The organism is Streptomyces sp. NPDC104761, assembly GCF_055583445.1.
Genome location: NZ_JBVJNZ010000001.1, coordinates 63806 through 119737, shown reverse-complemented (window position 1 = coordinate 119737; position 55932 = coordinate 63806). Strand labels below are relative to the sequence as shown.

Below are 55932 nucleotides of genomic sequence, written 5' to 3'. Positions count from 1 at the left end.
GCTGTTCGTGCGTGACCCGGCCGTGGACGCGGCGGGCTTCGCCGCACCGAACCGGCTCGCGTTCCTCTCCGACTGCCTGCGGGACCTGGACGCCCGGCTGCGGGAGCGGGGCGGCCGGCTGGTGCTGCGCGAGGGCGACACCGTCACGGAGGTGTGCCGGGTGGCCGCCGAGGCGGATGCCGACGAGGTGCACATGGCGGGCGACGTGAGCGCGTTCGCGCAGACACGCGAGCGGCGGCTGCGCCGGGCGCTGGAGGCCGACGGGCGGCGCCTGTACGTGCACGACACGGTCTGTACGGCCGTGGCGCCGGGCGCGGTGACCCCGGCCTCCTCCGACCATTTCGCGGTGTTCACGCCGTACTACCGGCACTGGTCCGCGCAGGGGCTGCGGGACGCGCTGGACGCGCCGGGCGCGGTCGCCGTGCCGGAGAAGGTGGGGTCCGCCCCGTTGCCGAGGCGCGACGAGGTGAACGGGGTGTCGCCCGGGCTCTGCGCGGGCGGTGAGACCGAGGGACGGCGCAGGCTCACCGCGTGGCTGCGCTCCGGCGTGGCTGCGTACGCGGAACGCCACGACGACCTGGCGGGCGACGCCACCTCCCGGCTCTCCCCCCACCTGCACTTCGGCACCCTGTCACCGGTCGAGGTGGTGCACCGGGCCCGCAGGGCCGGTGGCGCAGGCGCGGAGGCGTTCGTACGGCAGGTCGCCTGGCGCGACTTCAACCGACAGGTGCTCGCCGCACGTCCCGACGCCGCCGCACGCGACTACCGCACCCACCGCGACCGTTGGCGCGGCGGGAGGGACGCGGAGGCGGACGCGCAGGCGTGGCGGGCAGGACGCACCGGCTACCCGCTCGTCGACGCGGCGATGCGCCAGCTGCGCCACGAGGGCTGGATGCACAACCGGGGGCGGCTGCTGGCGGCGAGTTTCCTCGCCAAGACGCTGTACGTCGACTGGCGGGTGGGCGCCCGGCACTTCCTGGACCTGCTGGTCGACGGCGACATGGCGAACAACCAGCTGAACTGGCAGTGGATGGCCGGCACGGGCACCGACACCCGGCCCAACCGGGTGCTCAACCCTGTCACCCAGGGCAAGCGGTACGACCCGGACGGGGCGTACGTGCGGCGCTGGGTGCCGGAGCTGGCGGAGGTGAAGGCGGCCTACGTGCACGAGCCGTGGAGGCTTCCGGCGCAGGAGCGCGCGAGCACCGGTTATCCCGAGCCGGTGGTGTCCCTGGCGGAGGGCCTGGACCGCTTCAAGCGGGCCCGGGGGCGCGCCTGAGGGCCGGCCGCGGGACATCCGCCGGCCCTCGCGCGCGCAGGCCACACCCAGCGCGTGCCCCCGCACCGCCGGATACCCGGACTTCCTGTACCGGCACCGGCGGCTGCCGTCCGGCAACGCCCGCATGCCACGCGCGGTGCGGGGCCGGTACCGGTTCGGCGGCCTCGACGAGGTGCTGCGTCTGGAGCGGCGACGCACGGGCGAGGCGCCCGCCGTGACGGGGTGGGCGCCCGGCGGCTCGGGATCGCGGCACGGCACCCCGCGGTGAGCGGACGGGAACGTGTCCGTGGGCTCACCCTGCGGTGCACAGGGTGCGCAGCGCCTCCACCGCCTGCGCCAGTCCGGCCGGCCTGAGCACGCCGGCGGGCTGGGACCGGCTCCAGCCGGGGCCGCCCAGCAGCACCGTCGGACCGCGCCGCGTCCCCTTCATGCCCCAGCGCTGCCCGGCGATGTGCCGGGCCAGGGCCGGAGCCGCCCGTGCGCTCTGCTGGGCCCACAGCACGACCGCGACCGGGCCCAGCCGGCGCACCGCCGCGTCCAGCGCCTCGACGGGCACTGCGGCTCCGAGCATGCGTACCGGCAGACCCTCGTGACCGAGCGCCGCGTGCAGTGCCTCCAACGGCAGTGTGTGCTGTTCCCCGGGCGCGCAGGCCAGCAGGACGCAGCCGGCCGCGGGCGGGACCACGGGGACGGCGGGCGCCGCGCTGCGGCGCAGCACGGTGGAGACGTGCCAGGCGAGCAGGTGCTCCACTTCCACGTACTGGTCCTCGGAGGACGCCCAGCGGCGTCCCACGGCGTGCAGGGTGGGGACCATCACCTCCTGCCACGCGACGACGACGCCGTAGCGCTCGACAGCGGCGGTGAGCTGCTTCTCGAGCGCGGGGGCGTCCAGTCGTACGGCGGCGCGGGCCAGGCCGCGGCATTCCTGACGGACGTCTCCGAGAGGCAGCGCACCGGCGGCCCGCGACCGCTCCACGGGCGGCGGTGGCGTCGGAACGACGGCTTCCGCCGGGGAGGGCGGGCCGGCGGCGGCCCTACGGGCGGTGCGGGCCGCGTCGGCCGGCGGGATACCGGTCGCCGTCAGCCGGCACATCTCCTCGATCGTGGCCACGTCCGCCGCCGTCCAGCGACGGTGCCCGCCCGCGGTGCGCGCGGTCGGGCCGATGCCGTAGCGGCGGTCCCACGAGCGCAGGGTCATGGGCGACACGCCGAGGCGGCGGGCCAGCACACCGGTGGTCAAACCGGCGCCGCCCGGCACGGCGGGCCGCTCGGACGGATGCTGCCCAGTGGCGTTCACGCTGGTCATGTGTTTCTCTCCCCGGACTGGTTCCGGCGCACCGGAGCAGAGTCCGCCCACTCGGTCGCCGGTGCGCGAACCGTCCGGTCAGCGTGCTCGCTCCGCGGCACCGGCGTCCAGGCTCCGGCCCAGGCGCAGCAGACCGCGCCGGGCGTGGCTCTTGACCGTACCCAGCGGCCAACCGGTGACGTGGGCGATCTGCGTCTGCGTCAGGTCACCGTAGAACGCCAGGCACAGCACCCGCCGCTGGGCCTCGGGAAGCCGGCGCAGCTCGCGGGTGACCGCCACGCGGTCCAGGACCGCGTCCTGCACGTACGACGGATCCGGCGAGCGGGCCGGCTCGCGCGCCGCCGCCGCGACGAGGTCCGTGCGCCGGGTGCGGGCGGACAGCGCATCGGCGATCTTGCGCCGGGCGATGCCCACGAGCCAGGCGGGCAGCGGCCCACGGCCCGGACGGTAGCCGTGGCGGCCGCGCCAGGCGGCGAGGAACACCGTCTGGGTGACGTCCTCGGCCTCCGCGCCGTCGCCCAGCGACTGCCGCGCCAGGGAGAGGACGAGGGGCGCCCAGCGACGATAGACCGCCTCCAGGCCGCTCTCGTCCCCGGCCGCGAAACGCAGGGCCAGATCGTCGTCCGGGTCCGCGATGGGCCTGGGCGGGGCTTCGGTCACAGCCAATGCGGTCATCCGGTCGCTCCTTGTGCGGGATGGTCCCTGCCTCTCCGACACGGTCCGACCGGCACGCCGACGGGAACAACTCGCATCGAGTCTGCATCGAGTCTTCCCGGGCGGCCCGCCCAGCCGCCCGGACAGCGACCGCGAGGCGCCGACACGCGGCACCCGGCGTCCCGCACGAGTGCCGGGACCGGCAGGGAGCGCACCAGCAGGGTGTCCAGCAGCACGTCGAGGCGACGATGAAGGCGTTCTCGTGCGCCGCGACGGTTCTGCGCCCTCACCGGCAAACCCGTTCGACGGACGAGCGGGCACTCTGCTTGGCTCACCCCATGAGCGATCTCATCCGCCACGCCACGTTCTCGGACATCGACACCGTGCTGCGGTTCTGGCGTGACGCTGCAGAAGGAACGAGCATCAGCGACGACCACGACGGAGTCGCCGGGCTCATCGCACGAGACCCGGAGGCCCTGCTCCTGGCCGTACGCGACGACCTCCTCGTGGGAACCGTCATAGCCGGCTTCGACGGATGGCGATGCTCCGCCTACCGACTGGCCGTCCGTCCCGGCCTCCGCCGGCAAGGGATCGCCACCGCCCTGCTGCAAGCCGCGGAACAACGCTTCGCCGCCCTGGGCGGGCGACGCGTCGACGCCATGGTCCTGGAAGCCAACGAACGGGCCCACCACACATGGGCCGCGCGTGGCTACCTCCGCGAGGACCACTGGCGACGCTGGGTGAAGCCCCTCTAGGTCCAGGCGCGCGGAACCGCGGTCGCGTCGGCGCACCACGAGACCGGCCGCCATGCCTGGCGGGCCATGGGGTACCTGCCGCAGGTGACGGCGCGTGAGGCCCGGCGGAGGGCACCGAATCCGTACTTTGCCCATCCTTTACCATTGGGGGTGTCGTCGTCCCTCGATGAAAGGTGTGTGAGCGTCCCTCCATGGGCGAGCCTCCCCCTCCTGTCCGCCGGCAACACCGCGCGATCCCGTCCGCCCTGTCCGATGCTGGGACGGAGGTGACCCGATGACCGAAGTGCTCCTCCTGCTGGTGGCGATCCTGCTGTCGCTCGCCTGCGGTGCCTTCGTCGCGGCCGAGTTCTCGCTGACCACGGTCGAGCGCGGCGAGCTGGAGCGGGCCGCGCAGCGCGGCGAGCGCGGAGCGGCCGGCGCCCTCAAGGCGGTACGGAACCTGACGTTCCAGCTCTCGGGGGCGCAGCTCGGCATCACGGTCACCAACCTGGTGGTCGGCATGCTCGCCGAGCCCTCGATCGCCAAGCTGCTGGCAGGCCCGCTGGAGGCGGTCGGGATCGGGGCGTCGGTGGCGAGTTCGCTGGCGCTGGTGATCGGCACCGCGCTGTCCACGGTGTTCCTGATGGTCGTCGGCGAGCTGGTGCCCAAGAACTGGGCGATCTCCTCGCCGCTGTCCGTGGTCAAGCGGGTGGGCAACGCCCAGCGCTGGTTCAGCGCGGCCTTCCGGCCCTTCATCACGCATCTGAACAACACGGCGAACCGGCTGGTACGGCGCCTGGGCATCGAGCCCGCCGAGGAGCTCGCCTCCGCCCGCGGGCCCCAGGAGCTGGCCGCGCTGGCGCGGCACTCGGCCAAGCAGGGCGCGCTGGAGCCGGACACCGCGGAGCTGTTCGTGCGCACACTCAACCTGGCCGATCTCACGGCCGAGAACGTGATGACCCCGCGCGTCCAGGTCGTCGCCCTGGAGGTCAGGGCGACCTGCGAGGACGTGGCGAACGCGACCCGGGCGACCGGCCTGTCCCGCTTCCCGGTCTACCGGGACAGCCTGGACTCGGTCGTCGGCACCGCCCACATCAAGGACGTCCTGGCCATGCCCGCCGAGGAGCGGCCCCGGGTCCGGGTCGACCAGATGATGCGCGAGCCCCTGCTGGTCCCCGAGTCCCTCACCGTCGACCGTCTCCTGGACCGCCTCGGCGGCCGGCGCACCATGGCCGTCGTCATCGACGAGTACGGCGGTACGGCCGGGGTCGCCACCCTGGAGGACATCGTCGAGGAGGTCGTCGGCGAGGTCCGCGACGAGCACGACCCGCACGAGACGCCCGACCTCGCCCCCGCCGGTGCCGACGACAGCGGCCGCGCGCTCTACTCGGCGGACGGCGCGGCGCGCATGGACCAGCTCGCCCGCGTGGGCCTGCGGGTTCCCGAGGGGCCGTACGAGACGCTGGCCGGGCTGGTCGCGGCCGAGCTGGGCCGGATACCCGAGACCGGGGACAGTGTCGAGGTCGCCGGGTGGCGCCTGGACGTGGTGGACGCGTCGGGGCGGCGGGCGGCCCGGGTGCTTCTGCACGCGCCGCTCGCCGACGGGACGACGGAGCAGGAGGGGCAGCGGTGACCGCCGTTCAGCTGCTGATCGGTTTCGCGACGCTGGTCGTGAACGCCTTCTTCGTCGGCGCGGAGTTCGCGCTGATCTCCGTGCGTCGCTCCCAGATCGAGCCGCACGCGGAGGCGGGCGACCGGCGGGCCAGGAGCGTGCTGTGGGGCCTGGAGCACGTGTCCGCGCTGCTGGCCGCGGCCCAGCTCGGCATCACGCTGTGCACGCTGGTGCTCGGTGTGGTCGCGGAGCCCGCGATCGCGCATCTCCTGGAGCCGGTGTTCCACGCGGTCGGCGTGCCCGCCGGCGCGGGCCATGCCGTGTCCTTCGTGATCGCCCTGGCGCTGGCGACCTACCTGCACATGCTGCTGGGCGAGATGGTGCCGAAGAACGTGGCGCTGGCGGAGCCGGTGCGCAGCGCGCTGCTCCTCGGTCCTCCCCTGGTCGCCCTGTCCCGGGCGCTGCGCCCGGTGATCTTCACGATCAACGCCTTCGCGAACGGCCTGCTGAAGCTGCTCCGGGTGGAGACCAGGGACGAGGTCTCGGCGACCTTCACGGACACCGAGCTGGCCGAGATCGTCAAGGACGCCAGTGAGGCGGGCCTGATCGACGACCGGGCGCAGGAGCGGCTGCACGACGCCCTGGAGCTCGGCCGCCGGCCGGTGCGGGACGTGGTGGTACCCCTGGAACGCGTCGTCTACGCGCGCGTGGGCGTCACCCCGGAGGAGCTGGAACGGCTGTCGGCGGAATCGGGCTTCTCCCGCTTCCCGGTGGTGGACGAGGGGCGGCGGATCGTCGGCTACCTGCACGTCAAGGACGCGCTGGACGCCTCGCCCCGGGACGAGGCGTTCCGGCTGCGGGACATGCGGCCGATCGCGCGGGTGCGGGAGGACACTCCGCTGGACGACGTGCTCACCGCGATGCGCGGCAGCCGTACCCACCTGGCGGGCGTGCTCGGCGACGACGGACGGCTGGCGGGGCTGGTGACCATGGAGGACGTGCTGCGGGAGCTGTTCGGGCAGCACGCGTAGGCCGCACCGGCGGAGGAGTCGTCGCCGGAGGGAGTGACCGACCGGCGGGTATGCGCCTCGGGATACCATCTGTGTCGCCATGCAGAAGAACCCGGTGCTTCCCGCACACTCCAGCCTGGTCGCGATCGGCGACTCCTTCACCGAGGGCATGTCGGACCTGCGGCCCGACGGCTCCTACCGGGGCTGGGCGGACCTCCTCGCCGCCCGGATGGCCGCCCGCACCCCCGGCTTCCGCTACGCCAACCTCGCGGTGCGCGGCAAGCTGATCGGGCAGATCGTCGAGGAGCAGGTGGACAGGGCGGTCGCGATGCGGCCCGACGTCATCACGCTGGTCGGGGGCCTCAACGACACGCTGCGCCCCAAGTGCGACATGGTCCGGGTCCGGGACCTGCTCACGGAGGCGGTGGAGCGGCTGGCGCCGGCCTGCGAGCAGCTGGTGCTGATGCGCAGCCCCGGGCGCCAGGGCCCGGTCCTCGAGCGGTTCCGGCCGCGCATGGAGGAGCTGTTCGGCGTCGTCGACGAGCTGGCCGAGCGGCACGGTGCCCTGGTCGTGGACCTGTACGGCGCGCCCTCGCTGGCCGACCCCCGGATGTGGGACGTGGACCGGCTGCACCTGACGGCCGAGGGGCACCGCAGGGTCGCCGAGGCGGTCTGGCAGACCCTCGGCTACGAGCCCGAGGACACCGGGTGGCGCACGCCGATCCCGGCGACGCTGCCGCCCGGCTGGGTGGCGCGTCGCGTCGCGGACGCCCGCTTCACCCGGCAGCACCTGCTGCCGTGGATAGGCCGCCGCCTCACCGGCCGCTCCTCGGGCGACGGCCGCGCGCCGAAGCGCCCGGAGCTGCTGCCGTACGAGGCGTAGGGCGGCTCCCGTGCCCACCCGGGTGATCAACATCAGGGGCCGCATCCACGAGTTCGGTCCCCGGCTGGAACACGCCCCCGCGGACGTCGTCTACGTGGGCCGTCGCTGGACCATGGGCGGCTGGGACCTCCCCCGCCACCCCCTGTACAACCCCTTCGCCTACGACACCCCGAAGAAGAAGCGGGACGGCACCCGGGCCGAGGTGATGGCCATGTACCGGGCGTACCTGCTGGAGCGGCCCGAGCTGCTGGAGCTGGTGGCCGGGCTGCGGGGGAAGACCCTGGCCTGCTGGTGCGCACCGGAACGGTGCCACGCGGACGTGCTGGCGGAGCTGGCCGGCGTGCCGGAGCGGTGACGCGGCTCTCGTACGTTCACACGAGCGGGCCCGCGGGGCTGGCCTGCAGGAATCGCCAGTAGAATCCCTACACGTGACTTCAGCCGCGCCCGCCAAGCCCCGCATTCCGAACGTCCTCGCCGGACGCTACGCCTCCGCCGAGCTCGCCACGCTCTGGTCGCCCGAGCAGAAGGTGAAGCTGGAGCGGCAGCTCTGGCTCGCCGTGCTGCGGGCCCAGAAGGACCTCGGGATCGAGGTGCCGGACGCGGCGATCGCCGACTACGAGCGGGTCCTCGACACCGTCGACCTGGCCTCCATCGCCGAGCGTGAGAAGGTCACCCGGCACGACGTGAAGGCGCGGATCGAGGAGTTCAACGCCCTCGCCGGCCACGAGCACGTGCACAAGGGCATGACCTCCCGCGACCTGACGGAGAACGTCGAGCAGCTGCAGATCCGGCTCTCGCTGGAACTGATGCGGGACCGTACGACGGCCGTCCTGGCCCGCCTGGGCAGGCTGGCCGGCGAGTACGCCGAGCTGGTCATGGCCGGCCGCTCGCACAACGTGGCCGCGCAGGCCACCACCCTCGGCAAGCGCTTCGCGACCGCCGCCGACGAACTCCTCGTGGCGTACGGCCGCGTCGAGGAGCTGCTCGGACGCTACCCGCTGCGCGGCATCAAGGGCCCGGTGGGCACCGCGCAGGACATGCTGGACCTGCTGGGCGGGGACGCGGCGAAGCTGGCCGAGCTGGAGGACCGGATCGCGCGGCACCTCGGCTTCTCGCAGGCGTTCACCTCGGTCGGCCAGGTGTACCCGCGCTCGCTGGACTACGAGGTGGTGACCGCACTGGTGCAGCTGGCGGCCGCCCCGTCCTCGCTGGCCAAGACGATCCGGCTGATGGCGGGGCACGAGCTGGTCACCGAGGGCTTCAAGCCGGGCCAGGTCGGCTCCTCGGCGATGCCGCACAAGATGAACACGCGGTCCTGCGAGCGCGTCAACGGACTCATGGTGATCCTGCGCGGTTACGCCTCGATGACCGGCGAGCTGGCCGGCGACCAGTGGAACGAGGGCGACGTGTCCTGCTCGGTGGTGCGCCGGGTGGCCCTGCCGGACGCCTTCTTCGCGCTCGACGGCCTCCTGGAGACCTTCCTGACGGTCCTCGACGAGTTCGGCGCCTTCCCGGCCGTCATCGCCCGGGAGCTGGACCGCTACCTCCCGTTCCTCGCCACCACCAAGGTGCTGATGGGCGCGGTGCGCGCGGGCGTCGGGCGTGAGGTCGCGCACGAGGCGATCAAGGAGAACGCCGTCGCCACCGCGCTCGCGATGCGCGAGCAGGGCGCCGAGCGCAACGACCTGCTCGACAAGCTCGCCGCCGACGAGCGGCTGCCGCTGGACCGCGAGCAGCTGACGGCCCTGATGGCCGACAAGCTGTCCTTCACGGGCGCGGCCGCCGCGCAGGTCGGCGTCGTCGTCGGCCGGATCGAGGAGATCGTCAAGCAGCACCCCGAGGCCGCCGGTTACACCCCCGGAGCGATCCTCTGACCCGCTTCACCCAGGCCCAGCTGGAGGCCGCCCGCGACCGGCTCGTCCCCGACGTGCTCGCGGACGGCCTGCACGTCCTGTTCTGCGGCATCAACCCGGGCCTGATGACGGCGGCCACCGGCCACCACTTCGCCCGTCCCGGCAACCGCTTCTGGCCGGTCCTGCACCTGTCCGGCTTCACCCCGCGGCTGCTGAAGCCCGCGGAACAGGGCGAGTTGCTGTCGTACGGGCTCGGCATCACGAACGTGGTGGCGCGGGCGACCGCGCGCGCGGACGAGCTGACGGCCGCGGAGTACGCCGAGGGCGGCCACCTCCTGACGGCCAAGGTGACGCGGGTCCGGCCGAGGTGGCTGGCGGTCGTGGGCGTCACGGCCTACCGGGCCGCCTTCGCCGACCGCCGGGCCCAGGTGGGTCCCCAGGAGCGGACCATCGGGGACACCCGGGTGTGGGTCCTGCCCAACCCCAGCGGCCTGAACGCGCACTGGACGGCGGCGACGATGGCCGAGGAGTTCGGGCGGCTGCGGGCCGCGGCGGCGGGACGGCCGGTCACGGAGGGGCCGCAAGAGTGACGACGGCCGGCAGCTGGAAGGGCAGTTCCCGGTCCCAGTGGGAGACGCCGAGGCCGACCCGGCGGCCGGTGTCCGTCTGCCACAGCCGCACGTCCGGCACGTGATCGCAGAGTTGCGCCCACGGTTCGTCGACCTCCTCGCCCTCCATGGCACGCTCCAGAACGCTGTGCAGGCCGACCTCCTGAGCGGGCCCCCACCGCTCGCCGAGCCGTCTGCCGAGCGCGTCCCGGTCGGCCTCGAACCGCGCCTCCGTCTCCTCCCGCTCGCCTTCCTCGTCCTCGTAGAAGTCGCCGCTGGTCTCCAACGCGGTGATCAGGTATCCCGGTCCGCCCGTGCCGGCGTCCGTTCGGCCGTGTTCCGCCGGGAACTCCCGCGCGCACAACTCGTCGATCCGGGCGAGGCACTTCGCGATGTCCATGTGATCCAGTAAAGCCGGTGCCACTGACACCCGGGCCGTCCTCAGGCCGCCTGCCTGCGCCTCGGGTCGTGCTGATCGCGGATCTCCGGCAGATCGGAGGCGTCCGGCACTCGCCGGGGTCGCCGGCGTCGAAGTACGATCCGGCCAACGTGCAGGGCTAGCTGGGAGGACGGACGTTGGCGGGGTTGACCGGCGGTGATCCGTCTCTGCTGCGAAGGATCAATTCCGCGGTGGTGCTGCACGCACTGCGGGCCACCGACTGTGCGACGCTCACCGAGATCACCCGGGTGACCGGGCTGTCCCGGCCGACCGTCGAGGGGGTCGTGGAAGGGCTCATCGAGGCCGGACTGGTCGTCGAGACGGTGGCCGAGGAGGGCGCCACCCGGAAGCAGGGGCGGCCGGCGCGGCGGTTCCGGTTCCGGGCCGAGGCCGGGCACCTGCTGGGCCTGGAGATAGTCCCGCACCGCGTCGCCGCGCTCCTTTCGGACCTGGACGGGCGGGTGCTGGGGGCACAGGCCAAGGAGGTCGACGAGACGGCCGGCGCGGACGAGCGGCTGGAGCGGCTGCGCACCGCCGTCGCCGAGCTGCTGCGCCGGGCCGGGGTGGCGCGCGGTTCGCTGCGGGCCGTCGGGGTCGGCACCCCCGGCATCGTCGAGGCGGACGGCCTGGTGCGGCTGGGCACCGCGCTGCCCGAGTGGACGGGGCTGCCGCTCGGCGAGCGGCTGAGCCGGTCCTTCAAGTGCCCGGTCCTGGTGGAGAACGACGCCAACGCGGCGGCCGTGGCCGAGCACTGGAAGGGCGCCGCCACCGATTCCGACGACATGGTGATGGTGCTGGCCGGGCTGAGTCCGGGCGCCGGATCGCTGATCGGCGGGCGGCTGCACCGGGGGTACGGCGGCGCGGCCGGGGAGATCGGCGCGCTGCACCTGCTGGGCCGTGAGGTGACCCCGGAGACGCTGCTGTCGACCACCGACGAGCCGCTGCACCCACTGGACGAGCAGGCGGTCGCCGAGGTGTTCGCGCTGGCCCGCAAGGGGGACGCGCGGGCGCGGGCGGCCGTCGACCGGTTCATCCAGCGGCTGGTTCACGACGTGGCCGCGCTGGTGCTGGCGCTGGACCCGGAGCTGGTGGTGATCGGCGGCTGGGCGGCCGGGCTGGACGGCGTCCTGGAGCCGCTGCGCCGGGAGCTGGCCCGGTACTGTCTGCGGCCGCCCCGGGTGGCGCTCTCGCTGCTCGGTGAGGCGGCGGTGGCGACGGGCGCGCTGCGGCTCGCCCTCGACCATGTGGAGGAACAGCTGTTCGCGGTGGACGGGACGGTCACCGCGCGCCGCTGAGCGGCTGTGCCGGGCCGGGAAACGGGTCGCGCCCCGGAGGTTGGTCCGGGGCGCGGTCCGGGCGTCCGGCGCGATGGTCAGGAGGCCTGCCGCTCGGGGCCGTGGTGGATCTCCACGCCGCCGGTGTCGCCGAAGGTCAGCCGGCAGGTGTCCGCGCGGTAGGTGGCGACGGAGAGCGCGGCGGTGCGGCCGGCGGCGAGGAACCGGGTGGTGACGACCAGCACCGGGGCGCCGGGGAGCCGGTCGAGTTCCTTGGCGTCGTCCGCGCGGGCCGAGCCGAGCTCCACGGCGCGGTCCTGGCCCTCGAGCTCCAGGCGCTGCAGCTCACGCAGGACGGCACGCGCGCGGGGCGCGCCGGACGGCGCGTCGATCGCGGTCAGCTCCGGGACCGAGTCCGCCGGGATGTAGAGCAGCTCGGCGGCGACGGGCTGGCCGTGCGAGACGCGGGAGCGGCGCACGATGTGCACGGGCTCCTCAGGGCCGGTCTCCAGGGCGGTCGCGACGGCGGCCGGCGGCACCGCGAGGGTGCAGTCGACGGGCTGCCAGGCGTCCCCGGCGGCGCCCGGCCAGGCGTGCTGGTCGGTGCCGACCGCCACGCCCACGCGCGGGGGCGCGACCGTCGTGCCGACACCGCGGCGGCGCTGCAGCCGGCCCTCCAGTTCGAGTTGTTCGAGGGCCTGGCGGAGGGTGGCGCGGGCCACGCCGAAGCGGGCGGCGAGGTCGCGCTCGTTGGGCAGGATCTCGCCGACCGAGAACTCCGAGTCCAGTGCCTCACTGAGCACGGTCTTGAGATGCCAGTACTTCGGTTCCGGCACCGATTCCAGCTGCGTGGTCCCCACCCTGTCCTCCGCAATCGCCGTGGTCCGGCGGCGTTTTAGCGCCCTTGTTTATTAAAGGTTGTTTTACTTATCTGCGACCATAGGGCGGCGCAGACCCTTGGTCAAGACCAATCCTCGATCCCTTGGCCCACGCATAGAAAGCGGTGCCACAGAGCGTTCACGAGGCGTTCGCGCAGGTGCGTTTTCGTGACATGGCGGCAAAGGTCCCGTCGCGCGGCGGGAAGCGCCCGTTGCAGGGGCGACCCGCGGCCGGCGCCGCGGGCGTCACCTCCGCCGGGCCCGACACGTCCGCGCATGTCAGGGCGGAATCGCGTCGCTCCCCGCACCCTCGGCCCAGAATGACCCGGGGGCAGGTGCACGGCATGCCGCCGTGGATCCGGAGCCGTTCGCGGCGCGTTGACGGCGCGTGCGGGCAGACGACACACCCCACCGGGGACTACCCGCGAGTAGCAATTGCTGACAAGCTGTCTACGGCGTCCGCCGAAGCCGCCAGACGAGGAGCCCCCATGTCCGCCACCGTCTCGTTCAAAGCCCCGGCCGCGCACGGCCGGCAGGATGTGACCGTCTCGTACGCGCGCGTGGGCCGCGGCGAACCACTGGTCCTCCTCCACGGCATAGGGCATCACCGGCAGGCCTGGGACCCCGTGGTGGACATCCTCGCGACCGAGCGGGACGTGATCGCCGTGGACCTGCCCGGCTTCGGTGCCTCCCCGGCCCTGCCCGACGGCCTCGCCTACGACCTGCCGACCACCAACGCCCTGCTCGGCGCCCTGTTCGAGGCCCTGGAGCTGGACCGGCCGCACGTGGCGGGCAACTCGCTCGGCGGACTGCTGGCACTGGAGCTGGGCCGCGAGAAGCTCGTACGGTCCGTCACCGCCCTCTCCCCCGCCGGGTTCTGGTCACAGGCCGAGCGGCGCTACGCCTTCGGTGTGCTCATCGCCATGCGGCGGATCGCGGAGCGGCTGCCGCTCCCGCTGGTCGAGCGGCTGTCCCGGTCGGCCGCCGGCCGGGCCGCCCTGACGAGCACCATCTACGCCCGCCCGGCGCGCCGTTCACCCGAGGCCGTGGTCGCCGAGACGCTGGCCCTCGCGCGGGCCAGCGGATTCGCCGAGACCCTGCGGGCGGGTGCCGCCGTCCAGTTCACCGACGACATCCCCGGCATCCCGGTCACCGTGGGCTGGGGCACCCGGGACATGCTGCTGGTGCGCCGCCAGGGGGTCCGGGCCAAGCAGATCATCCCCAAGGCCCGGCTGGTCCGGCTGCCCGGCTGCGGCCACTGCCCGATGAACGACGACCCGGCGCTGGTCGCCCGCGTCATCCTCGACGGCAGCCGCTGACCGGCACCCGGACGCCGACGCCGGGTGCGCAGCGGACGGCCGGCGTCGGTCGGCCGACGGCACAGTGGGGCGCGGTTCCGGGGGGACGGTGCGGTGCGGGGGCGGAGCGACGGTGTGGCGCGGGGCCGGAGGGACGGTGCGGCGCGGGGCGTCGGCGGCCGGGGTCCGGCGGCCACTGAGGCGGGACAGGGCCCTGGCCACCGGTGAGCGGCCCCCGGCCCGGCGGTCCGGAGTGCGGCCGGCCCTCGGACGGAAGCCGGAGGGCCCCTCGGCGAGCCGGCGGGTGGTCGTAGCCGACCGATGGCCGGGCCGTGGCAGGGTGCCGGTGCCCAGGGCGACCCCGGCACCCACCAGGGCCCCGCCGACGGCCTGGGCGGGTCCGTAGGAGCCCGTTCCGACGAGCGGGGCGGTGCAGACGGCGGTCAGCGGGACGAGACCGGTGAACAGCGTCGCGCGCTCCGTGCCGATCCGCTGTACGCCCATGTACCAGCACACGAACCCGACGACGGTGACGACCACCGCCTGCCACAGCAGCGCGGCCGCCTCCGTGGCGCCGGGCCGGCGCAGCCACGCCCCGCCGTCGAGCACGGCCCCTGCCACCGCCGCCTCGGCCGCGGCGAGGGCGCACACCGTGGCGGTCAGCAGCCGGGGTCCGAGCGCGCTCAGCACCGGTCCCGCGAGCACCGCGAACCCGACCTCACCGGCCAGCGCGCACACCGAGAAGGCGAGACCGCTCGCGTCCGTACGCCCCCAGCCCTGGACCGCGAAGGCGCCGAACGCGACCAGCAACGCCGCACGGAACACCTGTCGTTGGGGCCGACGACCGTCCAGGAGCGGGACCAGGACCGCGACCACCACCGGGGCGCAGCCGACGAGGACGCCCGGCACCGCCGGTTCCGCGGTGCGCTCGGCCGCGAGGACCGCGAGGTTGAAGCCGACCATCCCGACGGCGGCGAGCAGGGCCAGCCGCAGCCACGCGCCCGCCCCGAGCCCGCGCAGCCGCCCGGCTGCGCCCCGCCCGACGAACGGCACGAGCAGCAGGCAGGCCAGTCCGTAGCGGAGGAACTGGCCGCCCGCGTAGGGATAGTGGCCCAGCACGCTGTTGGCGGTGAAGGAGGCGCCGACGAGCACATAGGCGAGCACGGTCAGCAGGGAGCCGCGCGTGGTGGTCGCGTTCATGAGGACGACGCTAGGAACCAGGGCGGCCCGGATTAAGGTCCACTTCCATGACGTCATCGGGGACCAATCCGGGCGGACTGCCGGGCTCCGCCTCGTGGGAGCTGCTGCTGCCGGCCGCCTCGGCACCGGCACGCGCGCGTGGGCGTTTCCTCCAGGCCGCGCTACGCGAGGCGATCCGGGCGGGGCGGCTCGCGCCCGGCACCCGGCTGCCGTCCAGCCGGGAGCTGGCCAAGGACCTGGGGGTGTCGCGGGGGCTGGTCACGGAGGCGTACGAGCAGCTGACGGCGGAGGGCTACCTGCGCAGCGGCCGGGGAGCGGGGACCTGGGTGAGCGGTGCCGTGCGGGCGGCGGCGCCACGCACGCGTGACCTCGCGCCGCGGCCGCAGGGCACACGGGTGGACTTCGTGCCGGGGTCGCCGGACCTGTCGCTGTTCCCGCGCGCCGCCTGGGCCGCCGCCCAGCGCGAGGTGCTGGCGGAGCTGCCGCACCGCGACCTCGGCTATCCGGACCCGCGCGGGCTGCCCCGGCTGCGCTCGGCCCTCGCCGAACTCCTGGCCCGGCGCCGGGGTGTGGTCGCCGACCCGGAACGGCTCGTGATCGTCTCCGGAGTGGCGCAGGCGGCGGCGCTGCTCGGTTCCGTGCTGCACGCGCGCGGGGTGCGCGAGATCGGCGTGGAGGACCCCGGCAGCCCGCAGCACGACGCCCTGTACGCGGCGGCCGGACTGCGCACCGTCCCGCTGCCCCTGGACGCCGAGGGCCTGGCGCCCGGCCCGCTGCACGCGTCCGGCGTCCGCGCGGCGGTGACGACCCCCGCCCACCAGTACCCCACCGGGATCGCCTGCTCCCCCGGCCGCCGCGCCCGGCTGCTGGACTGGGCCCGCTCGGTGGACGGGCTGCTCCTGGAGGACGACTACGACGGCGACTTCCGCTACGACCGGGCCCCGGTCGGCGCCCTGCAGGGCCTCGACCCCGAGCGCGTGGCGTACACGGGGTCGGTCAGCAAGTCCCTCGCCCCCGGACTGCGGCTGGGCTGGCTGCTGGTGCCGGAGTTCCTGGCGGACGCCGTCGTCGAGCGCAAGCGGACCATGGACCTGGGCCATCCCTCCGTCGACCAGGCGGTGTTCGCCCGGTTCCTGGAGCGCGGCGACTACGACCGGCAGCTGCGCCGCTGCCAGCGCGCCTACCGGGAGCGGCGGGACGTCCTGGTCGCCGCCCTTGCCGAGCACTTCCCGCACGCGCGCGTGTCGGGGATCGCGGCAGGACTGCACGCCATCGCCGAACTGCCCGACCGGTACGGGCCGGAGAGCCGTTTCGTGCGCCGGGCGGCGGCGGCCGGGGTCGCGGTGCGTCCGCTCAGCGCGTGCACACACGCACGAGGCGACGCGTCCGGCGTACGGCTGGTGCTGGGGTACGCGCATCTGCCGGCGGCACGGATCCGGGAGGGCGTGCGGGTGATGGCGGAGGCGGTGACCGGGTGACGGCGACGCGGCCGGACGCGAGGCGGGGACGGCCGGACGCGGGCCGGCGGCGGGACGGCCGGACCGGAACCCCCAGGACACCGCCGGACCGGGACCTCCAGGACACCGCCGGACCGGAACGACCGCGAAGCGGCCGTCCCGGAGGGACAGCGCTTGCGGCGGCCGGTCAGTTGTTCACTCGCGGTTTGCGTGTGCGCTGCGGTGCCCCAGTAGTTGTGGCTGTGCACCCCTGGCCGGATCCCGTTCTGGAGGCCCTTCGATGTCCCTTTCGCTCCCTGGCCGCCGCACTGTGCTGCGCGGCTCGCTCGCCGCGTCGGCTGCCCTGACCCTGCCCACGGCGCTCTCTTCCGCGCCGGCGTTCGCACTGTCCGGGCGTCCCCGGGCGGACTGGGGCGTGCAGGCGGGCGACGTGACCGCCGACTCCGGCCTGGTGTGGGTCCGTTCGGACCGGCCGGCCCGGATGATCGTGGAGACCTCGGCCACCGAGTCGTTCCGCAACGCCCGCACCTGGCGCGGCCCGCTGCTCGGCGCGGACAGTGACTTCACCGGTACCACGCGGCTGCACGGACTGCCGTCCGGCGAGCAGATCCACTACCGGGTGCGGCTCGCCGACCCCGACGACCCGCGCCGCACCGGTGAGCCGGTCACCGGCACCTTCCGCACCGCGTCCGCACGCCGCCGCCAGGGCGTGAAGTTCCTGTGGTCCGGCGACCTCGCCGGGCAGGGCTGGGGCATCAACGAGGCCATCGGCGGCTACCGCATCTTCGACGCGATGGCGAGGCTGGACCCGGACTTCTTCCTGTGCAGCGGTGACAACATCTACGCCGACGGTGTGATCACGGCGACCCAGGCGCTGCCCGACGGCAGCCTGTACCGCAACGTCACCTCCGAGGCGAAGTCGCACGTCGCGGTCACGCTGGACGACTTCCGCGGCAACTTCCGCTACAACCTGTTGGACGAGGCGCTGCGCCGGTTCAACGCCCAGGTGCCGAACGTCATCCAGTGGGACGACCACGAGGTCCGCAACAACTGGTACCCGGGCGAGGTCATCGGCACCGGCACCGCCTACCCGGCCGGCACCCGGCTGGACGACATGGCGGTGCGCTCGCGGCAGGCGTTCTCCGAGTACTTCCCGATCTCCACGATCAGCGGCCGCCCGGACGGCCGGATCTACCGCGTCCACCACCACGGCCCGCTCCTGGACGTGTTCGTGCTGGACATGCGGACCTACCGCAACGCGAACTCGCCCGACGACCAGACCACCGACCCGCAGGGCATCCTCGGCGCCGAGCAACTGGCGTGGCTCAAGCGCGAGCTGTCCCGCTCGCGTGCGGTGTGGAAGGTGATCGCCGCGGACATGCCGATCGGTCTTGTCGTGCCCGACCCGGTCGAGGGGAAGGCGAACTTCGAGGCAGTCGCCCAGGGCGACCCGGGCGCGCCGCTCGGCCGTGAGCTGCAGATCGCGGAACTTCTGCGGTACATCAAGCACCGGAGGATCACCGGCACGGTGTGGCTGACCGCCGACGTCCACCACACCTCGGCCCAGCACTACGACCCGTCGCGGGCCGCGTTCAAGGACTTCGCGCCGTTCTGGGAGTTCGTCTCCGGTCCGCTGAACGCCGGCGCCTTCCCGGCCAGCGTGCTGGACGGCACCTTCGGCCCCGACCGGGTGTTCGTCAAGGCGCCGACCGCCTCGAACGTGTCACCCGCCGAGGGATACCAGTTCTTCGGCGAGGTCGACATCGACGGCGACAGCGGCGAACTGACCGTGCGCCTGCGGGAGTACGACGGCACCGTGCTGTTCACCCGGACCCTGCAGCCGGGCCGGGTCGGCCAGTAACTCCCGTACGCTTTCTGCAGGGCCGCGAACCGGCGTCATCCCCCGGTACGCGGCCCTGCCGCATGCTCCGGGGGCGGCGGCCACAGGGGCGAACGGGACGATCCGGGAGATGCTCCGGCGACCCGCCCGTGCTGCTCTCGGTCGCCGCCGCTGCAGGACGCCCCGGCCATGACCGCGGCAACTGTTGAAAACAGCACAAAAACCACGTAAGCATGCTTTACCCATCGGTCACAGAGCGTTCGTGATCACGCAACACCATTGCTTCACAGTGGCTGCATGAATCGAGACATGTCTGATGTGACACGCACGAGGAACGGACGCCCCGTGCACCACTGGCGGCGGGACGTCGTCGAGCTCGCCGCCCTGTTCACGGCGGTCGCGGTGGCCGACGGAGTGGCCAACCTGGTCGGGCACGGGCCCGGCGGTCCGGCGCTCCTGGTGATCTCGGCGCTGGTGCTGGCGGCGACGGCCGGCTTCCACGTCTGGTGGGCGAGGCGCCCGGGTCACGCACCGCCGGTGACGGATACCGATACCGGCGCCCGGCCGGCCGTTCCCGAGGCGCGCCGGGCCGGAGCCGGCGCGGACACCCCGGGAACCGGCGACCGGGCGAGCACGCTGTGGCGGCTGCGGACGACGGTGCGGGACGAGCCGGGCTCGCTGGCGGCGCTGTGCGGCGGGCTCGCCGGGCACCGGGTGGACATCCTGAGCCTGCAGACCCATCCGCTGGGCGACGGGACCGTGGACGAGTTCCTGCTGCGGGCGCCGGGTGACCTGACCGCCGGCGAGATCACGCGGGCGGTGGCGCTGGCCGGGGGCACGGACACCTGGATCGAGCGGGCCGACGCCCACGATCTGGTGGACGCGCCGACCAGGGTGCTCGGCCTGGCCACCCGAACCGCCCTGGACGCGGCGGAACTTCCGCTGGCCCTCCGGCAGTTGTTGGGGAGGTGCACGATCCGCTCGCTCCCCGCCCACCCGGTCGGCGGGGCCCGGAGCCCCGAGGCGGTTCCCGTCGAAGGGGTGCTGGAGGACACCGTGATGCGGCTGCGTGCGCCGGAGGGGGGAGTGATCACCGTGGAGCGGCCGTATCTCCCGTTCACGCCGACCGAGTTCGCGCGGGCGCGGGCGCTGGTGGAGCTGGACGCCCGGCTCGGACCGCGCATCCCGCGCGGCCAGGACGTGATCTCGCTGCCCGCGGGCAGCGAGATCACGGTACGCCGGGCCGACACCGGTGACCTGGAGGCGGCGAAGGCGATGCACGAGCGCTGCTCGACGCGGACGCTCGGGCTCCGCTACCACGGGCCGGTCGGGGACGCCGACCGGTACCTGAACCACCTGCTCAGCCCCCGCTTCGGCCGGACGCTGGCCGTGCAGACCGCGTCGGGCCGGATCGTCGGCCTCGGGCATCTGCTGTGGGACGGGGACGAGACCGAGGTGGCGCTGCTCGTCGAGGACGACTGGCAGCGGCGCGGTATCGGCGGCGAGTTGCTCGGGCGGCTGGTGAGGATGGCCGTCGAGGCGGGCTGCGCGAGCGTCTACGCGGTGACGCAGGCGTCCAACACGGGGATGGTGGCGGCGATGCGGGGGCTGGGGTTGCCGTTGGACTATCAGATCGAGGAGGGGACGTTGGTCATCACGGCGCGGCTGGCGGCGGAGCCGGGGGCCGCCGTGACTGCCGTGGGGTGGCTCTCCGGTGCGGGGGAGCCCGGGAACGCCGAAGCGCCGTAGCACGTACGGCGGTCCGGCGACTGCGGGTGCGTGGGGGCTGGCCGCGCAGTTCCCCGCGCCCCTGTAGGGGCGCCGGAGCGTCATGAACCGTGGTGACGCTGAGGGCAAAAGCCCCGCGGGTGCCGGGCTTCCGTCCCCGCGCAGGGGCTAGCGGAGGGTGCTGAAGCCCTTGCGGAGTTCGTCCACGAAGAGCTCGGGCTGTTCCCAGGCGGCGAAGTGGCCGCCCTTGGGGAGCCGGTTGAAGTGGACGAGGTTCGGATAGGCCTCCTTGGCCCAGCTCTCCGGCGCCTGGTAGAGCTCGTCGGGGAAGACGCTGACGGCCACGGGGAGCTTCACGCCCCTGGCGCCGAAGAAGGGAGCGGTGTTCTCGGCGTAGAGGCGGGCCGCGGAAACGGCCGTGTTCGTCAGCCAGAACAGCGTGATGTTGTCCAGGACGTCGTCCCGGGACAGCCCTTCCGCCACACCGCCGAAGGAGCGGGTGATCAGGGCCAGGCTCTTCGCGTCGTGGTCGAGCAGGAACGCCGCCAGGCCGACGGGCGAGTCCGCGAGGCCGGTCAGGGACTGCGGACGCGAGCCCATCATGTAGGCGTAGTAGACGTGCCGGTACACGAAGTCCAGCTGTTCGACGGCGCGCTTCTGCTCGTCGTCGGCGAGGACCACGTCGTCCGGAAGCGGGTTTCCGGCGACGATCGCCTGCTCGACGGCCGGCGGGATGACCTTGGGCATGTTGGTGTGGATGCCGATCAGTCCCTCCGGCTCCTGCACGCCCATGAGGTCGGTGACGACGGCACCCCAGTCGCCACCTTGCGCCACGTACCTGGTGTAGCCGAGGCGCTTCATCAGCTCACCCCAGGCCCGGGCGATGCGCTCCGGGCCCCAGCCCTTGGCGGTGGGCTTGCCCGAGAAGCCGTAACCGGGCATGGAGGGGATCACCACGTGGAACGCGTCCTGGGCGGAGCCGCCGTGTGCCGTGGGGTCGGTGAGCGGCTCGATGATCTTCAGCTGCTCGACGACCGAGCCCGGCCAGCCGTGCGTGACGATCAACGGCAGCGCGTTCTCGTGCTTCGAGCGGACGTGGACGAAGTGGATGTCCAGCCCGTCGATCTCGGTGAGGAACTGCGGGTAGGAGTTCAGCCGCGCCTCGACCTTGCGCCAGTCGTACTCCGTGGCCCAGTAGCGCGCCAGCTCCCGGACGGTGGCGAGCTGGGTGCCCTGGGACTGGTCGGCGACGGTCTCCTTCTCGGGGAAACGCGTCGCCGCGATGCGCGCGCGCAGGTCCTGGAGATCCGACTCGGGGAACTCGAAGGTGAACGGGCGGATGTCCGTCGCTGCGGAGGTGTCAGACATGTGCGGGTGTCTTCCTTGTCAGATCGGCGGCCCGGTGCCGCCGGCTCGTCCACAGTGCTGCGGATCCACGCGGGTCGGCCCAGGGAAAACCCCGGGATACCCCCGTGGCCGGCCCCGGGTACGGCAGGGCTGCGGACCACGACCGAAAGCGCGGGGAGGGAATACCGTTGAGGTGACGTGCCGAAATGGTGTTCCGGGAAGATCGATCCATGGATGCACAGGCCATTGGTTCGCGGGTCGCCCTGCGGGGCCGGAGTCACGAGCTTGCCGCGCTGGACCAGGTACTGGCGACCGTGCGGGAGGGTCGCAGCGCGGTCCTGGTGCTGCGCGGCGAGGCGGGGATCGGCAAGACCGCCCTGCTGGACTGCGCGGCCGACCGGGCCACCGGGTTCCGCATCCTCCGGGTGGCAGGCGTGGAGACCGAGATGGAGCTCCCCTTCGCGAGCCTCCACCAGCTCTGTGCGCCCCTGCTGGGCGCGGCTCACCGGCTGCCCGGCCCGCAGCGCGACGCGCTGTCCGTGGCGTTCGGGCTCCAGGACGGGGAGGTGCCCAACCGGTTCCTGGTGGGGCTGGGCGTGCTCGGACTGCTCGCCGAAACGGCCAGGGAGCGGCGGCTGGCCTGCCTCGTCGACGACGCCCAGTGGCTGGACGAGGAGTCCCTGCAGGTGCTGGTGTTCGTGGCCAGACGGCTGGCGGCCGAGCCGATGGCCCTGGTCCTCGCCCTGCGGGACGGCGACGACGGCCGCGAGGTGGCCGGTCTGCCGGAACTGGTCGTCAGGGGTCTCAGCGAGTCCGACGCGCGTGCCCTGCTCGCTTCGGCGGTGCACGTGCCGCTCGACCCGCTGGTGCGGGACCGGATGGTCGGCGAGACGCACGGCAATCCGATGGCCCTGCTGCAACTGCCGCGCGCGCTGACGCCCGCCGAGCTGGCGGGCGGCTTCTGGCTTCCCGGTGGACGCCCCCTGACGAGCCACATCGAAAGCGCCGTTCACCGGCGGTTCCGGTCCCTTCCGGCGGACAGCCGACGTCTTCTGCTGACCGCCGCGGCCGAGCCCACGGGAGACACGGATCTGCTGTGGCGCGCCGCCGCTCTGCAGGGGATACCGGAGCAGGCCGCGGCACCGGCCGAAGCCGCGGGACTGGTCGAGTTCGGCACCCGGGTGCGCTTCGACCACCCGCTGGTGCGCTCGGCGGTCTACGGGCGGGCCGCAGCGCCGGAGCGCCGGGCGGCGCACCGGGCCCTCGCGGAGGCGACGGACGCGCTCCTGGATCCTGATCGCAGGGCCTGGCATCGTGCGCATGCCACGCCGCGGCCCGACGAGGACGTCGCCGTCGACCTGGCGCGCTGCGCCGACCGTGCCCAGGCCCGAGGCGGGATCGCCGCGGCGGCCTCGTTCCTGCGCCAGGCGACGGAGCTGACCCCCGATCCCGTGCGCCGGGCCGACCGTGCACTGGCCGCGGCCCAGGCCCACATCGACGCCGGAGGGGCGGACCAGGCGCACTCCCTGCTGGCCGACGCGGAGACCGGCCCGCTCGACGACCTCCAGCGTGCCCGCCTGGAACGGCTGCGGGCCCGGCTGGTCTTCTCCCAGGTGCGGGGCGGCGCCGCGCCCCGGCTGCTGCTCGACGCGGCGAACCGGCTGGCACCTCTCGACGCGGCCCTTGCCCGCGACACCCTCCTGGAGACGTTCGGCGCGGTGATCTCCGCCGGTCGTCTCGGAGACGGGCCCGACCTGCGGGACGTGGCCGAGGCTGCCCGCTCCGGACCGCCGCCGAGGACGCCGCCGCGGATGGTCGACGTGCTGGTGGACGGCATCGCCGGACGGATCCTCGACGGCCCCGACACCGGCGCGGCCGCCCTCGGGCGAGCACTGGACACGGTCCGGCAGGAGCTGAGAACCGGCGCGACGGATGCGGACAGGCAGGGGTTGTGGCTGGCGTTCCGGGTCACGCCCGAGCCGCTCGCACCCGAGCTGTGGAACGACGGCGCCTGGCACGAGCTGGCGGCGGACGCCGTCACTCTGGCCCGTCGGGCGGGGGCGCTCGCCGTCCTGCCGATGGCACTGACCTACCAGGCGTGCTGCCACGTCCTGGCAGGCGCGTTCGACACGGCGGCGGAACTGATCGACGAGGCCACCGCGATCTCGGACGCGGTGGGCGGCGTACCCATGATGTACACGTCGCTGATGCTCGCCGCCTGGCGGGGACAGGCGCAGCCGGCCAGGGCACTGATCGAGACCACCGTCGACGAGGTGCGCCCCCGGGGTGAGGGCCGCGTGGTGGGCGTGGCCGAGTACGCCACCGCGCTGCTGTACAACGGGCTCGGCCGTTACGGCGAGGCGCTGGCGGCCGCCGCACGCGCCTGCCGGTACGAGGACCTGGGCCTGTTCGGCTGGGCACTGGCCGAACTGGTCGAGGCGGCCGCCCGCAGCGGGCAGCCCGAGGCGGGCGAGGCGGCCCTGGCGGATCTCACCGAGCGCACTCGGGCGAGCGGTACCGAGTGGGCCCTGGGCACCGGGGCCTGCTCGCGCGCGTTGCTCAGCGACGACGAGGCCGCCGACGCGCTCTACCGGGAGGCGATCGAGCGGCTCGGACACTCCCGCGTGGCGGTCCAGCTGGCCCGCGCCCGTCTGCTGTACGGCGAGTGGCTGCGGCGCCGGCACCGTCGGCAGGAGGGCCGCGTCCAACTGCGCTCGGCCTACGAGGCGTTCAGCCGGTTCGGAGCCGACGCCTTCGCCGACCGCGCCCGCAGGGAACTCCTGGCGACCGGCGAGACCGTTCGCAAGCGAGCGGCCGGGTCCGGCACCGAACTCACCAGCCAGGAAGTGCAGATCGCCAGGCTGGCAGGAGACCACACCAACTCCGAGATCGCCGCCCAGTTGTTCATCAGCCCTCGCACGGTGGAGTGGCACCTGGGCAACGTCTTCGCCAAGCTCGGGGTGAGCTCCCGCAGGCACCTCCGCTCGGCGCTGTCTCCTCCGGGGGCCGGGACCCCGCAGGTCCGCTCACGCTAGGGACACAACTCGCCCAGGGCCGTTTCCAGGTCGCGCCACAGGTCGTCCACGTCCTCCAGCCCCACCGACAGGCGCAGCAGCCGGTCGCTGACCCCGGCGCCGTGGCGGTCCCTCTCGTCGACGACGCGGTGGCTGATGGAGGCCGGGTGCTGGATCAAAGTGTCGAGGCTGCCGAGGCTCACGGCAGGAGTGATCAGGCGTACCCGGGAGATGACCTCGTGCGGGTCGTCGTAGACCTCGAAGGCGATCATCGCGCCGCCCAGCCGCGGGTAGTGGACGCGGGCGACGCGCGGGTCGGCGGTGAGGCGGTGGGCCAGTTCGGCTGCGGTGGCGGAGGCGGCGCGGACCCGTACCGGGAGGGTGGCGAGACCGCGCAGCAGGAGGTAGCCGGCGAGCGGGTGCAGGACGCCGCCGGTGGCGAACCGTATCTTCCGGAGCTGTCCTGCGAACTCCTCGTCGCAGGCGACCACTCCGCCGAGCACGTCGCCGTGGCCGCCGAGGTACTTGGTGGCGCTGTGCAGGACGAGCCGGGCGCCGAGTTCGGCGGGGCGCTGCAGCACGGGGGTGGCGAAGGTGTTGTCGGCGAGCAGCGGCACCGTGCCGCAGGCGTGCGCGACGGCCCGCAGGTCGAGTTCGGCGAGGGTCGGGTTGGCCGGGGACTCGACCAGCACCAGGCCGGTGTCGGGGCGCAGCGCGTCGGTGATCCCGGCCGGGTCGGTCCAGGTGACCTGGGTGCCGAGGAGTCCGGCGTCGAGGAGATGGTCGCTGCAGCCGTACAGCGGCCGTACCGCGACGACATGGCGCAGGCCGGCGGCCGCGCGGGCGAGGAGGACCGCGGTCAGGGCGGCCATGCCGCTGGCGAAGGCGACCGCGGCGCCGGTGCCTTCCAGGCGGGCCAGGGCGGTCTCGAAGCGGGCCACCGTCGGGTTGCCGAGGCGTCCGTACACCGGCGGTCCCGCCGGGTCCGCGCCGTCGGCGGCGAAGGCGTCGATGCGGGCCGCCTCGGCCCGGCTGTCGTACGACGGGTAGGTGGTGGACAGGTCGATCGGCGGGGCGTGCAGGCCCTGGCGGGCGAGGTCGTCGCGGCCGGCGTGCACGGCCTCGGTGGCCAGGGCGCGGGGTGCGCGGGAGACGGGACCGCCGAGGGGCGCCCGGGTGTCGTAGGTGCTCGCTGTGTCCATGACGGCAGGGTGAACAACCGACGGGGTGTGCGGGGTGAACCCCGTGCTACGTTCGGTCCGTGGCCGATTCCGTCGTACTGGATCCGGTCGATCTGCATCTGTTGCGGCTGCTGCAGAACGACGCCCGGACCACCTACCGTGATCTCGCCGCCCAGGTGGGCGTGGCGCCGTCGACGTGTCTGGACCGGGTGACCCGGCTGCGCCGCTGCGGGGTGATCCTCGGGCACCGCCTCGAACTCGATCCGGCCAAACTCGGGCGCGGTCTGGAGGCGCTGCTGTCGGTGCAGGTCAGGCCGCACCGGCGGGAGTTGGTGGGACCGTTCGTGGAGCGGATCCGGGCGCTGCCGGAGTCACGGACGGTGTTCCATCTCACCGGTCCCGACGACTATCTGGTGCATGTGGCCGTGGCGGACATGACGGACCTGCAACGGCTGGTCCTGGACGAGTTCACCGCCCATCGGGAAGTGGCCCGGGTGGAGACCCGGCTGATCTTCCAGAAATGGGAGTGCGGACCGCTGCTTCCGCCGGTGTCGTCGGCTCAATCCCCGTGACGGGCGGCGGTCCGCCGTACGAGGATGGACCGCATGTCACAGACCAGCAACCCGCTGCCCCGTCAGGTCGCCGACACCTTCGTCGACGAACTCATCGCCCTCGATCCGATCACCGGTACCTTCCTCGGCGACAAGGAGAGTTCGGGCCGGCTGCCCGACACCTCGCCGGCCGGGGCGGAGGCGCTCGCCCGGCTCCAGCGCGACACGCTCGCCAAGCTCGACGAGGCCGAGCGGCAGCCCGGTGCCGACAGTGACATCGAGCGTCGCTGTGCGCGTCTGCTGCGCGAGCGGCTCAGCGCCTCCCTCGCCGTGCACGAGGCCGACGAGAGCCTGCGTTCGGTCAGCAACCTGAGTTCGGCCGCGCACGCGGTGCGCCAGGTGTTCACGGTGACGCCCACCGCCACCGAGGAGGACTGGACGGCGGTCGCCGAGCGGCTGCGCGCGGTGCCGACCGCGCTGGAGGGCTACCGGCAGTCCCTCGAACTCGGCCTGGAGCGGAAGCTCTACGGCGGTCCGCGCGCCACCGCGACCTTCGTCGGGCAGCTCGGCGAGTGGGCCGACACGGGCGACGGCCGGGGCTGGTTCGAGCAGTTCGCGGCGTCCGGGCCCGAGGCACTGCGCACCGAGCTGGACACGGCGGCCCGCTCCGCCACCGAGGCGGTGGTGGCGCTGCGCGACTGGATGCGGGACGTGTACGAGCCCGCGATCGAGGGCTCGCCGGACGTGGTGGGGCGGGAGCGGTACGCCCGCTGGGTCCGCTACTTCAACGGCACCGACCTCGACCTGGACGAGGCGTACGCGTACGGCTGGTCCGAGTACCACCGGCTGCTCGGCGAGATGAAGGCCGAGGCCGAGAAGGTCCTGCCCGGCGCGGCCACGCCGTGGGTGGCGCTGGCGCACCTGGACGAGCAGGGCACCCATATCGAGGGTGTCGACGAGGTGCGCGGCTGGCTGCAGGCGGTGATGGACGAGGCCATCGAGAAGCTGGACGGCACCCACTTCGACCTGGCCGAGCGGGTGCGCCGGGTGGAGTCGCGGATCGCTCCGCCGGGCAGCGCGGCGGCGCCGTACTACACCCCGCCCTCGGACGACTTCTCGCGCCCGGGCATCACCTGGCTGCCGACCATGGGCCAGACCCGGTTCCCGGTCTACGACCTGGTGTCGACCTGGTACCACGAGGGTGTGCCCGGCCACCACCTCCAGCTGGCGCAGTGGAAGCACGTCGCCGAGAACCTCTCCCGCTACCAGGCCAGCGTGGGCATGGTCAGCGCCAACGCCGAGGGCTGGGCGCTGTACGCGGAGCGGCTGATGGACGAACTGGGCTTCCTGACCGACCCGGAGCGCCGCCTCGGCTACCTGGACGCGCAGATGATGCGGGCCGCGCGGGTCATCATCGACATCGGCATGCACCTGGAGCTGACGATCCCGGACGACTCCCCGTTCCACCCCGGGGAGCGCTGGACGCCCGCGCTGGCGCAGGAGTTCTTCGGCACGCACAGCAGCCGTCCCGCGGACTTCGTGGAGAGCGAGCTGACCCGCTACCTGTCCATGCCGGGGCAGGCGATCGGTTACAAGCTGGGCGAGCGGGCCTGGCTGCTGGGCCGGGAGCAGGCCCGGGAGCGGCGGGGCACCGGCTTCGACCTCAAGTCCTGGCACATGGCGGCCCTCTCCCAGGGCTCGCTCGGCCTGGACGACCTGGTGGATGAGCTGTCCCAGCTGTGACGGCGGGGGCGGCCCGCGCCTGACCGGGCGGCCGCGCCGGGCGACGACACCGGGCGGCGGGGCTGAGCGGGCATCGACCGGCTGCATCGAGCGGGCGCCCCACTGACGGTGGGCGCCCGCTGCCGTGAGCGCCCCCTGCCGGTGAGCGCCCCCTGCCGGTGAGCGCCCCCTGCCGGTGAGCGCTCCCTGCCGGTCGGCGCTCCCTGCCGGCCGGCGTCCGGCGGCGGCCGCGACCGGGCCGGCGCGGTCTGCCGTTCGGGTGTGCTCCGGTGGCGGCGGCCGGAGCCGGCGGGCTTGCTGGTGCCGGGGGCCACCGGCGAGACAGGAAGCGAGCCGCGGATGCAGACCTCCACGCACCCGAGGGAGACGTTGCAGACCCCGCGCGCCGCGGGCATGGCCGGGGTCGTCTTCGCCCTGCTGCTCGCCGCCGCCATGGTGCTGATCCGGCTGGCCATCCCCCAGGGCGCCGACGCGGTCACCCTCCAGCAGGCGGATCCCGGCCGGCGCGAGGCCGTCCGCACGGCCCTCCTGCTGGTGCCGTTCGCCGGCATCTTCTTCCTGTGGTTCGTCGGCGCCGTCCGCTCGCACGTCGGCGACGCCGAGGACCGTTTCATGGCCACCGTGTTCCTCGGCAGCGGCCTGGTCTTCACGGCCATGATCTTCGCCGCCGCCGCGGTGGCCTCGGCCGTCCTCGACACCGCTCATCCCGCGGGCACCTCACCGTCCCGGCCCACCTGGGACTTCGGCCAGCACCTCGCGTACACGCTGATGACCGGGTACGCGATGCGCATGGCCGCCGTCTTCACCTGCTCCGCCTCGGTGATCGGGCACCGCCTGCGCGTCCTGCCGCGCTGGCTCACGCTGGTCGGCTTCCTCACCACCGTCGTCCTGCTGTTCGTGTCGTCCGCCGTGCCCTGGGCCGAGCTGGTGTTCCCGGCGTGGTCGCTGCTGCTCAGCGTGTACCTCGTCGTGGCGGGCTTCCGCCGCTCCACCGCGGCCCCGGCGCTCTGACGGATCGCTCACCCGATCGGCGGTCCCCGGCGCGCGACGGCGGGAGGGGGCTCCCATGCTGGCGTGCGGGGAGTTCTCCGCCGTCCGGCACCGGAACGACGGACCGCGGTACACACCGGACCTGGCCACCGGAAGGGCGGAGCCATGATGCGCCTTGTCGTCGACCTCAACAGATGTCAGGGGTACGCGCAGTGCGCGTTCCTCGCGCCGGACGTCTTCACCATGCACGGCGAGGAATCCCTCGTCTACAACCCGCAGGCCGAGCAGGAGCACCGCGAGCGGGTGGCGCGCGCCGTCGCCGCCTGCCCGGTGCAGGCGATCACCGCCGACGGCCTGGACGGATTCGCGGGAGGGGCCTCCGATGCCGCCCGCTGACTATCTCGAGTGGCTGCGGCGCGAGGGCCGGATCGTCGTCGTGGGTGCCTCGCTGGCCGGGCTGCGCGGTGCCGAGACGCTGCGTGCCGAGGGCTTCGCCGGCGAACTCACGATGATCGGCGACGAGCCGTACGAGCCCTACGACCGGCCGCCGCTGTCCAAGGCGGTGCTGCTCGGCCGGGCGGCTCCGCACCACACCGCGCTGCCGCACCGCGGGGAGATCGACGCGAAGTGGCGGCTGGGCGTCGCGGCGACGGGGCTCGACGTCGAGGCCAAGCGGGTCCGGCTGGCCGACGGCGACGAGGTCGAGTACGACCGGCTGCTGATCGCGACCGGCGTGCGGGCCCGGCCCTGGCCCAAGGAGGACGAGGCCCGTCTGGAGGGCGTGTTCACGCTGCGCACCCGGGACGACGCGGCGGCGCTGCTGCGGCGGCTGAAGGCCGGGCCGCGCCGGGTGTTCGTGATCGGCGCCGGGTTCACCGGGTCGGAGATCGCCTCGGCCTGCCGCGAGCAGGGCATCGCGGTCACCGTCGCGGAGCGCGCGGGCGCGCCGCTGGTGGGCGCCCTCGGCGGGGTGATCGGGGCGGTCGCGGCCGAGCTGCATCGCGAGAACGGCGTGGACCTGCGCACCGGCGTCCAGGTCACCGCGCTGGAGGGCGACCCGGCCGGGCGGGTGCGGGCGGTCCACCTGTCCGACGAGTCCGTCGTCGAGGCGGACGTGGTGATCGTGTCGCTCGGCGCGACCCGCAACACGGACTGGCTGACGGGCTCCGGTCTCGGCGCCGGCCCGCGGGGCATCGCCTGCGACGCGGGCTGCCGTGCCTTCGACTTCCGGGGCATCGTCACCGACGACATCTTCGTCGCCGGCGATGTCGCCCGGTCCCCGCACGCGCTGTTCGGCTACCAGTTCCTGTCGCTCGAGCACTGGGGCAACGCGGTCGCGCAGGCCGAGACCGCCGCACACAACATGATCAGCCCGAGCGCGGAGCGGCGGCCGCACCTGTGGGTGCCGGCGTTCTGGTCGTCGCAGTTCGGCGTGAACATCAAGTCGGTCGGGGTGCCGCCGATGGGCGAGCAGATCATGATCACCCAGGGTTCGCTGGCGGAACGCCGGTTCGTCGGGGTGTACGGCTACCAGGGCCGGACGATCGCCGCGGTGAGCTTCGACAACACGCGGTGGCTGGAGTTCTACCAGCGGCAGATCGAGAAGGCCGGGCCGTTCCCGGTGGAGTTCCCGACCGTGGACCGCCGTCCCGAGGGACGGGTGCCGGTGGACGCCGACTTCCCGGACCCTGCCCTGCCGACGCACGGGCCCATGGTGACCCTGAGCGGCTACTCGCCGACCGACCAGCAACTGGTCTTCCACCCCGTCCGCCACTGACCGCGACCCGGCCCCGACGCTGCAAGGAACTGTCATGACGCAGACCTCGATGTTGCGCCAGATCACCGACTTCGCGAACCGTGCCAACCCGTACCCGCTGTACGAGGAGCTCCGCAAGACGCCGGTGCTGCACGAGGAGGAGGACGGCCCGTACATCATCAGCACCTACCACGACATCGAGGCCCTGCTCCACGATCCGCGGATCAGCTCCGACGAGTCCAACGTGACCGTGCGCGGGGACGACGAGCTGTCCGGCCCGGAGGCGACGGGACTGCCGCCCAGCTTCATCCGGCTCGACCCGCCGGAGCACGACCGGCTGCGCCGGATCGCCAACAGTTCCTTCGGGCCGCCGCACCGGCCACGCCGGATCGACGAGATGCGGGGCCGGCTGGAGGAGATCGTCACCGAGCTGATCGACGGCCTCGGGGACGCCCGGCAGTTCGACCTGGTCGACCAGGTCGCCTACCCGTTCCCGGTCACGGTGATCTGCCGGCTGCTGGGCGTGCCACGCGAGGACGAGCCGCGGTTCCGGGCCTGGGTCGACCCGATCGTGGCCGGTCTGGACCCCGACAGCCGCACGGCCGACGACTCGGCGAAGACCGCGCAGGAGGCCCGGCTGCAGCTCGGGATGTACCTGAACGGGCTGGTGGAGCAGCGGGCCAAGGAGCCGCGCGACGACATGCTGTCCGACCTGGTGCACAGTCGCGGCCCGGACGGCGCCATGACGACGATGGAGGTGCTCAGCACGTCGGTGCTGCTGCTGATCGCCGGCCACGAGACGACGGTCAACCTCATCACCAACGGCATGCTGACGCTGCTGCGGTACCCGCAGTACCTGGAGCGGCTGCGGAACGACCCGGGGTTTTCGGTGCGGATCGTGGAGGAGCTGCTGCGCTACGAGCCGCCGGTGCAGTTGCTGCCGCAGCGCACCTGCATCGCCGACCTCGAGGTGCACGGGGTGACCATCCCCAAGGGGTCGCGCATCTGGCTGGTCCTCGCCGCCGGCAACCGGGACCCGCATCGGTTCACCGATCCCGACCGCTTCGACCCGGACCGCCAGGACATCCAGCACCTCGGCTTCGGCAGCGGCATCCACAGCTGCTTCGGCGCCCCGCTGGCCCGCCTGGAGGCTCAGATCGCGCTGTCCCAGCTGGCCCGCCGGCTCGACAACCCGCGCCTCGTCGAGGACCCGCCGCCCTACCGCCCGAACGCGGTGCTGCGCGGCCCGCGCCACCTCGGCATCGCCGTCGACGGCATCAGGTGAGGGCCCGTCAGGACGGGAGGCGGCGCAACTGCACCAGGCCCAGCCAGGTTTCCGGGCCGGGCCTGGTGTAGGCGGCGCGCACCGCGTAGGTGCCGGGCTCCAGCGGGACCCGCAGGTGGTCTCCGCCCTCGGCCTCGCCGCCGGGCCACGCGGAGTCGAACAGGACGACGGGTCCTGGGACCTGCCAGCGGATCTCGTTCTCCCACGCGGCACCGTCGAGGGCGGCGGGCACCTGTGCCAGGAGTTCCTCCTCCGAGTCGGCGGCGGACCACCGTACGAAGGTGCCGTGGTCCGGCAGGAAGGACGTCGAGGCGGGTTCGTCGCCGAGGACCAGGGCGGTGCTGTCCCCGACCGGGAGCAGTCCGACATAGCCGTCGACCTCGCAGGCCCGGTCGTAGTCGGTGGCCAGATCCTCGCTGTCGGCGCCGGCCCAGAACGGCAGGACCGTCTCCGGGACCGCCACCAGCGGACCGCCGCCCGACTCCACCCACTCCACCGCGCCTGGATCCCCATACCGAGTCATGGGGTGAACCTACACGGCCGGCGACGGCGCGGGTTCGCCGCCGGGAATCAGCAACCGCAGTCGCCCGCGACCGGTGCGGTCAGCGGGTCCGCGGGGCGGCGCTCGCGGCCCTGCCAGGTCTCGAACTCGAACCCCTCACGCACCCAGTACTCGAATCCGCCGAGCATCTCCTTGACCTGGTAGCCGAGTTCGGCCAGCGCGAGGGCGGCACGGGTGGCGCCGTTGCAGCCGGGACCCCAGCAGTACGTCACCACGGGCACGGACGGGTCCAGGAGTTGGGGCGCCTGCTCGGGGATGAGCACGGTGGGCAGGTGGACTGCGCCCGGGATGTGCCCTTGGTCCCAGGAGTCGGTGGAGCGGGAGTCCAGGACGACGAAGCCGGGGTCGCCGCCGGCCGCGAGGGCCGCGGCCACGTCGGAGACGTCGGCGTGGAAGGCGAGGCTCGCCCGGAAGTGGGCGGCGGCCTCGACGGGCGCGGCGGGGGCGACGCGCAGAACGGGGTTGCGGGTGGTGCCGGTCATGTGAGGCCTTTCGCCGGCCGCCGGTGCGGCGGATCTCTCCTTGGCCGCAAATCTACGAGGGTGACGGGACGCCCTGAAGGTACGATCCCCGGCCGAGCCCTTGTCCGGCCGGGGATTCCCTGTTATCCATCCCCCATGACCGAGTTTTCCCCGGACGCCACCGACCGGCGCATCCTCGACGTCCTGCAGCGCGAGGGCCGGGCGAGCTTCGCCGAGCTGGCGCGGGCCGTCGCGATGTCCGCGAGCGCGGTGACCGAGCGGGTGCGCCGGCTCGAGGAGGCCGGCGTGATCCAGGGGTACGCGGCGGTGGTCGACCCGGAACGCCTCGGCCTGCCGATCCTCGCCTTCGTCCGGCTGCGCTACCCGAACGGCAACTACAAGCCCTTCCACGACCTGGTCGCCGCCACCCCCGAGATCCTGGAGGCGCACCACGTCACGGGCGACGACTGCTTCGTCCTCAAGGTCACCGCCCGCTCGATGCGCCACCTCGAGGAGGTCTCCGGCCGCATCGGCACGCTGGGCTCGGTGACGACGAGCGTCGTCTACTCGTCGCCGCTTCCCCGGCGGGCCGTGGGCGGGTGAACGCTCCGCCGAGAGTGCCGCGACATGCCGTCGGCCGACTGCAGCACCGTCGCGGCCGCTCGCGCAGTTCCCCGCGCCCCTTACGGGGCCGCTGCGCCGGAAGCCGGCCAGGAACACACCCCGACACACGCCACCGGCCCACCGCAGCACCGTCACGGCCACTCGCGCAGTTCCCCGCGCCCCTTACGGGGCGCGTTTCCCGGACTGCTGCGAGCGAAGCGCCCCCGTAGGGGCGCGGGGAACTGCGCGGCCAGCCCCCACCGGGCCGCGGTGTCAGATGCCGCGCTGCCGCAGGGTCGAGCCCGTTCTCCCCTTCGAGACCTCCAGCTGGGCGTGGACCCGGCGGCGCAGGTCGGCGACGTGGCTGACGATGCCGACGCTTCGGTCGCGTTCGCGGAGGGAGTCGAGGACGTCGAGGACCTCGTCGAGGGTCTGGTCGTCGAGGCTGCCGAAGCCCTCGTCGATGAAGAGGGTGTCGAGGCGGACGCCACCCGCCTCGTCGGTGACGACGTCGGCCAGGCCGAGGGCGAGTGCGAGGGAGGCGAAGAAGGTCTCGCCGCCGGAGAGGGTGGCGGTGTCCCGTTCGCGTCCGGTCCAGGCGTCGACGACGTGCAGTCCGAGGCCGCTGCGGCCGCGTCCGGTGCGGTCGTCGGAGTGGACCAGGGTGTAGCGGCCGGACGACATGCGCCGCAGGCGTACGGTCGCGGCGGCGGCGACCTGTTCCAGGCGGGCGGCGAGGACGTAGGACTCCAGGCGCATCCTGCGCTCGTTGTCGGCGGAGGTGCCCGCGGTGAGGCCGGCCAGGCGGGCCACCCGGTCGTACTCCTCGCGCAGCGGGGCGAGTTGCCGGACGCCCGCGGTGGCGCGGGCCGAGAGCCGGTCGAGTTCGGCGCAGCTGCGGGCGGCCCGGTCGAGGGCGGAGGCGGCGTCGCGCAGGCGCTGGGCGGCCAGGGCGGCGGTGCGCTCCGCCGTGCCGAGGTCCGCGGGCGGTCGCTGGGCGGCGGCCGCGGTGTCGGCCTCCGCGAGGACGGCACGCACCGCGGCCTCCTCCAACTGCCACTGGTCCAGGCGCCGTTGGAGTTCGCGGTGGGCGGTGTCGTCGAGGAGGGCGGCGGCCGCGGCCTGCGGGGTGTCGAACCCGGCGCGGTAGGCGGCGTCGGCGAGCCGGGCGTCGGTGTCCTTCAGGTGCCGGGCGGTCTCCTCGGCGGCGCGCGCGGTGTCGGCGGCGTCGGTGAGCAGTGCCACCTGCCGTTCCAGCTGCGCGGCCCGTGCGGACACGCTGGCGGCGCTCCCCCGGGCCTGGGCCAGCTCCTCTTCGAGGGCCGCGAGTTCCCTGTCGAGACCCTCGCGGCGGGTGAGCCGTGCCGCGGCCCGGACCTCGGCCTGCTGCCGCCCGGCCAGCCGGTGCTCGTGCTCCTGCTCGGCCAGCCGCAGCTCCTCGTGCGCCGCGTGCAGGACGGACCCGGCCCGCCGGGCCTCGACGTACTCCCGTTCCAACTCCTCGGCCTGGGAGGCGAGTTGCTCGGTCGGCGTGTCGCCCGCCTCGGCGGTGGCTGCGGCCAGGGCCTCGCGCGCGGTGGCCAGCCGCCGTTCGTCCCGGGCGCGCTGCTCGTCGGCGCGCTGCACGGCGGCGAGCGCGCGCTCCTCGGCCTCGCGGTCGACGTGACCCGCGAACTTCTCGGCCGGCGCCGGGTGTTCGGTGGCCCCGCAGACCGCGCACGGCTCTCCCTCGGCCAGCTGAGCGGCGAGCTCGGCGGCGATGCCGTTCAGCCGCTGCTCCTTGAGGTCGAGCCAGTGTGTCCGCGCGTCGACGGCATGCTGCGCGGAGGCGAGAGCGGCGCGCTGGGCCTCGTCGGTGTCCCGGCCCAGCTCGTCCCGGAGCCGCGCCGCCGCCAGGCGCCGCCGGGCGGGGTCGCGCTGTGCGGCGAGCTGCTCGGCGCGGGTCGCGGCCTCCTGGGCGGCGTCGACACGGGCCTGGAGTCCGGCGCGCCGGGTGTCCCAGCCGGCGAGCCAGCCCGCGGCCTCGCGCAGGGTGTCCTCGTCGTCCCGCTCCTGCCGGTCGAGCCGGTCCCGCTCGTCGGCCGCCTCGGCGAGCCGTCGCTCGGCCCGGCGGGCGGACTCCAGCCCGCCCAGCTCCTCGGCGGCCCGGCGGGCGGCGCTTGCGAGCCCCGCCGCACCGGCTTCGGCGAGGCTCTCCGGCAGCAGCGCCCGCGCGCGCTGCTCGGCGCCGGAAGCCCTGCGGTGCTCCTCCTCGGCGACCTCCCGCAGCTCCAGGGCCGGCGCCACCGCCTCCGCCTTCCGGGCCCGCTCCATCCGCGCCTGCGCCGCCCGATGGTCCCCGGCGCGCTCCTCCAGCCGTACGGCCCGCTGCCGGGCCTCTGCGAACCGGGCCTGCAGCCGGACCAGTTCGCGTGCTTCGGCCAGAGCGCGGTCGGCGGCGGCCTGGGCGGACTCGGCGGCGGTGAGCCGGCAGTGGGCGACGGTGCGGCGCTCCCGCGCGGTGCTGCGGGCCACGGCCGCGGCGGCGAGGACGGCCACGGCCAGGCCGGGCTCGCCCGGGGCCAGCTCCGGCAGTTCCATCGCGTCGCCGGCCTCCTGCTGCATGCGGTGCGCGTCGGCCAGCAGTGCGGAGTCGCCGTCCCGGACCCGAGCCTCGGCGGTCTTCCGGCGCTCGGCGAGGCGCTTCTCGACGTCGGCGAAGCGCTGGGTGTCGAAGAGCCGGCCGAGCAGCTGGCCGCGGGCACCGGCGTCGGCGCGCAGGAAGCGGGCGAAGTCGCCCTGGGGCAACAGGACGACCTGGCAGAACTGCTCGCGGCTCATGCCGAGCAGCTGGGTGATCTCCTCGCCGATCTCCTGGTGGGAGCGGCTGAGGTCCTTCCAGGCCCGGGCGGTCACGTCGTACTCGCGCAGCCAGGTCTGGGCCTTGTCCAGGGTGGTGCCCGATCCGCGCTTCTTGGGGCGCTCCCAGGGCGGCTGCCGGGTGAGCTCCAACCGGCGTCCGGCGACGGTGAGTTCCAGGCGGACCTCGGTGCGGGTGGCGGGGTCGGCGTGGTCGCTGCGCAGGGTGAGGCCCTGGCCGCTCTGGCGGGCGCCGGGGACGGTGCCGTAGAGGGCGTAGCAGACGGCGTCCAGGACGGAGGTCTTCCCGGCGCCGGTGGGGCCGTGCAGGAGGAAGAGCCCGGCGGTGGAGAGCGCGTCGAAGTCGACGCTCTGGGAGCCGCCGAAGGGTCCGAACGCGGTGATGTCGAGCCGGTGGAGTCTCATGCGGCCGCCTCCCCGCAGGGGCTCGGGTGCGCTGTCACCGGGCCACCTCGCGTACCGCGCTGTCCGCGCGCACCGCGTCGAACGCCTCGCCCAGGACGGCCCGTTCGTGTTCGTCGGGGCCCGCGCCGCGCACGTGGGCGACGAAGTCCTCGGCGATCTGCCGGTCGGTGCGGCCGGCCAGGCGGCGGGCATAGGAGACGTCGGGGTCGTCCGGGGCTCGGTCGGGATCGAAGACCAGGCTGAGGGTGTGCGGGAAGCGGTCGGTGAGGCGGGCCATGGGGTCGGCGGGGCGGACCGGGTCGGTGAGGGTGGCCTCGACCCAGGCGTCCTCGTGGGGGGTGAGGGCCGGGTCGGCGAGGAGGTCGTCCAGGGTGCCGCGCAGGCGGGCCAGCGGGCGCGGGACCGGGCAGTCGAGGCGTTCGGCGGTGACCGTGCCGTCGGCGGCGAGGTCGATGAGCCACATGCTCTTGCGGTGCTCGGCCTCGGAGAAGGAGTACGCCAGCGGGGAACCGGAGTAGCGGACGCGCCCGGTGAGGGTCTGGCAGCCGTGCAGGTGGCCGAGGGCCACGTAGTCGACGCCGTCGAAGACGCCGGCCGGGACGGCGGCGACGCCGCCGACCGTGATGTCCCGTTCGCTGTCGCTGGGCTCGCCGCCGGTGACGAAGGCGTGCGCGAGGACGACGGAGCGGGTGCCGGCCGGGCGGGCCGCGAGGTCGGCGCGGACCCGGTCCATGGCGGCGGCCAGCACCGTCTCGTGCCCGGCCCGCTCGACCCCGAACTCGTCCTTCACCAGGGCCGGTTCGAGATACGGCAGGCCGTAGAACGCGACGTCCCCGTAGGCGTCGGCGAGCACGATGGGGGTGCCGCAGGCCGACGGTTCGGTGCGCAGGTGGATGCCGGCGCGGTCGATGAGACCGGCGCCGACACCGAGGCGGCGGGCGGAGTCGTGGTTGCCGGAGATCATCACCGTGGGCACGCCGAGGTCGGCGAGCCGGTGCAGGGCGTCGTCGAACAGCTCGACCGCGGCGAGCGGTGGTACCGCGCGGTCGTAGACGTCTCCTGCCACCACCACGGCGTCGACGGCGTGCTCGCGCACGGTCGCGACGAGGTGGCCGATGAACTCGGACTGGGCGCCCAGCATGGTGACGCGGTGGAACGCCCGGCCCAGATGCCAGTCGGAAGTGTGCAGGATTCTCATGAAACCACCCCGACCTGCACCCTTACCCCTATTGCACCTGTACGACCCGTATGAACCAGCACGGGGACTCCCCGGCAACGCCTGCCACGCTAACGCATATCACCCCCTGATCCACCACGGATCTCACGTTCTCCGGCTCCGGACGCCATCGGCGGTCGTGCCGAGGTCACCTCATCCTCTCCCCGGCCCTCCTGACGGCGGCAGGTCGTACTCGTCGCGGCGGCCGCACATCCCGAACCCCCCGAGCCGGGTGGGCGCGGCCTGGTACGCGGTGGCCTCGCCGAGGTACGACGCCTCGCCCGCCTGCAACGCGTCCAGCTGGGCGTCCGTGCGCTCGGCGGCGGCGAGCGCACCGGCCCGCCACAGCTCGCGCCAGCGCGGCACCTTCGCGCGAACCAGCCGGGCGGCGGCCCGCTGGAACTCGGCGTACGGGCCGCCGTCCCCGGCGGCCAGCGCCTCCCGCAGGGCGAGGTAGCCCTCGACGGCGAGATCCCGGCGTCTGCGGGCGGCCCGCTCCGCCTCGGCTCCGGTGCCCGGTGGCAGCGTCGCCGCGGCGGCGTACCGTTCGGGATCGGCGAGCACCTCGGGAGGGAAGGTGAAGACGGCGTCCCCGGCCTCCGGCAGTCCGCCGTTCTGCATCAGCACGGTGATCCGCAGGCCGCCGCCCTGCACCATGCGGTGCACGGTGCCCGGGGTGAACCAGGCGACGGACCCGGGCTCCAGCGGGATGTCCCGGTAGCCGTCCGGGCTGAGCGTCTGCACGGCGCCCCGGCCGCCGGTGACGACGTACGCCTCGGTGCACACCAGGTGGAGGTGCGGGCTGCCGCCGCAGACCCCGTCGGCGGCCGCCCATTCGTAGGCGCTGAGGTGGGACAGGCCGATGGCGCCGGGCAGCGGATGCGGGAGCGCCGGCTCCGGTGCGCTCACCACGGCAGGCCCGCCAGGTGGGCGGCGACGCGGTCGGCGTCCCAGGCGCCGTCGGCGAAGACGATCCGGTACCGGTAGGCGAAGGACTCCCCCGGCGGCAGGTCGAACTCCTCGAAGAACGCCCAGGAGAACGCGGCCGTGGGGATCGGTTCCGCGCGCACGAACCAGTGCGACTCGTGGATCGCCGTCCGTGCGTCGAGGTTCTCGGGCGCGTGGGCGAAGACGATCGTGGAGTGGCCGTCCACCTCGTCGTGCTCGGTGGTGTAAGCGAGCCAGGGGCCCTGGGTGCCCATCAGTTTCTCGGCGCCGGTGACGGAGTCGGGGCCGAACGCGGTGCCGCCGGTGAAGTCACGGGGGCCACGCCACTGGAGCCCGGTGTATCCGGCCATCTCGCGGCCTTCGGTGGTGGGGGAACCGAAGGTCAGCGGCACGTCGCGGACGTTGGTGAGGCGGATGGCCCAGTCGAGCGCCCAGGCGCCGGCCTCCTCGTCGACGGAGTGGACGGTGAGCCCGCGCACCTCCCGCGCCCACTCCGCGCCACCGTTCTCCACCCAGGTGAGTTCCTCGGTGAAGGAGAGCCGGTCGTCCGCGACCACGAACCCGGTGAATCCGTCGTGCCGCATCGAGCCGACCCGGTCCGGCAGCACCAGGTAACCCTGCCCGTGGACGTAGGTGTTGCCGCCCCAGAAGTTCTGCCCGGACAGGTGGCTGGCCGTCATCTGCAGGCCCTTGTGCCAGCGGTGGTCGCTCGGCCGGTAGCCGGTGACGGTGCGGCCCGCGAGCGTGCGCACCGGGTGGGCGTACGGCTTGCGCGCCTCGTACGCCTCCGGGTCGGGGCGGTAGACGTACCGCAGGATCTCGGTGCCGTCCGGTGCCTCGACCGCGATGTGCTCGCCGTGGACGTGGCTGACGCGGATGCTCATGCGCGCTCCTCGGTGGGGGCCCAGTGGGGGTGGTCGCCGTGCATGGCTGCGTAGTAGGGGTCGCCGGGGCCGATCTCGCCCGCGTGCACGGGGCGGCCGGTGAACGCCGACTTGTAGAGCGCTGCGGCGAATTCGAGGGTGGTGCGGGCGTCGGGGCCGCTGCCCGGCGGCCGTTCGCCGGCGTCACAGGCGTCGAGGAGGGCGCCGAGCTGGGCGGTGTGCGAGCTGGGCACGTCCGCCTCCGGGGTGCGCCAGGCGACGGCGCGTGCGGCGGGGACGTGCGGGGCCGGGGTGTAGACCCAGTCCTCGTTGCGGTGCCCGTACAGGTGGGTGAGCTCGACGGTGGCGTCCGCGCAGTCGACGCGGATGCGGCTCACCTCCTGCGGGGAGAGCACGCTGTTGACGACGGTGGCGAGTGCGCCGTTCGCGAAGCGGACGAGGGCGGTGGACACGTCCTCGCTCTCGGTGTCGTGGACCAGGCGGCCCGCCATGGCCCGGATCTCCGTCCACGGGCCGAGCAGGTGCAGCAGCAGGTCGTACTGGTGGATGCCGTGCCCCATGGTCGGGCCGCCGCCCTCGCTCGCCCAGGTGCCGCGCCACGGCACGGCGTAGTAGGCGGCGTCCCGGTGCCAGGTGGTCTGGCAGTGCGCGACCAGCGGGGCGCCCAGCCCGCCGCCGGTGATCAGCTGCCGGGCGTGGACGGCGCCGGAGCCGTAGCGGTGCTGGAAGACGACGGAGGCGTAGCCGCCGGAGGCCTCCTCGGCGGCGGCGATCTCGTCGTACTCGGCGAGGGACAGGCACAGCGGCTTCTCGCAGAGCACCCAGGCGCCCGCCTTCAGGGCGGCCACCGTCTGCTCGCGGTGCAGGGAGGGGGGTGTGCCGACGAGGACGAGGTCAGGGCGTACGGCGTCGAGCATGTCGTCGACGGAGGTGTAGCCGGCGACGTCGCCGCCGGCGAGTTCCCGGAAGGCGTCGAGGCGGGCCTGGTCGACGTCGACCGCGGCGACCAGTGCGGCACGGTCGGCATGGGCGGTGAGGGCGGGCAGATGGCTGCCGCTGACGATCGATCCGGTGCCGATCACGGCGACACGGCGGCGGGCCGGGTGTGGGGGCATGCGGTCCTCCATGGGAGTGCCGGGAACCAAGACGAGGAGAAAGCGCTTGCTCTCGGAGGGACCCTAGATCCGGAGGAATGTCAGGACAACCCCCCGCGCAGCGACGACCGGGAGAAGCGGGCGGGGCGGCCGGGCGGCGGCAAGGCAGCAGGGGCGGACACCGACGGGACCGAGATCAACGGCACGGTCGTCGAGAACATCACGGCCACCCCTTCGGTAGTCATCTCCCACAACGTGTTCCGGAACGTCCCGACCCGCGGCGTCCTGGTCACCACCCGCAAGCCCGTCCTCATCAACCGGCAGCCGGTTCGACGGGATGTCCATGGCCGGCATCCACGTCTCCGCCGACGCCTACCAGTGGTACGAGTCGGGCCCCGTCACCGACCTCACCATCCGCGGGAACACCCTCACTCGGCGCACCCGGTGCACCACAACATCAAGGTCGAGCAGAACGTGTTCGACGTCGGTGACGTCACCGTCGTCGACGCCAGGAGCGTCGGCGGCTTCGCCTTCACCGGCAACACGGTCCGGCGCCTGGACGGCCCGGACCGGCCGCCGTACACCTCACCGCTGTTCGTCTTCCACGGCAGTTCGGGCATCCGCATCGCCCGCAACCACTACGACAAGGGCCTGAACACCTCCGTGGTCGCGGACTGACCGGAAACCCGACCGGGCCCTGCGCGCACCCGCGAGTGCGTGCGGGCGGGGCGCCGAGCCGCCGGTCAGGTCTCCGAACAGGTGTCCCCGGCCGTCAGGCGTCCCCGTAGGCCTCCCCGCCCAGGTCGAGGGTGGCGGTGCCCGCCGTCGCGTCGGCGAGCCAGGCACGGAAGGCGTCCACGTCGGCGTCCGGCAGACCGATCTCGATGGCGACGGCCTCGCCGTAGCGGACGTCGCGGACCTCGCGGCCGGTGGCGCGCAGATCGTTCTGGACCTTGCCGGCCCGCTGGTGGTCGACGGTCACCGTGGCCAGCCGGAAGCGGCGCCGGGTGCGGGTGCCGACGGCGTCGAGGGCCTCGCCGACCGCGCCGCCGTAGGCGCGGATGAGGCCACCGGCGCCCAGCTTGACGCCGCCGTAGTAGCGGGTGACGACCGCGACGACGTACCGCATGTCCCGGCGCAGCAGCATCTGGAGCATGGGGACGCCCGCGGTGCCGCCCGGTTCGCCGTCGTCGCTCGCGCGCTGGGTGGCGGCGTCGGCGCCGATGACGTAGGCCCAGCAGTTGTGGGTGGCGTCGGCGTGCTCCCTGCGGACCGCCGCGACGAAGTCCTGGGCCTCCTGCTCGGTGGCCGCCGGGGCGAGGGCGCACAGGAAGCGGGAGCGGTTGACCTCGGTCTCGTGCGTGCCCGCGCGGGCCACTGTGCGGTACTCGTCCTGCATCCGCCCACCCTATGCGGACACCTTCAGCTCTCCTTTCCCCCCTTCTTGCGGCCCCGGGCCACCGTCACCTCTGTCAGCAGGGCCGTCCCCGGGGCGAGGGCCGCCCAGGTCGCGCCGTGCCAGGCCAGGACGGCGATGGCGGAGGTCGGGAACTTCCTGCGGACCTGCTCCAGGGTGTCGTCGAGGCCGTCGCCCGCGAGGTCGAGGACGAGTTCCTCCAGGCCGGGGTTGTGGCCGACCAGCAGCAGCGTCTCCACCTCGGCGGGCACCTCGTGGACGACCGCGAGCAGGTCGGGTACGTCGGCCGCGTACACCCGCGCGTCGTGGCGGACCGGCGGCGGTGTCCCCCACTGGGCGGAGGCCAGCTCCCAGGTCTGCCGGGCGCGCACCGCGGTGGAGCACACCGCGAGGTCGGGCAGGCAGTCGGACGCGGCGAGGGCACGGCCGGCGGCGGGGGCGTCGCGGCGGCCGCGGTCCGCGAGCGGGCGCAGGCGGTCCGGGACGCCCTCGGGCCAGGCGGACTTGGCGTGTCGCAGCACGACCAGGCGGCGCAGCGGGCCCGCGCCCGCCCGGGTGATCACGCCGCCCGCCCGAGGTCGCGGGTGAGGTCGAGGGCGAGCAGCCGGTCGGCGTAGGCGCAGGTCTCGAAGCGGGCGCCGTCCGGGATCTCGGGCTGGTCCTCCATCCAGCGCAGCACGCCGAGCACCGCGGGCACGTCGAGGTCGTCCTCCCAGGCGTCCCGGAGGCGTCCCCGGACCTTCTCGGGCACCGGTCGCGAGGGGCTGCGCGCCCAGTGCGCCACCGACCGGCGCAGCCTGCCGAGCCGCCGCCCGGCCGCGTCGAGGGCGCCGGCGCCGAGGTGGACGGCCGTGCCGCGGGGGGCGTCGAGGAGGGCGAGCCGCAGTGCGGCGGGGTCGTCGAGCGTGCCGAGGACGCCCGCGTCGGGGCCGTCGGCGGGGGCGACGGCGACGGTCACGCCGGTCCCGGTACCGGGCCCGGTGCCGCCCGCGGCCGTCACGTGGACGACCTGGGCCTCGCCCAGTCCCGCCGCGAGGTCGCGGCCGTCCTCGAAGGGGCGGATGCCGAGGGTGGTGGCGGCTGCGTGCAGCTCGGCCTGGTGGTGGTCGGCGGTGAGCAGGGGCAGGACCGGGGTGCCGCCGAGTTCCAGTGCGCGCAGCAGGAGGTCGGTGGTGAGCAGGACCCGCAACGCCGTCAGGTCGTACCCGGAGGCGTGGACCTGTACCCGGGTCAGGGCACGGCGGGCGGAGACGGCGGGGACGGTCTCACCGGACTTGGCGTCGAGGATGCGCAGCACGGGCTGAGCGTAGGCGGGCGGCGGGCCGCACGCAGGCACCTTGCGATGATTCAGGTCACCGTGGCGGGACATGCGGGACATGCGACACCCCCTGCCGCGCGGGCTGTCCCGACGGTACCGCGCGGGCCCGGTCCGGGTCGGGGAATCAGGGTCCGGCGGCCGCTGTTGCCCACGGCGAACGTTCCCCGAGCCGAGGAGGCCGCCGGTGTACGGCGACGAAGCGACGATCCGCAGGATTCTGACCGGGACGGGTGACACCTGGGCGGTGGTCGGCCTGTCGTCCAACCGGGGCAGGGCGGCGTACGGGGTGGCGCAGGTGCTGCAGCGGTTCGGCAAGCGGATCGTGCCGGTCCACCCCAAGGCGGAGACGGTGCACGGCGAGCAGGGCTACGCGTCCCTCTCGGAGATCCCCTTCGAGGTCGACGTCGTCGACGTCTTCGTCAACAGCGAGCTGGCCGGCGCGGTCGCGGACGAGGCGGTGGCGAAGGGCGCGAAGGCGGTGTGGTTCCAGCTCGGGGTGGTCGACGAGGCGGCCTACGAGCGGGTGCGGGCCGCGGGTCTGGAGATGGTCATGGACCGCTGCCCGGCTATCGAAATTCCTCTCCTGGACCGGAACTGAGCCGGATTTGAGGAAGATCTGAGGTTGCCTGTCTTACCCTCTTCTCACTTAACACAACTGAATACGGACATTCTGTGACCCTCACTGACCTGTGCAAAAGCTTTGGCCAAGACAGGAAAGATCGAGGGTCAAATCTTTGGCAACACTCTTCTCGGCCTGCGGTGTGCGCCCTTACGTTGTGCCCTCTTGCTCGTTAAATCTGCGTTCAGAAACTGAGAGGCCACTTGACATGGTGAGTGTCGAGAAAGCCGCAACGGAGGACATCACACCTTCGGGCGGTCTGAGGCGGGACGTCGGGCTGATCGGCCTGATGTGGGCCTCTGTGGGCTCGATCATCGGCTCCGGATGGCTGTACGGCGCGCACGACGCGGTGATGCAGGCCGGTCCCTCGGCGATCATCTCGTGGGTGATCGGCGCGGTCGCGATCGTGCTGCTGGCACTGGTGCACGCCGAGCTCGGCGGCATGTTCCCGGTGGCGGGCGGTACGGCCCGTTACCCGCACTACGCGTTCGGCGGCCTGGCCGGCATGTCCTTCGGCTGGTTCTCCTGGCTCCAGGCGGCGACCGTGGCGCCGATCGAGGTCGAGGCCATGATCGGCTACGCCGGTCACTGGAAGTGGGCCCAGGGCTTCCAGCACGCCGACAAGACCCTGACGGCCAGCGGTCTGCTGGTGGCGATCGTCCTCATGGCGGTCTTCGTCGGCGTCAACTTCTTCGGCGTCCGGGCGCTGGCACACACCAACAGCGCCGCGACCTGGTGGAAGATCGCCGTGCCACTGGCCGCGATCTTCATCGTCGCTGCCACCAACTTCCACCCCGCCAACTTCCACTCGGAGGGCTTCGCCCCCTTCGGTGCCAAGGGCGTGCTCGCCGCGATCAGCACCAGCGGCATCATCTTCGCGCTGCTCGGCTTCGAGCAGGCGATCCAGCTGGCGGGCGAGAGCCGCAACCCGAAGAAGGACCTGCCGCGCGCCACGCTCGGCTCGGTCGCGATCGGTGCCGTCATCTACGTCCTGCTCCAGGTCGTGTTCATCGGCGCGCTGTCGCACAGCTCCTTCGCGCACGGATGGGGCAGCCTGCACTACCCGGGCGACAGCGGTCCGTGGGCCGGCGTCGCCACCATGGTGGGCCTCGGCTGGCTGGCCTGGGTGCTCTACGTGGACGCGATCATCTCCCCCGGCGGCACCGGCCTGATCTACACCACGGCCACCTCCCGTGTCTCCTACGGCCTGGCGAAGAACGGCTACGCGCCGAAGGTGTTCACGCGGACCGACTCGCGCGGTGTGCCGTGGTTCGGGCTCATCATGTCCTTCGTGACCGGCGTGATCTGCTTCCTGCCGTTCCCGAGCTGGCACGAGCTGGTCGGCTTCATCACCTCCGCGAGCGTGCTGATGTACGCGGGCGCCCCGCTGGCGTACGGCGTCTTCGCCGACAAGCTGCCGGGCCTGGAGCGTCCCTACCGGCTGCCCGCCGGCAAGCTGGTCTCGCCGGTGGCGTTCGTGGTGGCCAACCTGATCATCTACTGGGCCGGCTGGGGCACCCTGTGGCGGCTCGGCCTGGCGATCGTCCTCGGCTACCTGCTGCTCGGCGGCTACGCCTGGTACGCCCACAGCAAGAACCTGCCGGACGCGCCCCGGCTGGACTTCAAGGCCGCGCAGTGGCTGCCCGTCTACCTGGTGGGCATGGGCCTGATCTCCTGGCAGGGCGGCTTCGGCGGTCGGGGAAACCTCCCGCTGTGGTGGGACATCGTCGTCATCGCGGCCTTCTCGGTGGTCATCTACTACTGGGCCAGGGCGACCTCGTCCACGGCCGAGGACATCGAGCGCAGCATCGACGAGGTCGTGGTCACGGACGCGCCGGCGCACTGACCCTCCTCCTCACCCGCGTCCCGTCAGCCACGGTGGCACTGCCGTGGCTGACGGGACACCGTCATAATGCGGGGGTGACGCACCCCTCCCCCCACACCAACTCCTCGTCCGAAGAACGCCGTACGGTCGTCGTCGTGGGCGCCGGGCCCGCCGGGCTGACCGTCGGGAACATCCTGCGGGCCGCCGACGTCGACTGCGTGGTCCTGGAGACCGAGAGCAGACAGTTCATCGAGACCCGGCCGCGGGCCGGGGTCATCGAGGAGTGGGCGGTGCGCGGGCTCCGGCAGCGCGGCCTGGGCGACGGCCTGGCGGCCCGCGCGCAGGTGCACCGCGCGTGCGAGTTCCGCTTCGGCGGCGACCGGTTCCGGTTCGACTACACCGAACTGACGGACCAGCATCACTACGTCTATCCGCAGCCGTTGCTGGTGACGGACCTGGTGCGGGAGTACGCCGACGTGCGCGGCGGGGACATCAGGTTCGGGGTGCGCGACGTCGCGCTGCACGACCTGGAGACGGACCGGCCCGCCGTGTCGTACCTGGACCCCGCGACCGGCGAACGGCACGTGCTGCGCTGCGCGTTCGTGGCGGGCTGCGACGGGGCGCGCGGGGTGACCCGGGACGCGATACCCCAGGGACGGGTGCACATCGCCCGGCAGGACCACGGCGTTGCGTGGCTGGCGCTGCTCGCCGAGGCGCCGCCGTCCTCGGACTGCGTGGTGTTCGGCGTCCATCCGAACGGTTTCGCCGGGCACATGGCGCGCAGCCCCGAGGTCACCCGCTACTACCTGCAGTGCCCGCCGGGCGACGACCCCGAGAACTGGTCGCACGACCGGGTCTGGGACGAGCTGCGCGAGCGGCTCGGCGCCGCCGGGGCGCCGCCGCTCACCGAGGGGCGGCTGATCGAGAAGCGCGTGCTGGACATGCACGACTACGTGGTCGAACCGATGGTGTTCGGCCGCCTCTTCCTGGCCGGTGACGCCGGGCACCTGACCGCGCCGATCGCCGCCAAGGGCATGAACCTCGCCCTGCACGACGCCTTCCTGCTGGGCGACGCGCTCGCCGCGCACGCCGCCAAGGGCGACGACACCGGTCTGGAGGGCTACTCCCACGCCTGCCTGCGCCGGGTCTGGGACTACCAGGAGTTCTCGCGGTTCCTGTCCGGCATCTACCACGGCACGGCCTCCGGCGACCCGTTCCTCGCGGGCACCAGCCTGGCCCGGCTGCGCAGGCTGTTCACCTCACGCGCGGCGGCGACGGCCTTCGCCGAGCAGTACCTCGGTGCGGCCGCCGCCTACTGAGAGCACCCGCCGACGGCCTCCGGCCGAAGCTCAGCCGTCCGCCTCGGCAGCGGTCTCGGTCAGCCGGTGGTCCGCCACCTTCAGCGCCTCCTCGACGAGCGTCCGCAGATGGCCGTGGCGCAGCGAGTACACCACCCGCCGCCCCTCCTTGCGCGTGCCCACCAGACCCGCGAGCCGCAGCCGGGCCAGATGCTGGCTGACGGCGGGCCGGGCGGCGCCGCACACCTCCGTGAGCGTGCTGACGTCGGCCTCCCCCGTGGTCAGGGCGTGCAGCAGCGTGAGCCGGGTGCGGTCGCCGAGCAGGGCGAGGAGTTCGGCGGCGAGCGCGAACTGTTCCTCGCCCGGGGTGCGCGAGTGCGCATGATGCGCAGGTGATAGGTGCAAGCGTGCGCTCATACGCACATAATGGCGTCGTGGGCGCCCCGTGTCCACGTCCCGCGCACCGGAGAGGGGAGCCGCATGAGCGACCGGCACCATCACGAGCACGCACACACCCCCGACCGGCACGGCGAGCACGCACACGCTCATGACCACGGCCACGAGCACGGCCCTGAGCACGGCCACGGCCACGACCACGACCACCCTCACTCCGAGCCCCACTCCCCCGCCGCCGGCCTCCGACACCGTCTCGCCCACCTTCTGACGCCGCACTCGCACGAGACGGCCGACAAGCTCGATCCCGCGCTGGAGTCCTCGGCCCGCGGCATGCGCGCGCTCTGGGTCTCGCTGGCCGTGCTCGGCGCGACGGCGCTCGTCCAGGCGGTCGTGGTGGTCCTGTCCGGCTCCGTCGCCCTGCTCGGGGACACGGTGCACAACGCGGCGGACGCGCTGACCGCCGTACCGCTGGGCATCGCCTTCGTCATCGGACGCCGCGCGGCGAACCGCCGCTTCACCTACGGCTACGGGCGGGCCGAGGACCTCGCGGGGATCGCGATCGTGCTGACGATCACCGCGTCGGCCCTCTTCGCCGCGTGGACGGCCGTCGAACGGCTGCTTGACCCGCGTCCGGTCACGCATCTGACGGCCGTCGCGGTGGCCGCGCTCGTCGGGTTCGCCGGGAACGAGTGGGTGGCCCGGTACCGGATCCGGGTGGGCCGGGAGATCGGGTCGGCCGCCCTGGTGGCCGACGGGCTGCACGCCCGCACCGACGGGTTCACCTCGCTCGCCGTGCTGCTCGGGGCCGGCGGTGCCGCCCTCGGCCGGCAACTCGCCGATCCGCTCGTGGGGTTGGCGATCACCGCGGCGATCGCGCTGGTGCTGCGGGACGCGGCGCGCGAGGTGTTCCGGCGCGTGATGGACGCGGTGGACCCGGAGTTGACCGACCGGGCCGAGCGGGCGCTGCGGGAGGTGCCGGGGGTGCGGGCGGTGAGTGAGCTGCGGCTGCGGTGGATCGGGCACCGGCTGCGCGCCGAGGTGGCGGTCGTGGTCGACGGCGAGGCGACGGTACGGCAGGCGCATGCGGTCGCCGTAGCGGCGGAGCATGCACTGCTGCACGCCGTGCCGAGGCTGACGGCGGCCCTGGTGCACGCGGATCCGGCCCCGGCGCCGGGCCAGGCGGACCCACACCTGGCGTTGGCGCACCACGCGCACGCCGTGTCCTGAGCGCTCCGCCGGACGTGCCGCCGCCGTCCGGCTGCGGCGCCGTCGCGGCTGGTCGCGCGGTTCCTCCTCCCACCGCGGCCGGGGCCCCAGCGCCCCTTTGCGGCGCCGCCGAACCGCTCAGACGCCCAGTCCCGGCAGCACCACCGCGCCCGGCAGTTCGGCGAACGCCTTGCCGGGGACGAGGAGTTTGCCGCGCCGGCGGCCGCTGCCGACCAGGACGTAGGGCAGGTCGACCACGGCCGGGTCCACCAGCAGGGGCCAGTCGCGCGGGAGTCCGATCGGGGTGATGCCGCCGTACTCCATGCCGGTCGCGCCGGTCGCGGTGTCCGTCGAGGCGAACGAGGCCTTGCGGGCGCCGAGTTGGCGGCGCACCGCGCCGTTGACGTCCACCTTGGTGGTGGACAGCACCAGGCAGGCGGCCAGCGTGGTCTCACCGCCGCGCCTGCCCGCCACCACCACGCAGTTGGCCGACTTGCCCAGCAGGTCGTGCCCGTAGTGCTCGACGAAGACCGCGGTGTCCGCCCACTGCGGGTCGGTCTCGACGTACACGATCCGGTCGGCGGGCACCGCGCCGGTCCAGTGCCGTACGGCGTCGGCGACCGGCGCGGTCAGTTCGTCGAGGCAGTCGGGGGCGGGGACGGCGGTGTCGAAGTCTCCGATGGGTGCGCGCATGTCCGCACGCTAACAGCCCGGCCCCGGCGGGCTCAGGGCACCGGCGGCACGGAGACCGTCATGACCATCTCCATCGGCACGTCCCCGGTGTTGCCGTACACGTGGGCCGTGTCGGCCTCGAAGGAGGCGCTGGCGCCCGCCGGCACGCGGTACTCGGTGCCGTCGACGGTGAGGGTGAGTTCGCCGGCGGTGACGTGGACGATCTCCACCGTGCCGGTGGGGTGGGGTTCCGACGGGCTGCTCTCGCCCGGCATCAGATGCCAGTCCCACATCTCCAGCGGGCCGGGCGCCTCGGTGCCGGCGAGGAGCCGGTTGTAGCTGCCGGCGTCGGTGTGCCACAGCCGCACGGCCTTGTCGGCGGGGATGATCTGGACCTTCGGGCCCTGTTCGTAGTCGAGCAGGGTGGTGATGCTGATGCCGAGGGCGTCACCGATCTTGACGACCGTGCCGATGCTCGGGTTGGTGCGGGCCTGCTCGATCTGGATCAGCATGCCGCGGCTGACCCCGGCCCTGGTCGCGAGCACGTCGAGGGTGAAGCCGCGCACCGCGCGCCAGTGCTTGACGTTGCGGGCCAGGGACTGGGTCAGCAGGTCGAGGTCCGACACGTTCCGTCCATCGTCGAGGGCATCGCGGTCCATTATTTTCGATGCCGGGTTCGATCAAATGTACTACGGCGGGGTGTACCTGACCGTGCACCGAACTGTACTGCGAAGCGGTGCCGTTCCGGGCATCAGATCCTGCGCCAGCGTGCGTTGCACCACGAGAAGACGCCGAAGGCCGCCAGACCGAGCGCGATCGCGGCGAGCAGCCACGGACCGGCGGGCAGATCGCGGAACGCGCGCAGGGTGTCGTCCATGCCCTTGGCCTCGCCGGGCCGGTGCCTGACGGCCGCGACGACCGCGAACACCCCGGCGACCGCGAAGACGACCCCGCGCGCCGTACCCCCGGTCACCCCGAAGACGTCGGTGAACCGCCTGGCCCGCGAGGACATGGCGGCGGTCCGCAGCTTCTCGCGGAACTTCAGCCGGACGGCCCGCACGGCTATCCACAGCCCGGCGGCCACCACCCCGGCCCCGGCCACGCCCACGATCCACTGGCCGCCCGGCCAGCCCAGCACCGTGGCGGTGACATCGTGCGTCTGCCGGTCCGAGGACCCGCTGCCGCTGCCCCGGTCCCCGGCCGCGTACGACAGCACCGAGTAGCAGGCGAAGACGTAGAAGACGCACCGGCCCGCCGCGGCCGCGCGCTTGGACGGCTCGGCACCCTTGGGTCCCGCTCCGCCGAACACCGCCTCCGACAGGCGCCACAGCGCCATGCCCGCCAGCGCCGCTGCCAGCACCACCAGCAGCGCCGCCCCGAAGGGCCGGCCGGCCAGTTCCTCCAGCGCACCGCCGCGATCGGCCTGCTGTCCACCGTTCCCGCCCTGCCCGAACGCGATCCGCAGGGCGATCACGCCCACCAGTACGTAGATCAGCCCGCGGGCGGCGAACCCGGCCCGTGCCGCCACGGCCAGCGCCTGACTGTGCGCCCCCCGGGCGGCCCCGCCGCGCGCCCGCAGTGTCCATGCCTGTGCATCCATACCTCGCCGGTGCCCCGGCCCCCCGGTCCGACACCTCACCGGACGTCGTCAGCCCCGGGTGAACGCGCCGGCAGCGGCCCGGCTCAGCTCTCGGGCTCCAGCTCGGCGAGCCGCGCCACGTCCGCCTCGTCCAGCTCCGCCAGCGCGCGCAGCTGCTCCGACGTGGTGCCCGCCGGGATCGGCACCGGCGGGGGCGTGCGCAACGGCGGCTGCCAGCCCGTCTCGGGCGTCCAGCGGCGTACCACCCGGGCGGGCGCACCGGCCACCACGGCGTGGTCGGGCACCACGCCCCGGACCACCGCACCGGCGGCCACCACCACGTTCCGGCCGATCCGCGCGCCCGGCAGGATCACCGCGCCCGTGCCGATCCAGCACCCCGGGCCGATCTCCACGGGCTCCATGCGGGGCCACTGCCGGCCGATGGGCTCGTGCGGGTCGTCGTAGGAGTGGTTGGTGGAGGTGACGTAGACGTACGGGCCGAAGTAGCAGTCGCTCCCGATGGTGACCGTCGTGTCCGCGATGACGTGACTGCCACGGCCGAGGACCACGCCGTCGCCGATGCGCAGGATCGGCTCCGGACCGAGGTCGAGGTCGGGCATCAGGCCCGCGGTGAGGGTGACCTGTTCGCCGACGATGCAGTGCGAGCCGAGGTGGATCCACGGTTCGCCGAAGACCGTGCCGAGCGGGAAGGCGAGCCGGGTGGCCTCGCCGAGGGCGCCGAACCGGAAGCGGCCGGGGTGGTCGGCGGTGACGGATCCGGTGCGCTGCGCCCAGGCCCAGGCCGCGTGCACGGCGCGTTGGGCGAGGTGGCGGCGCCAGGACGAGAACGTGTTCTTGGACTTCGGCACGCAGTCACGCTACTCAGCGGGCCGCGGCTTGAAGAGGGCGGGCTGCTGTGATCTTCACCCCAGGCGGTGGCGTAGGTTTCCGGGGAATCGACGACGACGGGAGACGGTGATGACGCAGCGGGCGCTGATCGTGGGGATCGGAGGGCGCGAGCCGAAGGTCGGGGCCGACGTGTTCGTGGCGCCGACCGCCTCGGTGATCGGGGACGTGACGCTGGAGGCCGGGGCGAGTGTCTGGTACGGGGCGGTGGTGCGCGGGGACGTGGAGCGGATCACCGTGGGGGCGCGGTCGAACGTCCAGGACAACGTGACCCTGCACGCGGACCCGGGGTTTCCGGTGAGCGTCGGGGAGCGGGTGTCCATCGGGCACAACGCGGTGGTGCACGGGGCGACCGTGGAGGACGACTGCCTGATCGGGATGGGGGCGACCGTGCTGAACGGTGCCGTGATCGGGGCGGGGTCGCTGGTGGCCGCGCAGGCGTTGGTGCCGCAGGGGATGGTAGTGCCGCCGGGGTCGCTGGTGGCGGGGGTGCCGGCGAAGGTGCGGCGCGAGCTCAGCCGTGAAGAGCGGGAGGGGGTGGCCCTCAACGGGACCTTCTACGCGGAGTTGGCTGTGGCGCATCGCGGGGTGCACGAGTAGGTCGTGGGGCGGGTGCGGCGGAGTAGGGGCTGGTCGCGCAGTTCCCCGCGCCCCTTTCGGGGCGCTTCAGTCCCCGGCGCTCACAGGTTCCGCTTCCTTCTGCGTCATCTGGGCCTTCTTTGCCCGGCGCTGTACGACCAGCATCGACGCCAGGCCGAAGAGGACCGCCGCTGCCAGGCCCGCGTACGAGAACCGCTTCAGCCAGTCCTCGGCGACGAGGCCGACGTAGTAGACGACCGCCGTCGTGCCACCCGCCCAGCAGATGCCGCCGAGGAGGTTGGCGGTGAGGAACTTCCAGTAGGGCATGTGGAGGACGCCGGCCAGCGGGCCAGCGAAAATGCGCAGGAGGGCGATGAAGCGGCCGAAGAAGACCGCCCACATGCCCCACTTCTCGAAGGAGCGCTCGGCGGTGGCGACGTGGCCCTCGCTGAAGTGTCTCGGGAATTTCCCGCCCAGCCAGGCCAGCAGCGGGCGGCCGCCCTTGCGGCCGATCGCGTAGCCGATGGAGTCGCCGATCACCGCGCCGGCGGTGGCGCAGGCGCCGAGGACGAACGGGTTGATGCCCGAGTGCTGGGAGGAGAGCAGCGCGGCGGACACCAGGACGATCTCGCCCGGCAGCGGGATGCCCAGGCTCTCCACGCCGATCACCAGCGCCACCACGGCGTAGACGGCGACCGCGGGCACCGAGTCGAGCCATTCCTGGACGTGCACCGCCGGATCCTCCCCTGTCGTGTGCTCCTTGCTCACGAAGGCTACCGGGTCGGCCGGATACCACCGCGCCCGCGGCACCGGCCCGCCCCCCTGCCTTCGGCTTTCGGACATCCGGGTGTCACACGGGACGGGAAGGCTCCCCGGCGTCTGCTCGCCTGCGGCTCCCCACCGCCGGCCCGCCGTGGAAGGACAACGTCCCCGTGTCCTCACTGTCCTCGCTGTCCCCGCCCTGCCCCGACGCGCCCGTGCGTCCGCTGCCGGCGCCCTCCTCGATGGCGGGCCGGCCGCTCCGGCTCGCCCTGTGCCTGTCCCCGCTGCTCATCGCGGCGGTCTGGGGGCTGACCAACCAGTCCCTGCTCCACGGGGGCGTCACCCGGCTCGCCCGCGCAGAACCGGCGTGGCTGCTGGCCGCGGGCGGTTTCACCTGCCTGACCTGGGTGGTGGCCGCCTGCATGCGGCAGGGCGCGGTGCCCGACCGGCTGCCGCCGGGACTGCTGCTGGCCTCGCAGTTCGCCGCCGGCGCCGCCAACCACGCGCTGCCCGCCGGACTCGGCGCGCACGCCGTCACCGTGCGTTTCCTGCGCACCCGGGGCGTCCCCCTGGAGCGGGCCACCGCGTCGATCGCGCTGTACTCGGTGGCGAAGTCCGGTGCGAAGACGGTCGTGCTGATCGGGTTCCTGCTGTCCTCGTCGGCCTGGCGGCGGCTGGGCGAGCTGGTGCCGGACGGCGTGGTGCTGATCCCGGTCGCCGCGGTGCTCACTTCGATGGGCGTGGCGACGGCCGTCGTACGGCCGCTGCGGCGGCCGGTCACCGGCCTGGTGCGGAGCGCGTTCACCGACGCCAGGACGGTGCACGCGCGCCCCGCCCGGGTGCTGGCCCTGTGGGGCGGGGCCACCGCGATGCCGCTGGTGCAGGCGTGCGTGCTGGCCTGCACCGGGGAGGCGCTCGGGCTCGGGCTGTCCTGGGGCACCGTGATCTTCGCCTACCTGGCGGCGGGCACGGCGGGGGGTGCCGTTCCGGTGCCCGGCGGGGTCGCGGTGGACGCGGCGCTGGTGATCACGCTGGTCGCGTTCGGCTCCCCGGTGGCGGTGGCCACCGCCACCGTGATCGGCTACCGCGTCCTCACCGACTGGATTCCGCTGCTGCCGGGCGCCCTGGTGCTGTCGGCGATGATCCGCGCGAAGGTGCTGTGAGGCGAGGCGTCAGTCGCGGCGGGCCACGATCCGGTAGGCGTTGGAGACGCGGAGGCGGCGGGAGAGCGGCCGTACGGCGAAGCGGTCCAGGAGGGTGCCGGCGATCAGGGCCGGGATGCCGGCGATGAGCAGGGCCGCGCGGAGCGCCTTCCGCGGAGCGCCGGGCGGGGTCGGCAGCCAGGGGGCGTCCTCGCGCGGGGCGGTGTGGTCCAGGGCGAGCCAGACGGCGGCCAGCAGGTCGACGGGGTCGTGGGCCTCGGCGTGCTCCTCGGCGACGACCGTGAAGCCCAGGCCGGTGAGCCGGTCGCGGAGGTTGGCGACCGGGACGAAGTGCAGGTGCTGCGGCTGGAGCCAGGGCAGCCACCAGCGGCCCAGCAGGCGGCCGTAGCGGCTCTCGGGGTCGGGGACCTCGACGAGGAGGTGGCCGCCGGGGCGTACCGCTTCGTGGGCGGCGCGCAGTTCCCGGTCGGGGTCGGTGCTGTGCTCCAGGTAGTGGAACATGCTGACGACGTCGTAGCGGGCGGCCAGTTCGGGGGCGAGGTCCGGGAAGGCGCCGCGGTAGGCGTGCTCGACGCGGCCTTCGCGGGCGGCGAGTTCGACGCCGTCGGTGAAGTCGAGGCCGTCGAAGGCGGTGCCGGGCAGCACCTCGCGGGCGGCCTCGCAGAAGTGGCCGTGGCCGGTGCCGACGTCGAGCCAGTTCTTGGGGGTCGGGTCGTGCGGGACCATGGACCGGGCGCGGCCCTGGTACATCCTGGTGCGGCCGCCGAAGGTGCCGCTCATCTTCTGCTCGCCGAGGCCGTCGTAGAAGTCCCGGTAGTAGAACTCCAGGCCCGTCTCGTTCAGGCGCGGGTTCTGGAAGGTGTGGCCGCACTCCTGGCAGCGGTCGAGGACGAAGGTGCCGGGCTTGTGCTGGAGCAGGTCGGTGGTGCGCAGCCGGGTGGTCAGCCGGTCGGAGGCGCACCAGGGGCAGGTGGTGCGCCGGGGTTCGAAGAATCGGTCGGTGCCCTCGGCGAGGTCCCGCTGGTAGGCGGAGCGCAGCGCCTCGACGTCACTCTGCTTGCTCATCGGGTCTCCTTGCGTACGGGTCTGCTGCGAGGGCTTCCAGATGGGTCGCGGGGGGGGGGGGGGGGGCCGGGGGGGGGGGGGGGGGGTGGCTTCGGGACGTCACGGGGCGGGGGGCGGGGTCGTCCAGGCCGGGGGCGAGGGCCTCACCACGCCCCTAGGGGGTGAGCCGGGCGAA

52 protein-coding genes (1 of these 52 running past the window's edge) are annotated in these 55932 nt (G+C 73.7%); 29 read left to right on the top strand and 23 right to left on the bottom strand.

Annotated features, from left to right (window positions below; genetic code table 11):
• Both ACZ63F_RS00555 and ACZ63F_RS00550 read left to right on the top strand, forming a co-directional pair.
• Positions 1–1279: the 3' portion of a cryptochrome/photolyase family protein gene (locus ACZ63F_RS00555; protein ID WP_469707360.1), read on the top strand. The gene continues 95 nt to the left of window position 1, outside the view; 1279 of the gene's 1374 nt are visible here — the last part of the coding sequence; its start codon lies off the left edge, out of view; it ends in the stop codon at positions 1277–1279.
• Between the two features lie 124 nt (positions 1280–1403).
• The gene (locus tag ACZ63F_RS00550) at positions 1404–1547 is read left to right on the top strand and encodes a hypothetical protein (protein ID WP_469707359.1); all 144 of its coding nucleotides are present in this window, start codon (positions 1404–1406) and stop codon (positions 1545–1547) included.
• Between the two features lie 24 nt (positions 1548–1571).
• Here the strand turns inward: ACZ63F_RS00550 and ACZ63F_RS00545 are convergent, their stop codons facing one another.
• Together ACZ63F_RS00545 and ACZ63F_RS00540 are read right to left on the bottom strand one after the other, a co-directional pair.
• Positions 1572–2585 carry a MerR family transcriptional regulator gene (locus ACZ63F_RS00545; RefSeq protein ID WP_469707357.1) on the bottom strand — a complete coding sequence of 338 codons (1014 nt, stop codon included), beginning with the start codon at positions 2583–2585 and terminating at the stop codon, positions 1572–1574.
• A 78-nt stretch (positions 2586–2663) separates the two neighbouring features.
• Positions 2664–3260: an RNA polymerase sigma factor gene (locus tag ACZ63F_RS00540; RefSeq protein WP_469707354.1), complete on the bottom strand. Its 597-nt coding sequence runs from the start codon at positions 3258–3260 to the stop codon at positions 2664–2666.
• A gap of 317 nt (positions 3261–3577) precedes the next feature.
• Between ACZ63F_RS00540 and ACZ63F_RS00535 the strand changes: the two genes are divergently transcribed.
• From ACZ63F_RS00535 to mug, 7 genes are all read left to right on the top strand, one after another.
• A complete protein-coding gene (locus ACZ63F_RS00535) occupies positions 3578–3994 on the top strand; it encodes a GNAT family N-acetyltransferase (protein ID WP_469707353.1) in 417 nt (138 codons plus the stop codon).
• 274 nt (positions 3995–4268) lie between these two features.
• Entirely contained in the window at positions 4269–5606 is a 1338-nt protein-coding gene (locus ACZ63F_RS00530; RefSeq protein ID WP_469707351.1) for a hemolysin family protein, read from the top strand.
• Positions 5603–6616 carry a hemolysin family protein gene (locus ACZ63F_RS00525; RefSeq protein ID WP_469707349.1) on the top strand — a complete coding sequence of 338 codons (1014 nt, stop codon included), beginning with the start codon at positions 5603–5605 and terminating at the stop codon, positions 6614–6616. Before ACZ63F_RS00530 ends, ACZ63F_RS00525 begins: the two co-directional genes overlap by 4 nt.
• A 79-nt stretch (positions 6617–6695) precedes the next feature.
• Positions 6696–7478, top strand: coding sequence for an SGNH/GDSL hydrolase family protein (locus tag ACZ63F_RS00520; RefSeq protein WP_469707347.1), 783 nt, complete (start codon positions 6696–6698; stop codon positions 7476–7478).
• Positions 7479–7488: 10 nt separating this feature from the next.
• Entirely contained in the window at positions 7489–7833 is a 345-nt protein-coding gene (locus ACZ63F_RS00515) for a DUF4326 domain-containing protein (RefSeq protein ID WP_469707346.1), read from the top strand.
• 73 nt (positions 7834–7906) lie between these two features.
• Positions 7907–9352 (top strand): adenylosuccinate lyase, encoded by a 1446-nt coding sequence (gene purB / locus ACZ63F_RS00510; RefSeq protein ID WP_469707344.1) that lies wholly within the window; start codon positions 7907–7909, stop codon positions 9350–9352.
• Entirely contained in the window at positions 9349–9921 is a 573-nt protein-coding gene (mug, locus tag ACZ63F_RS00505; protein ID WP_469709262.1) for a G/U mismatch-specific DNA glycosylase, read from the top strand. Before purB ends, mug begins: the two co-directional genes overlap by 4 nt.
• On the opposite strand, the gene ACZ63F_RS00500 is transcribed toward mug, so the two are convergent.
• Complete coding sequence (locus ACZ63F_RS00500) at positions 9899–10339, bottom strand: hypothetical protein (RefSeq protein WP_469707342.1); 441 nt, start codon at positions 10337–10339, stop codon at positions 9899–9901. The two genes, mug and ACZ63F_RS00500, sit on opposite strands and share 23 nt — an antisense overlap.
• A 176-nt stretch (positions 10340–10515) precedes the next feature.
• Between ACZ63F_RS00500 and ACZ63F_RS00495 the strand changes: the two genes are divergently transcribed.
• Positions 10516–11673, top strand: coding sequence for an ROK family transcriptional regulator (locus tag ACZ63F_RS00495; protein ID WP_469707340.1), 1158 nt, complete (start codon positions 10516–10518; stop codon positions 11671–11673).
• Positions 11674–11750: 77 nt separating this feature from the next.
• Here ACZ63F_RS00495 and ACZ63F_RS00490 read toward each other — a convergent pair whose 3' ends face one another.
• Positions 11751–12512: a GntR family transcriptional regulator gene (locus ACZ63F_RS00490; RefSeq protein WP_352366947.1), complete on the bottom strand. Its 762-nt coding sequence runs from the start codon at positions 12510–12512 to the stop codon at positions 11751–11753.
• Between the two features lie 506 nt (positions 12513–13018).
• Between ACZ63F_RS00490 and ACZ63F_RS00485 the strand changes: the two genes are divergently transcribed.
• From ACZ63F_RS00485 to ACZ63F_RS00470, 4 genes are all read left to right on the top strand, one after another.
• Positions 13019–13849 carry an alpha/beta fold hydrolase gene (locus tag ACZ63F_RS00485; protein WP_469707338.1) on the top strand — a complete coding sequence of 277 codons (831 nt, stop codon included), beginning with the start codon at positions 13019–13021 and terminating at the stop codon, positions 13847–13849.
• A gap of 1226 nt (positions 13850–15075) precedes the next feature.
• Complete coding sequence (pdxR, locus tag ACZ63F_RS00480; protein ID WP_469707337.1) at positions 15076–16506, top strand: MocR-like pyridoxine biosynthesis transcription factor PdxR; 1431 nt, start codon at positions 15076–15078, stop codon at positions 16504–16506.
• 259 nt (positions 16507–16765) lie between these two features.
• Entirely contained in the window at positions 16766–18346 is a 1581-nt protein-coding gene (locus ACZ63F_RS00475; RefSeq protein WP_469707335.1) for an alkaline phosphatase D family protein, read from the top strand.
• A gap of 288 nt (positions 18347–18634) precedes the next feature.
• The gene (locus tag ACZ63F_RS00470; RefSeq protein ID WP_469707333.1) at positions 18635–20074 is read left to right on the top strand and encodes a GNAT family N-acetyltransferase; all 1440 of its coding nucleotides are present in this window, start codon (positions 18635–18637) and stop codon (positions 20072–20074) included.
• A 147-nt stretch (positions 20075–20221) separates the two neighbouring features.
• Here ACZ63F_RS00470 and ACZ63F_RS00465 read toward each other — a convergent pair whose 3' ends face one another.
• On the bottom strand, positions 20222–21421 hold the full coding sequence (locus ACZ63F_RS00465) for an epoxide hydrolase family protein (RefSeq protein WP_469707331.1): 1200 nt from the start codon (positions 21419–21421) through the stop codon (positions 20222–20224).
• Between the two features lie 209 nt (positions 21422–21630).
• Between ACZ63F_RS00465 and ACZ63F_RS00460 the strand changes: the two genes are divergently transcribed.
• On the top strand, positions 21631–24435 hold the full coding sequence (locus ACZ63F_RS00460; protein ID WP_469707329.1) for a helix-turn-helix transcriptional regulator: 2805 nt from the start codon (positions 21631–21633) through the stop codon (positions 24433–24435).
• Here ACZ63F_RS00460 and ACZ63F_RS00455 read toward each other — a convergent pair.
• Positions 24432–25616 carry a trans-sulfuration enzyme family protein gene (locus tag ACZ63F_RS00455; protein ID WP_469707327.1) on the bottom strand — a complete coding sequence of 395 codons (1185 nt, stop codon included), beginning with the start codon at positions 25614–25616 and terminating at the stop codon, positions 24432–24434. The genes ACZ63F_RS00460 and ACZ63F_RS00455 overlap by 4 nt on opposite strands.
• 59 nt (positions 25617–25675) lie before the next feature.
• On the opposite strand from ACZ63F_RS00455, the gene ACZ63F_RS00450 reads away from it, so the two are divergent.
• From ACZ63F_RS00450 to ACZ63F_RS00425, 6 genes are all read left to right on the top strand, one after another.
• Complete coding sequence (locus tag ACZ63F_RS00450; protein WP_469707326.1) at positions 25676–26167, top strand: Lrp/AsnC family transcriptional regulator; 492 nt, start codon at positions 25676–25678, stop codon at positions 26165–26167.
• A gap of 33 nt (positions 26168–26200) precedes the next feature.
• Positions 26201–27889: a DUF885 domain-containing protein gene (locus ACZ63F_RS00445; protein ID WP_469707325.1), complete on the top strand. Its 1689-nt coding sequence runs from the start codon at positions 26201–26203 to the stop codon at positions 27887–27889.
• 339 nt (positions 27890–28228) lie between these two features.
• Complete coding sequence (locus ACZ63F_RS00440; RefSeq protein ID WP_469707324.1) at positions 28229–28900, top strand: hypothetical protein; 672 nt, start codon at positions 28229–28231, stop codon at positions 28898–28900.
• A gap of 147 nt (positions 28901–29047) precedes the next feature.
• Positions 29048–29275 carry a ferredoxin gene (locus ACZ63F_RS00435; RefSeq protein ID WP_469709260.1) on the top strand — a complete coding sequence of 76 codons (228 nt, stop codon included), beginning with the start codon at positions 29048–29050 and terminating at the stop codon, positions 29273–29275.
• On the top strand, positions 29262–30656 hold the full coding sequence (locus tag ACZ63F_RS00430) for an NAD(P)/FAD-dependent oxidoreductase (RefSeq protein ID WP_469707322.1): 1395 nt from the start codon (positions 29262–29264) through the stop codon (positions 30654–30656). Before ACZ63F_RS00435 ends, ACZ63F_RS00430 begins: the two co-directional genes overlap by 14 nt.
• 34 nt (positions 30657–30690) lie before the next feature.
• Positions 30691–31920, top strand: a complete 1230-nt coding sequence (locus tag ACZ63F_RS00425) for a cytochrome P450 (RefSeq protein WP_469707320.1) — start codon at positions 30691–30693, stop codon at positions 31918–31920.
• Between the two features lie 7 nt (positions 31921–31927).
• Here ACZ63F_RS00425 and ACZ63F_RS00420 read toward each other — a convergent pair whose 3' ends face one another.
• Together ACZ63F_RS00420 and ACZ63F_RS00415 are read right to left on the bottom strand one after the other, a co-directional pair.
• Positions 31928–32443 carry an immunity 21 family protein gene (locus ACZ63F_RS00420; RefSeq protein ID WP_352361365.1) on the bottom strand — a complete coding sequence of 172 codons (516 nt, stop codon included), beginning with the start codon at positions 32441–32443 and terminating at the stop codon, positions 31928–31930.
• Between the two features lie 47 nt (positions 32444–32490).
• Positions 32491–32964 carry a rhodanese-like domain-containing protein gene (locus tag ACZ63F_RS00415; protein WP_469707318.1) on the bottom strand — a complete coding sequence of 158 codons (474 nt, stop codon included), beginning with the start codon at positions 32962–32964 and terminating at the stop codon, positions 32491–32493.
• A gap of 135 nt (positions 32965–33099) precedes the next feature.
• Between ACZ63F_RS00415 and ACZ63F_RS00410 the strand changes: the two genes are divergently transcribed.
• The gene (locus tag ACZ63F_RS00410) at positions 33100–33546 is read left to right on the top strand and encodes an Lrp/AsnC family transcriptional regulator (RefSeq protein ID WP_469707317.1); all 447 of its coding nucleotides are present in this window, start codon (positions 33100–33102) and stop codon (positions 33544–33546) included.
• A 273-nt stretch (positions 33547–33819) separates the two neighbouring features.
• On the opposite strand, the gene ACZ63F_RS00405 is transcribed toward ACZ63F_RS00410, so the two are convergent.
• The 5 genes from ACZ63F_RS00405 to ACZ63F_RS00385 form a co-directional block, all read right to left on the bottom strand.
• Entirely contained in the window at positions 33820–36810 is a 2991-nt protein-coding gene (locus tag ACZ63F_RS00405) for an AAA family ATPase (protein ID WP_469707315.1), read from the bottom strand.
• A gap of 34 nt (positions 36811–36844) precedes the next feature.
• Positions 36845–38008, bottom strand: a complete 1164-nt coding sequence (locus ACZ63F_RS00400) for an exonuclease SbcCD subunit D (protein WP_469707314.1) — start codon at positions 38006–38008, stop codon at positions 36845–36847.
• Positions 38009–38179: 171 nt separating this feature from the next.
• Complete coding sequence (locus ACZ63F_RS00395; RefSeq protein ID WP_469707312.1) at positions 38180–38938, bottom strand: cupin domain-containing protein; 759 nt, start codon at positions 38936–38938, stop codon at positions 38180–38182.
• Positions 38932–39858, bottom strand: coding sequence for a DUF6807 domain-containing protein (locus ACZ63F_RS00390; RefSeq protein ID WP_469707310.1), 927 nt, complete (start codon positions 39856–39858; stop codon positions 38932–38934). Before ACZ63F_RS00390 ends, ACZ63F_RS00395 begins: the two co-directional genes overlap by 7 nt.
• Entirely contained in the window at positions 39855–40973 is a 1119-nt protein-coding gene (locus ACZ63F_RS00385; protein ID WP_469707309.1) for a Gfo/Idh/MocA family protein, read from the bottom strand. Before ACZ63F_RS00385 ends, ACZ63F_RS00390 begins: the two co-directional genes overlap by 4 nt.
• 423 nt (positions 40974–41396) lie before the next feature.
• Between ACZ63F_RS00385 and ACZ63F_RS00380 the strand changes: the two genes are divergently transcribed.
• A complete protein-coding gene (locus ACZ63F_RS00380; protein ID WP_469707308.1) occupies positions 41397–41630 on the top strand; it encodes a hypothetical protein in 234 nt (77 codons plus the stop codon).
• Between the two features lie 94 nt (positions 41631–41724).
• On the opposite strand, the gene ACZ63F_RS00375 is transcribed toward ACZ63F_RS00380, so the two are convergent.
• Genes ACZ63F_RS00375 through ACZ63F_RS00365 form a run of 3 tightly spaced genes read right to left on the bottom strand, consistent with a single transcriptional unit; the run spans position 41725 to position 43666 of the window.
• A complete protein-coding gene (locus tag ACZ63F_RS00375; RefSeq protein WP_469707307.1) occupies positions 41725–42351 on the bottom strand; it encodes a YigZ family protein in 627 nt (208 codons plus the stop codon).
• A gap of 23 nt (positions 42352–42374) precedes the next feature.
• The gene (locus tag ACZ63F_RS00370) at positions 42375–42932 is read right to left on the bottom strand and encodes a SixA phosphatase family protein (protein ID WP_469707305.1); all 558 of its coding nucleotides are present in this window, start codon (positions 42930–42932) and stop codon (positions 42375–42377) included.
• Positions 42929–43666 (bottom strand): hypothetical protein, encoded by a 738-nt coding sequence (locus tag ACZ63F_RS00365; protein ID WP_469707303.1) that lies wholly within the window; start codon positions 43664–43666, stop codon positions 42929–42931. The genes ACZ63F_RS00370 and ACZ63F_RS00365 overlap by 4 nt, the downstream gene beginning before the upstream one ends.
• Positions 43667–43871: 205 nt before the next feature.
• On the opposite strand from ACZ63F_RS00365, the gene ACZ63F_RS00360 reads away from it, so the two are divergent.
• The 3 genes from ACZ63F_RS00360 (at position 43872) to ACZ63F_RS00350 (ending at position 47450) form a co-directional block, all read left to right on the top strand.
• Positions 43872–44285: a CoA-binding protein gene (locus ACZ63F_RS00360; RefSeq protein ID WP_469707301.1), complete on the top strand. Its 414-nt coding sequence runs from the start codon at positions 43872–43874 to the stop codon at positions 44283–44285.
• Positions 44286–44514: 229 nt separating this feature from the next.
• Positions 44515–46152 (top strand): APC family permease, encoded by a 1638-nt coding sequence (locus ACZ63F_RS00355; protein WP_469707300.1) that lies wholly within the window; start codon positions 44515–44517, stop codon positions 46150–46152.
• Between the two features lie 74 nt (positions 46153–46226).
• Positions 46227–47450: a 4-hydroxybenzoate 3-monooxygenase gene (locus tag ACZ63F_RS00350; RefSeq protein ID WP_469707298.1), complete on the top strand. Its 1224-nt coding sequence runs from the start codon at positions 46227–46229 to the stop codon at positions 47448–47450.
• A gap of 30 nt (positions 47451–47480) precedes the next feature.
• Here ACZ63F_RS00350 and ACZ63F_RS00345 read toward each other — a convergent pair whose 3' ends face one another.
• Positions 47481–47846, bottom strand: a complete 366-nt coding sequence (locus tag ACZ63F_RS00345) for an ArsR/SmtB family transcription factor (protein WP_457701297.1) — start codon at positions 47844–47846, stop codon at positions 47481–47483.
• A gap of 63 nt (positions 47847–47909) precedes the next feature.
• Between ACZ63F_RS00345 and ACZ63F_RS00340 the strand changes: the two genes are divergently transcribed.
• Positions 47910–49052 carry a cation diffusion facilitator family transporter gene (locus ACZ63F_RS00340; RefSeq protein ID WP_469707296.1) on the top strand — a complete coding sequence of 381 codons (1143 nt, stop codon included), beginning with the start codon at positions 47910–47912 and terminating at the stop codon, positions 49050–49052.
• A 117-nt stretch (positions 49053–49169) separates the two neighbouring features.
• On the opposite strand, the gene ACZ63F_RS00335 is transcribed toward ACZ63F_RS00340, so the two are convergent.
• The 4 genes from ACZ63F_RS00335 to ACZ63F_RS00320 form a co-directional block, all read right to left on the bottom strand.
• Entirely contained in the window at positions 49170–49724 is a 555-nt protein-coding gene (locus ACZ63F_RS00335) for a YbaK/EbsC family protein (RefSeq protein WP_469707295.1), read from the bottom strand.
• A 32-nt stretch (positions 49725–49756) separates the two neighbouring features.
• Positions 49757–50329, bottom strand: coding sequence for a helix-turn-helix domain-containing protein (locus ACZ63F_RS00330; RefSeq protein ID WP_469707294.1), 573 nt, complete (start codon positions 50327–50329; stop codon positions 49757–49759).
• Positions 50330–50454: 125 nt separating this feature from the next.
• Positions 50455–51303 (bottom strand): DUF1206 domain-containing protein, encoded by an 849-nt coding sequence (locus ACZ63F_RS00325; RefSeq protein WP_469707293.1) that lies wholly within the window; start codon positions 51301–51303, stop codon positions 50455–50457.
• An 83-nt stretch (positions 51304–51386) separates the two neighbouring features.
• Entirely contained in the window at positions 51387–52151 is a 765-nt protein-coding gene (locus ACZ63F_RS00320; protein ID WP_469707291.1) for an acyltransferase, read from the bottom strand.
• A 109-nt stretch (positions 52152–52260) separates the two neighbouring features.
• On the opposite strand from ACZ63F_RS00320, the gene ACZ63F_RS00315 reads away from it, so the two are divergent.
• Positions 52261–52788 carry a gamma carbonic anhydrase family protein gene (locus tag ACZ63F_RS00315; RefSeq protein ID WP_469707290.1) on the top strand — a complete coding sequence of 176 codons (528 nt, stop codon included), beginning with the start codon at positions 52261–52263 and terminating at the stop codon, positions 52786–52788.
• A gap of 66 nt (positions 52789–52854) precedes the next feature.
• On the opposite strand, the gene ACZ63F_RS00310 is transcribed toward ACZ63F_RS00315, so the two are convergent.
• Positions 52855–53499 carry a DedA family protein gene (locus ACZ63F_RS00310; protein WP_469709258.1) on the bottom strand — a complete coding sequence of 215 codons (645 nt, stop codon included), beginning with the start codon at positions 53497–53499 and terminating at the stop codon, positions 52855–52857.
• 200 nt (positions 53500–53699) lie between these two features.
• On the opposite strand from ACZ63F_RS00310, the gene ACZ63F_RS00305 reads away from it, so the two are divergent.
• The gene (locus ACZ63F_RS00305) at positions 53700–54692 is read left to right on the top strand and encodes a lysylphosphatidylglycerol synthase transmembrane domain-containing protein (RefSeq protein WP_469707288.1); all 993 of its coding nucleotides are present in this window, start codon (positions 53700–53702) and stop codon (positions 54690–54692) included.
• A 9-nt stretch (positions 54693–54701) separates the two neighbouring features.
• Here the strand turns inward: ACZ63F_RS00305 and ACZ63F_RS00300 are convergent, their stop codons facing one another.
• On the bottom strand, positions 54702–55757 hold the full coding sequence (locus ACZ63F_RS00300; protein ID WP_469707287.1) for a class I SAM-dependent methyltransferase: 1056 nt from the start codon (positions 55755–55757) through the stop codon (positions 54702–54704).
• Positions 55758–55932 lie beyond the last annotated feature (175 nt).

What these genes read in the sequence shown, in the direction of transcription:
- ACZ63F_RS00325 (WP_469707293.1), bottom strand. Translation starts at nt 51,303, where the DNA reads ATGGATGCACAGGCATGGACACTGCGGGCGCGCGGCGGGGCCGCCCGG.
- ACZ63F_RS00550 (WP_469707359.1), top strand. Translation starts at nt 1,404, where the DNA reads ATGCCACGCGCGGTGCGGGGCCGGTACCGGTTCGGCGGCCTCGACGAG.
- ACZ63F_RS00470 (WP_469707333.1), top strand. Translation starts at nt 18,635, where the DNA reads ATGTCTGATGTGACACGCACGAGGAACGGACGCCCCGTGCACCACTGG.
- pdxR (WP_469707337.1), top strand. Translation starts at nt 15,076, where the DNA reads ATGACGTCATCGGGGACCAATCCGGGCGGACTGCCGGGCTCCGCCTCG.
- ACZ63F_RS00355 (WP_469707300.1), top strand. Translation starts at nt 44,515, where the DNA reads ATGGTGAGTGTCGAGAAAGCCGCAACGGAGGACATCACACCTTCGGGC.
- ACZ63F_RS00440 (WP_469707324.1), top strand. Translation starts at nt 28,229, where the DNA reads ATGCAGACCTCCACGCACCCGAGGGAGACGTTGCAGACCCCGCGCGCC.
- ACZ63F_RS00415 (WP_469707318.1), bottom strand. Translation starts at nt 32,964, where the DNA reads ATGACCGGCACCACCCGCAACCCCGTTCTGCGCGTCGCCCCCGCCGCG.
- ACZ63F_RS00435 (WP_469709260.1), top strand. Translation starts at nt 29,048, where the DNA reads ATGCGCCTTGTCGTCGACCTCAACAGATGTCAGGGGTACGCGCAGTGC.
- ACZ63F_RS00465 (WP_469707331.1), bottom strand. Translation starts at nt 21,421, where the DNA reads ATGTCTGACACCTCCGCAGCGACGGACATCCGCCCGTTCACCTTCGAG.
- ACZ63F_RS00340 (WP_469707296.1), top strand. Translation starts at nt 47,910, where the DNA reads ATGAGCGACCGGCACCATCACGAGCACGCACACACCCCCGACCGGCAC.
- ACZ63F_RS00530 (WP_469707351.1), top strand. Translation starts at nt 4,269, where the DNA reads ATGACCGAAGTGCTCCTCCTGCTGGTGGCGATCCTGCTGTCGCTCGCC.
- ACZ63F_RS00475 (WP_469707335.1), top strand. Translation starts at nt 16,766, where the DNA reads ATGTCCCTTTCGCTCCCTGGCCGCCGCACTGTGCTGCGCGGCTCGCTC.
- ACZ63F_RS00535 (WP_469707353.1), top strand. Translation starts at nt 3,578, where the DNA reads ATGAGCGATCTCATCCGCCACGCCACGTTCTCGGACATCGACACCGTG.
- ACZ63F_RS00545 (WP_469707357.1), bottom strand. Translation starts at nt 2,585, where the DNA reads ATGACCAGCGTGAACGCCACTGGGCAGCATCCGTCCGAGCGGCCCGCC.
- ACZ63F_RS00385 (WP_469707309.1), bottom strand. Translation starts at nt 40,973, where the DNA reads ATGCCCCCACACCCGGCCCGCCGCCGTGTCGCCGTGATCGGCACCGGA.
- ACZ63F_RS00455 (WP_469707327.1), bottom strand. Translation starts at nt 25,616, where the DNA reads ATGGACACAGCGAGCACCTACGACACCCGGGCGCCCCTCGGCGGTCCC.
- ACZ63F_RS00390 (WP_469707310.1), bottom strand. Translation starts at nt 39,858, where the DNA reads ATGAGCATCCGCGTCAGCCACGTCCACGGCGAGCACATCGCGGTCGAG.
- ACZ63F_RS00425 (WP_469707320.1), top strand. Translation starts at nt 30,691, where the DNA reads ATGACGCAGACCTCGATGTTGCGCCAGATCACCGACTTCGCGAACCGT.
- ACZ63F_RS00335 (WP_469707295.1), bottom strand. Translation starts at nt 49,724, where the DNA reads ATGCGCGCACCCATCGGAGACTTCGACACCGCCGTCCCCGCCCCCGAC.
- ACZ63F_RS00500 (WP_469707342.1), bottom strand. Translation starts at nt 10,339, where the DNA reads ATGGACATCGCGAAGTGCCTCGCCCGGATCGACGAGTTGTGCGCGCGG.
- ACZ63F_RS00420 (WP_352361365.1), bottom strand. Translation starts at nt 32,443, where the DNA reads ATGACTCGGTATGGGGATCCAGGCGCGGTGGAGTGGGTGGAGTCGGGC.
- ACZ63F_RS00300 (WP_469707287.1), bottom strand. Translation starts at nt 55,757, where the DNA reads ATGAGCAAGCAGAGTGACGTCGAGGCGCTGCGCTCCGCCTACCAGCGG.
- ACZ63F_RS00410 (WP_469707317.1), top strand. Translation starts at nt 33,100, where the DNA reads ATGACCGAGTTTTCCCCGGACGCCACCGACCGGCGCATCCTCGACGTC.
- ACZ63F_RS00445 (WP_469707325.1), top strand. Translation starts at nt 26,201, where the DNA reads ATGTCACAGACCAGCAACCCGCTGCCCCGTCAGGTCGCCGACACCTTC.
- ACZ63F_RS00345 (WP_457701297.1), bottom strand. Translation starts at nt 47,846, where the DNA reads ATGAGCGCACGCTTGCACCTATCACCTGCGCATCATGCGCACTCGCGC.
- ACZ63F_RS00460 (WP_469707329.1), top strand. Translation starts at nt 21,631, where the DNA reads ATGGATGCACAGGCCATTGGTTCGCGGGTCGCCCTGCGGGGCCGGAGT.
- ACZ63F_RS00375 (WP_469707307.1), bottom strand. Translation starts at nt 42,351, where the DNA reads ATGCAGGACGAGTACCGCACAGTGGCCCGCGCGGGCACGCACGAGACC.
- ACZ63F_RS00315 (WP_469707290.1), top strand. Translation starts at nt 52,261, where the DNA reads ATGACGCAGCGGGCGCTGATCGTGGGGATCGGAGGGCGCGAGCCGAAG.
- ACZ63F_RS00430 (WP_469707322.1), top strand. Translation starts at nt 29,262, where the DNA reads ATGCCGCCCGCTGACTATCTCGAGTGGCTGCGGCGCGAGGGCCGGATC.
- ACZ63F_RS00405 (WP_469707315.1), bottom strand. Translation starts at nt 36,810, where the DNA reads ATGAGACTCCACCGGCTCGACATCACCGCGTTCGGACCCTTCGGCGGC.
- ACZ63F_RS00485 (WP_469707338.1), top strand. Translation starts at nt 13,019, where the DNA reads ATGTCCGCCACCGTCTCGTTCAAAGCCCCGGCCGCGCACGGCCGGCAG.
- ACZ63F_RS00400 (WP_469707314.1), bottom strand. Translation starts at nt 38,008, where the DNA reads ATGAGAATCCTGCACACTTCCGACTGGCATCTGGGCCGGGCGTTCCAC.
- ACZ63F_RS00520 (WP_469707347.1), top strand. Translation starts at nt 6,696, where the DNA reads ATGCAGAAGAACCCGGTGCTTCCCGCACACTCCAGCCTGGTCGCGATC.
- ACZ63F_RS00540 (WP_469707354.1), bottom strand. Translation starts at nt 3,260, where the DNA reads ATGACCGCATTGGCTGTGACCGAAGCCCCGCCCAGGCCCATCGCGGAC.